Raw genomic sequence first — 53,757 nt, forward strand, 5'->3', positions numbered from 1 at the left:
CGTGGCCGAGCCCGAGCTGCTCGGGCTGCCGCACCGTGTAGATCTCGGCCAGCTCGCTGGGCCGACGTACGGCGGCCAGCCGCTCGGAGTCGCCCTTCTCCTCCAACCTGGTCTCCAGGTCCGGGCGACGGTCGAAGTGGTCCACCATCGACGTCTTACCCCGACCGGTGATCAGCAACACGTCACCGATGCCGGCCTGCGTGGCCTCCTCGACGATGTACTGCAACACCGGCCGATCCACCACCGGCAGCAGTTCCTTGGGCACCGCCTTGGTGGCCGGCAGGAACCGGGTGGCCAGTCCGGCGGCCGGGATGACGGCCTTGACCGCCAGGGGACGGCCGTTTGCGGCGACCGTCGATGAGGGGTTCGCTGAGTGCTCCGACATGCCGCGAGACTATCGGCCACGGCTCTGCCGCGGCGGGTGTGGCCCAGAAGACGCGCCGCCACCCGGCCCCGGCCGCGCCGCGTCCGGGCCGGCCCGCGCCGCGTCCGTCGCGCCGTCCGGCGTGTCGTCGACCGAATCCGGTCGGGCGTGCGCCGGGCCCGCCAGCGATGATTCCGGTACGCCCACCGCCGGGTCGGACCGGGCGGGCCCGCCCGGCTCCCGGCTGGCCTGCACCGGCTGGCCGGCGCGCGGCAGCCCGTCGGTTGGGCTCACCGCGCACGCGAGCACGGGAATTTCCCGGGTCGGCAGATCCGAGCGAACCTCGGCGACCCGGTACGTGTCACGGCCCGCCGCCTTGGCCGCGTAGAGGGCGTCGTCGGCGGCCTCCAGCACCTCCCGCCCGGTGCTGCCGTGGTCCGGGAAGACGGCGATGCCCACCGACACGGTCACCAGGACCGGCCCGGCGTACGCCTCGACGGCGATGGGCGTGTCGCGCACCGCCGCGCCGAGCCGCTCGGCCACGATCGCCGCGCCCCGCGCGTCGGTCTCCGGCAGCAGCAGCACGAACTCCTCACCACCCTGGCGGAAGGCCAGGTCGACCTCCCGGATCTCCCCGCGCACCCGGCGGGCGAACTCGGCCAGGACGGTGTCCCCCGCGGCGTGCCCGTAGGTGTCGTTGACGTCCTTGAACCGGTCCAGGTCCAACGCGAGGACGCTGAGCATCCGCCCGAAGCGGCTGGCCCGTTCCACCTCCCGCCGGATCGACTCGCGCAGGTAGCGGTAGTTCCACAGCCCGGTGAGCGGGTCGGTGAGGGAGAGCCGCTGCGCCTCCTCGTGCACCCGGACGTTGTCCACCGCCACGGCCGCGTGGCCGGCGAAGGTGCGCAGGGTGGCCAGGTCGTCGTCGTCGAACTCGTCGGCGCCCAGCCGGTCGTAGAGGGCCAGCACGCCGAGGGCGGCCGCCGCGCCCGCCTCGTCGACCGGCCCCGAGGATCCGCCGAGGGTGGCCGTGGCACCGCCGGGCGGGGCGGCGAACGGAACCGCGACGTAGGTGCGACAGCGCGGCTCACCCGTTGGCGCCTCGGTCTGCTCCGCCCTGCCCCGTTGCGGTTCCCCGGTGGCGGCGACCTCACCGACCACGCCGACGCCGACCGGCACCCGGAGCGTCTGCGTCCCGTCCGCCTCCTCCGCCGGCCAGCGCCCGTCCAACCCCTCCGTGCACTGGGCGACGAGCACCCCGCCGGTCTCCACCAGCAGCACGGCACCGGCACGCGCGCCGGTGGCCCCGATGGCGCTGCGCAGGATCACCCGCAGGATGCGTTGCAGGTCGTGTGTGCTGGCCAGGGTGTCGCCGAGCACCGCGAGGTGCCCGCGCAACTGGTCCCGGTTGCTGGTCAACGCCGCGACGTAGGAGCCGGTCTCCCGGGTCATCCGGTTGAACGCGGCGGCCAACCGACCCAACTCGTCACGACTGCGCACCGGCACCCGGGCGGTCAGGTCGCCCTGGGCCACCCGGTCGACGGCACCGGCCAGTTCCGCCAGCGGCCGGGTGGTCACCCGGGCCAGCCGCCAGGCGGCCAGCACCGCGAGCAGCCCGGCCAGCACGACCACCCCGACCAGCGTGGCGTGCAACCCCGGTGGCCGTTCACTGGGAACGGAGAGCACCAGTGGCAGTGGCTGCGCGTCGGAGGGCCCGAGCCTGCGCACGTACCGGCCCTCGTCGGTCTCGGTGACCTGCTCGCCCCGTACGCCGACGGCGGCGGCCAGCACCGCGTCGCGGACGTCACGGGACTCGGTCGTGTGGGTGACCCGCGCGGCGCTCGCCCCACTGTCGAGGAGGGTGACCGCCACCCCGGTCACCGCCGCCAGTCGGGCCACGAAGGCCGGGTCGACCAGTTGCGCGGCGGTCACAGTGCCCAGCCGGGTGCCGGCGCGATCGTGCAGGTCGACCTGGGCGGCCAACGCACGGACCGGGCCGGCCGAGCCCGGGTTCGAGCCCCCGTTCGTGCCCTCGGCCGAGCCGCCGCAGTCCTGCCACGGGGTCGACGGAGCACCGGGCGACAGGTAGGTGACCTGGCCGGCCACGTCGCTGACCAGCACCGCGGCGGCCAGACCCCGGCCGACCAGTTGCGCGGCGGCGACGGCCGGCTCGGCGGTGAGCGCCACCGCGTCGGCGGTGGCGCGTAGCTGCTGGCAGAGCGCGTCGACCGAGGTACGAACCGTGGAGGCAGCCACCGCCAGGCGCTCTGTGGAGCGGCTGCGGTCCACCGCCGCGACGGTGGAGGCGACGAAGAGCGCGCCGAGCAGGACGGGCCCGAGCACCACCACGAGGAAGGCTGCCGTCAACCGCCCGCGTAGCGTCACTCGTCCCCCCGGAAGTTCCGCCTCCGTTGCTTGCGATGCTGACACAGTGCAACCGTGGGAGAGGCGTTGCGTCAGGAGTGTTGCGTGCCGGAATTTTCTGATGAAGCGGAAGTGACCCGGGTGGCGAAGCGGAACACCCGCGTCGAGCTGCTCGCCCGCCGCCGGTCGCTGCCCGCCCCGAGCCGGGCAGCCGCCGCCGGGCGCGTGCAGGCCGAACTGGCCGCCCTGGTACGCCGGCTGCGCCCACACCGGATGACGGCGTACGTGCCGGTCGGCTCCGAACCGGGCGGGCCCGACCTGCCCGAGGTGCTGCGGGCGGCGCTGCCGGCGGACGCCGAGTTGCTGCTGCCGGTGCTCCTCGGTGACCTGGATCTGGACTGGGCGGCGTATACCGAGCCCGATGCCTTGATCGCGGCGGGACGGGGTATCCGAGAACCAGTCGGTGCCCGTCTCGGGGTGGCCGCCGTGGCGCACGCGGAACTCGTGGTCGTTCCGGCTCTCGCGGTCGACCACCACGGTCGGCGGCTCGGGCGCGGTGGCGGGTCGTACGACCGCGCCCTCGCCCGGGTACCCGCAGCGACCCTGACGGTGGTGCCGCTGCACGACGGTGAGCTGGTCGAGGCGCTGCCGGCGGAGCCCCACGACCGTCGGGTGCGCGCGGCCGTCACTCCTGCCGGCGGGGTGCGTACGCTTGACGGCGGCCCGGGTGTGGCGCACGGTGTCGCGCCCCACACGTCTGCTGGACGAACCCGGGGCGAATGACGCACCATTGGCACTCGAATACGTCGAGTGCCAACTGGCTGAGCCCAGATCCGGAGGAGAACGTGCCCACGTACCAGTACGCCTGCACCACGTGCGGTGAGCAGCTCGAGGCGGTGCAGTCCTTCTCTGACGAGCCGCTGACCGAGTGCCCGGCGTGTCAGGGGCGGCTGCGCAAGGTCTTCAACTCGGTCGGCATCGTCTTCAAGGGTTCGGGCTTCTACCGCACCGACTCGCGGGCGTCCGGTTCCGAGACGACCGCCGGCGGCACGACCACCAAGCCGGCGAAGTCCGAGTCGTCCTCCGCTGACAGCTCGTCGTCCTCGTCGGGGTCCTCGTCCTCCTCCGGGTCGTCCTCGTCCTCGGGGTCGTCGTCCTCGACCGGGTCGTCTTCCGGCTCGTCCTCGGGTGCATCGGGCGGCGGAAAGGCGGCGACGGCCAGCTCCACGTCCTGATCGCCGAAGGCCCGACCCCGCCACGGGTCGGGCCTCGATCGACTCGGGTTCCAGGAAGTCGGCCTGTCCCCGTCGCTCTGACCGCCCGCTTTCCCTGATCCCGAGTCGATCAAAGCGGTTCTCCTAGCAGATCGCGCCGACGGATGCGCGTTGTCCACAGGCCGGGCGGTTGTCCACAGGCGGCGGCCGTGGGTCGGCCGAGGCGGCGGGAACTGCCTAGCCTCCCGTACACGGGTGCCACTGCGGCGCTCGGAGACGGGAGGCGGCAGAGGCGATGGTCGATCCGGATTCCGCGCGGGCGTTGCGCCCGCTGCGCCAGCTCACTCTGCCCGGCGGGCGCGCCCTGCTCCGGGCCGGTCTGGTCGCCGCGCTGCTCGGCCTGGCCGCCGCGGTCCTGCACACCCCGACCGGATGCCCTCCGACCGCCGTGCCCTCCGACGCACCGTCGGTGGCGGACGACCCGACCCGGTAGGCCGGCGAAGATCGGTCGGGCGAGCGCAGCAGGACAGGCACCCGCCCCCGGTCGAGCACCGGCCACCGCCCACTGCGAATCGGCTGGCGGATCGAGCTCGTCAGGGTCTGGCCGAGCCTGCGGGGGTCATTCCCAGTGCGGGGGGCGTTCGGCGAGCAGCCAGTCGTCATTGCCGCCCGACCGCTCACCCCAACCACGGTCGGTGTCGTCGGTGGTCTGCTCGGGCAGCACCACGAAGTCTTCGCTCAGGTCGACGGCGCGGTCATCGTCTCCCCGCGCGCCGCGCGTGCCAGGGTCCTCGGTGCTCACGAGCGGCAAGACTAGCTCAGCCGACGGCGGTGGACCGGGCCGCCGGCACTGGGCACGCCGGCCAGAGCCGGCCGGACCGCCGACAGTGGGCACGCCGGCCAGAAGCGACCGGGCCGCCGGTGGCGTTGGTAGCGTCGGACGGCGTGACGACCCCCAGCGGTGGCAGCGACCCGGACGACTACTGGCGACGGCCCGACACCGGCGACGACGCGGCGGCCGACCAACCTCCCGCCGCGCCCGCGACCACCCCACCGGCCGGGCCCACCAACCCACAGCAGAACGAACAGGCCAGCCCCGCATCGACGGGCCACCATCCGAGGGAGAACGCGGGCCCGCCGCCGCCCGCACCAGCGTCGGCGGGGGGCACTACCAGCGGGAACGCGGGCCCGCCGCCGCCCGCACCAATCGCGCCGGCGGGAAGCCCTGCCGGCGGATACTCCGGCCCGCCGCCGAGCGTGCCGCCGCCGGCGGGTTGGCGTCCGCCCGTACACCTGCAGCCGGCGCCGCCGCGACGGCTGCCACCGCAGGACATGGCCGACCTGGACGCGGCCGAGCAGCGATCGCAGCGGGTCACCTACGGCTTCGGGGCGGCGGCCGGCGTGGTGCTGCTGGTACTGCTCTGCCTGCTCTGCTCGCGGGTCATCTTCTGATGCCCACCCCCTGCGGCAGCAGCGACCAGCAGCTCAGAGGGTGGTGCCCCACACCGTCTCGGCGCCGGAGTGGCCGGTCAGGTAGACGTAGATCAGGGCGGCGATGGAAAGCCCGACGGCCGCTACCGCCAGCACGGGGGTGACCAGCGCGGGCAGCCGCGGCACCCGGGGGTGCCCACTCGTCGCCACGAGCAGCAGGATGGCCACGATCCCGAGCGGCACCACGACGCGAAACAGAATGTCACCGTAGCGGGAGTGCTCGAAGATCTGGTCGAGGATCGGCCCCTGGAAGCCCCGGGCCACCAGCGCGTCGGTGAGTGCCTCACCCGACTCGACCGCGACGAAGGCGGTCACCGGCGCGGCCACGGCGAGGAGGCCCAGGGCCCAGTCCAGCCGGTGCCGCCACCGCGGTAGCCCCACGTACGCGATGGCCAGCACCGCCAGCAGCGGTACGAACACGACGACCGCGTGGATTACCAGGACGTGCACCGGTAGACCCAGGATCTCCTCGAACATCGAACCCTCCAGGTGGATCATGGTCAGGGGTGTTCAGCCTATGGTCCGCCGATCGTCCCCAGGCTCTCGACGGATGACACGCGCGCCGCGTCGATCGGGTTCATCCGCTCGGGCCGTACTCCCGATCCTGCCTGGCTGTGTCGGTGGCCACGCGGAGCGGGCGACGGTTGTCGATGCGGGTCAAGCGTGTTGTCATTGGCCAATGTCCGGTGCCGAGGAGCTGCTGCGGTCGAGGGGCCTGCGTGTCACGCGGCCCCGCCTCGCGGTGCTCGACGTGCTGGCCGACGGCGGCCACCTGGAGGTCGACGAGATCACCCGGCGGGTGCGCGAACGCCTCGACTCGGTCTCCACCCAGGCGGTCTACGACGTACTGGGCGCCCTGTCCCGGGCCGGGCTGTCCCGTCGGATCGAACCGGCAGGCAGTCCCGCCCGCTATGAGGCGCGGGTGGGCGACAACCACCACCACGTGGTCTGCCGGGGCTGCGGCGAGATCGCCGACATCGACTGCGCGGTCGGCAGCGCACCGTGCCTGGAGCCGAACAGCGCGCACGGGTTCGAGGTCGACGAGGCCGAAGTGACCTTCTGGGGCCTCTGCCCGGACTGCCGGGCCCTCCGCCCCGCCGACGTCTGAGCATCTGCACCGGAGGCACGTGACCGGCGAGGTCGGCCCGATCGTGGCACTCTTGTGCGGTGGACTCCGATGACCTCGGCCTTTTCGGTCCGGGTTCGGTTACGTGGAAGGTGCACGAGGAGCCGATCCTGATCGTCGCCGGCCTGCGCTCGCTCTACCTCCAGGCGTTGCACCCCCGGGCCATGGCCGGGGTCGCGCAGAACAGCAACTACCGCACCGACGCCTGGGGCCGACTGCTCCGCACCGCCACCTACGTGGCGACGACCGTCTACGGGACCACCGCCGAGGCGGAGGCCGCCGGAGCCCGGCTGCGCCGCCTGCACGAGCGCCTGCGGGCCACCGACACGCTCACCGGTGAACAGTTCCGGATCGACGAACCGGACCTGCTGCGCTGGGTGCACGTGACCGAGGTCGAGTCGTTCCTGAGCACGGCCCGACGCGCCGGGCTGCCGCTGAGCGACGACGAGGTGGACGGCTACTACACCGAGCAGCGCCGCGCCGCAGCCCTGGTCGGCCTGGACCCGGCCACCGTTCCGGGGACCGCCGCCGAGGTCGCTGACTACTACGAGGCCGTACGGCCACAGTTGCGGATGACCAGGGAGGCCGCCGAGACGGCGGTGTTCCTCACCGCCCCGCCGCTGCCGTGGAAGCTCAGCTTGCCGGTCCGGTTGGGGCTCACGCTGGGCCCGCCACGCTGGGCGTACCTGGGGATCGCCAGCACCGCGTTCGCGCTGCTGCCGACGTGGGCACGCCGGATGTACGGAGGTCCCGGTCTACCGACCACCGCGCTGTCGGCGGACCTGACAGTGCGCGCGCTGCGGCTCGCGTTCGCCGCCGTCCCCCGTCGCTACCTGGAGGGGCCGTTGATTCAGGCGGCCAAGGAGCGGGCCGCGCGGCACGCTGCCGCCTCGCTGGCCGGCTGACCCGGCCCTCGGCAGGAGACTCAGCCGTCGACCGGCCGGTCCACGGCCGCCCACGGCTCCTTGCCCGGGACCTGTGCGCCCGTCGGGCAGTGCCGCCGGAAGTCGCACCAGCCACAGCGCGGGCCGGGTGCCACCGGGAAAGCCTCGTCCGCGTCGGCGCCGTCGGCGACCGCCCGCTCGGCGGCCATGATGTCGCGGGCCGTCTCTTCCGCGCGGGTCAGTTGTCGGGCGAGTGACTCGACTGTGTGGTCGTGGCCGGCGACGGTGCCGGTCGGCAGGTGGTGCAGCTCCACCCGGCGGCACGGCCGACGAAACACCCGCTCGGCGGCGTACGCGTAGAGCGCGAGCGCCTGCGAGCCCCTGGCGTCGTCCGTGTCCAGCCCGGTGCGGCCGGTCTTGTAGTCCACGATGACCAGCTCCGGCCCGTCCGGACCGGGCCGCGAGTCGATCCGGTCGGTGCGACCATTGAACGCCAGCACCGCGGTCTTGACCGCCACCACCCGCTCAACGCCGAGCGGGTCGGAATCCGGCTCCAGCGTCTCGACGTACGACTCCAGCCACCCCAACGCCCGCCGGTAGGCGGCCCGCTCCTGCTCGTCGTCGCGGTAGCCCTCGCGGACCCAGGTGCCCTTGAGCAGTGTGGCCAGCGCCTCGGGGCGCCTTCGGTCGGCGGGCAGCGCATACCAGTTCTTCAGGGCGGTGTGCACGCTGGCGCCGAGGGAGTTGTGCGCCCACGGCGGGCCCTTGGGTGGGGCGGGCCGGTCGACGTAGGAGTAACGGTAGCGGCGCGGGCAGTCCGCGTACGCGCCGAGCTTGCTCGGGGTGCAGACGAACAGCCGCTCGGGCATGCCCTCGAAGCCGAGCTGCTCGGCGTCGCCGGAGCGCTGCCGCGGGGCCCGGCCGCCGGCGGCCGGCCGCCCCGCTGATGAGGATCGTCGCACGTCTCAGATCCTGCCATCCATCTCCGACATCGCGCGTGTGCCGTCAGGCCATGTTCACGTACTGCGTGACGAAGGCGGCCACCGCGTCGGCGATGAGCTGCACGGCGATCGCGGCCAGCAGCAGGCCGGCGATCCGGGTCAGCACCTCGATCCCGCCCGGCCGGAGGATCTTCACGATGCCGCCGGAGAAGCGCAGAACGATCCAGACGGCGACCATCACGGCGAGGATCGCCACGGCGATGGCGCTGAACTCTCCCACCCCGTCGGCCTGTTGGACGAAGAGCATGGTGGCCACGATGGCGCCCGGGCCGGCCAGCAACGGCGTGCCCAGCGGCACCAGGGCGATGTTGGAGGTGACCTGCTGGCTCGGGTCGTCGGCCTTGCCGGTCAGCAGCTCAAGGGCGACGAGCACGAGCAGCAGCCCACCGGCCGCCTGCAACGCCGGCAGGTCCACGTGCAGGTAGTCGAGCAGGGTCTGCCCCGCCACCGCGAAGATCACGATGACGCCGAGCGCCAACGCGACGGCCTGCCAGGCTGCCCGGTTGCGGTCGCGGGCGGGCAGCGGGCCGGTCAGCGCCAGGAAGATCGGCATCATGCCCGGCGGGTCGGTGATCACCAGCAGAGTCACGAAAACCTCGCCGAACAGCTTCAGATCCACGTGATCAACCTAGCCGCGCCGCGATGGGCGAAATACCCGGATCAGCCCGAAGCGACCTCGGTCACCCCCTCGGCGACGATCCGCTCGTACGCCTCGACGCTGGTGCTGAACGCGCCGAGTTGGACGGTCTTGTGGGTGCCGTGAAAATCCGAGGAGCCGGTGACGAGCAGGCCCAGCTCGGCGGCGAGCGCCCGCACATGTTCCCGCTCGGCCGGGCTGTGGTCCTCGTGGTCGGCTTCGAGCCCGGCGAGCCCGGCGGCGGCCAGCTCGGCGATCAGCTCGTCGGGCACCACCCGGCCGCGTCGGGTGGCTCGCGGGTGGGCGAAGACCGGCACGCCTCCGGCCGCCCGGACCAGCCGAACGGCCCGGAACACGTCGATGTCCTCCTTGGGCAGCCGGTACCGCTCGCCCAGCCAGTCCGGGCCGAACGCCTCCCGGACGCTGCCGACCAGGCCGGCGCGGATGAGTGCCTGCGCGATGTGCGGACGACCTACTGTGCCGCCACCAGCGCCGGCCAGGATGTCCGGCCAGTTCACGTCGATGCCGTCGGCCCGCAGGAGGCCGACGATCCGTTCGCCACGCTCTTCCCGGGCGGCCCGGACCCGCGCCAGCTCGGCCACCAGCTCCGCGTGGTCCGGATCGAACAGGTACGCGAGCAGGTGCAGCGGCACCGCGGGCTGCGGACCGGACCAGCGACACGACAACTCCGCACCCCGGATCAGGCGCAGACCTGGTGGCAGCGCGGCCACTGCCGGCGCCCAGCCGGCCGTGGTGTCGTGGTCGGTGATCGCCAGCACGTCCAGCCCGGCGTCGGAGGCCGCGCCGACCAGCTCGGCCGGGGTCAGCGTGCCGTCGCTGGCCGTCGAATGGGCGTGCAGGTCGATCCGGGGGGCGGGGCCGGTACGCGAGGTCACCGCCCGACGTTACCGAGGAAACGGTGAGCCCGGCTCACATGGGCCACCTGGAGTCAGAAGCCCTGCACGAGGATCGGCCGCTCTCCGGCTGGCACGCCGGGCACCGCAGCGGGGCCGGCGGGCTTTCCCGCCCGCACCTGGCCGACGTCGACCCGGACCAGCTCGCCGTCGCCGTCGAGGTAGGAGGCCTGGGCCTCGTCGCTCCAGACGATCGCCCCGGTCATCGGCGGCCCGGCCGCAACGGCTGTCGCAGCCGGCCCGAGCCGCTGCAGGTCGACCAGCAGGGACCGACCGGACGGGCCGCCGTTCTCGTTGACCAGCAGCCACCGCCCGTCCGGCGAAACCCCGCCGACGCCGTCCTGGCTCAGGTCCGGACCGCAGCCCGTGCGTACCGGGTCCAGGTGACGTGTCGGGGTGAGGATGGCGAGGCAGGTCCGGCCCGGATCGGTCGTGCTGACCTGCCCGACGAGCCGTCCGTCGGGCAGCCGCCCGTAGACGTTGAGGCTCAACCGCTCGAGGGCGTCGGGCAGCGGCCCCGCGCCGGGCCGCCAGAGTGTGTGACCGGCGCTGGCCGGGTCGAGTCGGACCAGCACGCTGTCACCGACGAATCGGACGGGCTCCGCCGTCGCCGGCACCGGGGTGCGCACCGACCCGATGAGTTGGGTGCCGACCACGCCGGCCATCAGGAGATCGTCTCCGTCGCGCCAGGCGACCTGGCGGCTGTCCGGGGCCAGGACGATCGCGCCGGCACCGGCCAGCAGCACCTGTACCAGGCCGTCGTCCTGCACCACCCACAGAGAGCGCCCGGCGGTGCTCGGCGCGCCCACCACCAGCCAACCGCCTCCGCTGGGCAGCGGCTGGACGCGTTCGGCCGGCCCGACGTCGGACAACACCAGCCGCCGCCCGTCGGCGCTGACCAGCGTCTCGCTGGCGATGAGCGAGGTCGACGCCGTGGGCGAGGGGTCGGGGCCGGGAATGCTGGCCTTCGGGAACGGTCGACTGGTCGGGTCGGGGTCGCCGATCACGACGATGGGTGAGCCGTCCCGTCTGGTCTCGGTACCGAGCTGGGCCATGCCGGCGCTGAGCAGAACGGTGGTGACCGCCGCGAGGGCGAGGCCGGCGGCGGTGCGTCGACGCCGGATCCGGTTCGCGCGACGGATGGCCTGGCCGGCCGGGTCGACGCTCAGCGGGCGGGCAAGGGCGACCTGGTGCGAGAGTGTCTCCCGCACCGCACCTTCCAACTCGTCAGGCCGCACCTGGTATGAACGCTGCGGGCCGTCCGTCAGGTTGTCGCGTCGGCCGGGGAACTGACTCACTGCTGTTCCCCGGAGCCCGTGCCGACGGGCACGGCCGCCGAGGCGGTGGGCAGGACCACCTGCGGATCGATCCCACGCGGCACGGCAGGGCGCGGAGCGGTAGGGCGGGGCACGGGTCGGCCAGCCGCCCGTCCGGGACGGGGTGAGGCAGCGGCACCGGTGGCCGGGACCCGCCCGGTCCGGGAACCCGAGGCCGCCGTCCGGCCGCCGGCACCGATCGCGCCCGCAGCACTCTCGCCAGCGCCAGTCCGGCCGGCGATGCCGGCGGCGGCTGCCAGCTGCGGTGCGTCCGCGCCCAGACGCCGACGCAGCGTGGCGAGCGCCCGGGACGCCTGGCTCTTCACCGTGCCCGGTGAAATGTCCAGCATCGCAGCGGTCTGCGCCTCCGACATGTCCTCGTAGTAGCGCAGCACCAGCACAGCCCGCTGCCGGTTGGGCAACTCCCGGAGATGCCGCCAGAGCAGATCCCGGTCAAGTTGCTGCTCGATCTCGTCGACACCGGCCCGCTCGGGCAGCACCTCGGTCGGGCGTTCGCCGTGCCAGCGCCGCCGCCACCAACTCGTCGACGTGTTGACCATCACACGCCGGGCGTACGGCTCGACCGCCTCGATCCCGCCGAGCCGCTTCCACGCCAGGTAGGTCTTGGTCAGCGCCGTCTGGAGCAGGTCCTCGGCCGTGGCCCAGTCGCCGGTGAGCAGATAAGCGGTGCGCAGGAGCGCGGCGGAGCGGGCCGCGACGAACTCGCGGAACTGCTCCTCCAACGAGTCCTTGCTCGCCACCGCCCACCTCCACACCCCTGCCGTCCTGGCAGAGTGCCACGTCAGGGGCGGTCTGGTCCATGACGAAAGGTGCGCACTTGCTCCGATGTTCGGTCGAAAACCTTCACGCCCCGTCGTCGGCCTTGGCCTCGTCGGCCTCCTTGCCGAGCCGCGCCTCGACGGCCTGCGGCTCGTACATCTCCTCGACGACGCGCAGGTAGAGCTCGTTCGGGTTGGGCAGGTTCTTGACCTCGCGAAGCGCCTGCTCCTGGCCGGCGGACTCCAGCACGAAGGTGCCGTAGTTGAGCGCGCGACCGGTCGGGGTCTGCTCGTACTTCATGTCGGTGACCCGGACCAGCGGCATCATCGCCACCTTGCGGGTGACGATCCCGTTGACCACCATGACCCGCTTGTTGGTCAGGATGAACCGGTCATACCACCAGTCGGCGACCTTCCACGCCACCCAGCCCATCACCGCGAACCACAGCAGCACGGCGATGGTGGTCAACCCGCCGACGTCCTGACCGGCGAGGAAGCCGGAGAGATAGCCGAGCACGAAGGTCGCCGCGACGCCGATCAACAGCGGGTTGCTGAGGTGGATCCAGTGTCGCTTCCACTCGCCCCGGTAGCGCTCGGTGGGGAAGAGGTAGCGAGCCACCAGCGAACTGGGCTCGTCTTCCAGCGGCAGCACCCGCCGAGGGGTCGAGCCGGTCGCGTCGGCACGCAACCCGGCCAGCTCGTCCTCGGAGATCTGCGGCGGCTGGTAGCTGGCCTCCGGATCTCGGATCCACCCCCGACCGGAACGACCCTGGCCGGCATAGCCGGGCCCGTCGCCGTAGCCGACGTCGTCCGAAAGGGACGGACCGTCGGACAGGCCGGGGCCGGCCCCGTAGCCCGGGCCGTCGTCAGGCCCGATCCGCGGGATCGGCTCGGTGTCGCGCTCGCGACGTTCCCGGTCGGGGTCGTCCGGGTCGAAGGGTGGACCGGAGGGGCTGCCCATCGACGGCTAGGCGACGAGGCTGGTGAAGAAGTCGCCAAACCCCTGGGCGATATCCATGATCCCGCCGCCGAGCGACTTGAACACGTCCGCCGCCGAGTTAGGTCGATAGGCGACGAAGAAGATCAAGAATGCGATTCCGGCCCAGGTGAGGACCTTCTTGACCATGGCGGGCCATCCTCTCGCGCGGCGCCGGGTCCCATTACCGCAGCGGCACCCAGAGTATCAGTGTGGTGTCGTACAGTGAATATCTGCGTCCGTTCTCCGTCAATCCGGAAGAGTTGTCAAGCTCTACCGGGTAGATACGGGGACGGTGCGCCGTACACGAGCTCGGGCGGAGTCCACTCGGTCAGGTCGTGCAGCACGACGTCTTCCGCGAGCAGGTGACCCGCACTCGCCGGCCAGGCTATCGCATGGAGCCACATTCCCCGAGCTTCGCCGGCGTACGCGCTTCGATCCGTTGGAGAATTAACCAACCACAGTGGAGTTGGGTGCCCACCGACCTTGATCTTCGCCTGTCCGACGTGGTCAGGGTGACCCGGCCCCGGGTCGGTCAACGCGTCCACTAACTCCGGTCCCGGGTCCGGGCCGGTCAGACCGGCGAGGCGGGTGCCCAGGCCGACACCGGGTTCCTCGGCCACGAAGACCAGGTCGGCCGGACCGCCACCGAGGGGCGCGGGGCCCGCGCACGCCACCACTGTCGCCCGCACACCCGTGCGCTCGTCCCCGGCGTACGCCACGCCGGTGAGTGTCCAACCGGGCGGCAGCGGCCACGGGCACCACAGCGGTGTCACCGGTGGATCGCCGGTCGCGGTGATCCGTTCCACCACGCTCGCCACGATGTCCGCTCCGATGTGCTCGGGCACGTGCAACGGCGGCACCGGGCCGCAGCGCGCACATCTCGAGTCGGTGTTCATCAGATCCGGCGCCCGTACCGGGCCCCCGCATCTCGGACAACTCACCGCGACACTCACATCCCCACCGTCTCCCCGGACCGCCGGCACGTCAAGCCGGAACGTCCGATTCGGCACCGTACGTGGGTCAGTCCGGCGGCGTGCCGGCGTGCGCGCGGATCCAGGCGTGCATGGCGATTCCGCTGGCCACACCCGCGTTGATCGACCTCGTCGAGCCGTACTGGGCGATGGAGTAGAGCTGGTGGCAGGCGGCACGGGCCGGCGCGGAGAGGCCGGGGCCCTCCTGGCCGAACAACAGCACGCAGTCCCGCGGGAGGGTGCCGGTCTCCAGCGGACGCGACCCGGGCAGGTTGTCGATGCCGAACACCGGCAGTTGCCGCTCGGCCGCCCAGGCGACGAACTCCTCGATCGTCTCGTGGTGCCGTACGTGCTGGTACCTGTCGGTCACCATCGCGCCGCGCCGGTTCCACCGTCGCCGTCCGACGATGTGCACCTCGGCGGCGTTGAACGCGTTGGCGTTGCGCACCACGGTGCCGATGTTGAAGTCGTGCTGCCAGTTCTCGATCGCGACGTGGAAGCCGTGCCGGTGCCGGTCCAGGTCGGCGACGATCGCCTCGTGCCGCCAGTAGCGGTAGCGGTCGACGACGTTGCGCCGGTCCCCCTCCGCGAGCAGTTGCGGGTCGTAGCGGCTGTCGTCCGGCGGGTCCCCCGGCCAGGGGCCCACGCCCACCTCAAGCTGGTCGTCGGTCACGGTCATCAGAGGGTACGGACCGCGTCGGCGTCGGCCACGCCGACCTGCCGGTCAGCCCAGGTCGAGGGCGGCACCGAGCCGGTCCAGGAAGCGCCGGTCCGCCGGGCTGGCCGGTGGGTCCACCCGGCGCGTGCCGGTGCCGGGCACCGCGCGACAGACCCGGGCCGCGACCGACTGCACCCACTGGCGGTACGCGGCCGAGTCGGCGGGGTCGGCTCGCCGCCGGAGGACCCGGCTCGCCGCCCGGCAGGCGGCCAGCAGGTCCACCAGGTCGGTCAGCCGCTCGGCGGGTTGTGGGGTGCCGTCGTGGCGGGCGTAGATCGTGGCGACCACCGCGCGGACCAGGTCGCTGTCGGAGGCTCGGCCCGCGGCCACGGCATCCAGACCGGCCAGGCCGGCCATCACTCCACGCTCCGTCCGGTCAGGCCCCGGTGCCGCGGCGGCCACGAGGACCCGACCGGGCAGGCTGGTGAGCAGATCCCACTCGACGGCGGAGTAGACAGCGGTGGTCAAGGGTGCGGCTCGGCGGCCGGCAGAGGGCGGCTCTCCCGCGACGGAGTGGCTCATCGGAACCTCCGGCGTCAGCATATGCCCCGCGACGGGCACCGGGCCCCTTCCCCAACAGACCCGCAGTGGGGAAGGAGCCGGGTGTTCGTCGACGGTCGAGCCCGCCGCGACCTGTCAGCGCGGCTCGGGGAAGCTGGGCCGCTCCGGATCCACGCCGTCGGGCACCGCTGCGGCCGCGTACTCCCGCTTGGGGACCATGACCTTGCGCCGGAAGACGCAGACCATCGTGCCGTCCTGGTTGTAGCCGCGGGTCTCCACCGACACCACACCCCGGTCGGGCTTCGAGCCGGACTCTCGCTTGTCCAGCACCGTGGTCTCGCCGTAGATCGTGTCGCCGTGGAAGGTCGGCGCGACGTGCCGCAGCGACTCGACCTCCAGGTTGGCGATCGCCTTGCCACTCACGTCGGGCACCGACATGCCGAGCAGCAGCGAGTAGATGTAGTTGCCGACCACGACGTTGCGCTTGAACTGGCTGGCCGTCGCGGCGTAGTGCGCGTCCATGTGCAGCGGGTGGTGGTTCATGGTGAGCAGGCAGAAGAGGTGGTCGTCGTACTCGGTGACGGTCTTGCCCGGCCAGTGCCGGTAGACCGCGCCGACCTCGAACTCCTCGTAGTAGCGACCGAACTGCATGCTGGTCCCTTCGACGGGCGGCGATGGAGTTCGGCACAGCATGCCTTACCGATGGTTAAGGCGACCGGCGGGGCGCGCCTGCGGCGGAAATGTCACACCGGTCACTCGCCTGGGGGGAGACGCAATGAGCGGCGGGGCCCTCCCCGGCACCCGCCGCCCACGCTCTGATGTGAGGAATTCTGCCCTACGGGTGCGTAGCTTCAACAGAGGTCCCGATCACATTTATCTTTTTGTAACACTACCGTGAGTGACGAAGCGGAGGTTGATCAGCGATCTCCGCAGGCCGGATACCTCCTTGTCAAGGCCCAAGTTACCGATTCGTAGTGCTCAATCGCGTGGATCTCCCTGGAAACGCTCCCATCACCATAGGTCACGCAAGTGCGTCATGCACTTGCGTTCCGCAGGTCGGGTGTGAACAGATGCTTGTCGATGACCGACGGCACCCCCCGGCAGCCCCGGGCACGTTTCGTGCCCCACCCCCCGGGAATTCGATACGGTCAGCCCTGGTTCTACGGGACGTAGATAAACCGCGGTGATCGGAGAGTGCAATGGCAACCGTTGAGCTGACCTCGACGAACTTCGACGAGGTGACCGGCAACGACGGCATCGTCCTGGTCGACTTCTGGGCCGACTGGTGTGGTCCGTGCAAGCGGTTCGCCCCGGTCTACGAGCGCTCCTCGGAGAAGCACCAGAACATCGTCTTCGGCAAGGTCGACACGGAGGCTCAGCAGGAGCTGGGCGCCAAGTTCGACATTCGCTCGATTCCGACGATCATGGCGATCCGCGACGGCGTCATCGTCTTCGCCCAGCCGGGCGCCCTTCCCGAGTCCGCGCTGGAGAACCTGATCGAGCAGGTCGAGGCGCTGGACATGGACGACGTGCGCAAGCAGCTGGCCGAGCACAACCACTGAGTCGTCCCCACCGACGACACGCGAGGCCGGGCCCGGTGCGGGCCCGGCCTTCGTCGTACCCCGCCGACTCCACCCATGATCACCTGCCTGGTCGGGCCGAACTGGCCGTCGGAGGGACCCGAGGGCGTCGGTACATCCCGTATCGTCACGACCCGATGGAGAAACTGACCACCCGCGGGCGCGTGACCCGGCTGGGCGCGACCGCACTCGGCCTCGTCCTGCTCGTCGTCGGAACCTTCTGGGGCAGCGACGACGATTTTCCGTTCGGCCCGTTCCGGATGTACTCCACCTCCAACCCGCCGAACGCACCCGCCCCTGACACCCGCGTCGAGGGGGTGAACAGCTCCGGAGCGGTCATCGACCTCGACCAGAACGCGACAGGCATCCGCCGCGCCGAGATCGAGGGTCAGCAGGCCCGATACGCCGCCGACCCGACGCTGCTCACCGAGGTCGCCGACGCGTACGCCGAACGCCACCCGGACGCCCCCGCGCTGGTCGAGGTCCGCATCGTCATCCGCTGGCACGGCATCCGCGCCGGCCGACCGACCGGGCAGCACACCGACCAGACCGTCGTGAGCTGGCAGGCCACCCGATGAACCGCTGGCTGACCGAGGCCGTACCCCGGGGCCGGGTGGCCGCCTTCCGCACCCTGATCTACCTGTTCGTCGCCGCCGACCTGGTGATCTTCACCCCCTGGGTACGCACCCGGGTCAGCGTGCCCGGCGACCTGTACCAACCACTCCTGATCGGCCGCCTGCTCCCACTGCCGACGCCAACCGAGACGCTGGTGACGGTGATCTTCTGGGCGTTGCTGCTGCTCGCCCTCCTCGCCGCCACCGGGCGAGCGCCCCGGCTGCTCGGCTGGGCGGTGTGCGCGCTGTACCTGGAGTGGATGATCATCGCGATGAGCTACGGGAAAGTCGACCACGACCGGTTCGGGCTGCTCGTCGCACTGGCCGTGCTGCCCACCGCCGGCCGCGCCCGACACGGCGACACCACCCGCACCGAGGCCGGCGGCTGGGCCCTACGCGTCACCCAGATCGCGGTGATCTGCACGTACTTCCTGGCCGCCTTCGCCAAGCTGCGCTTCGGCGGCCTGGACTGGCTGACCGGCTCGGTCCTGGCCCGCGCGATCATCCGGCGCGGCACCGACCTGGCCGACCTCATCGCCCAGGTGCCGTACCTGCTGATCGTCGCCCAGTTCGGCATCGTGGCGTTCGAACTGCTGAGCCCGGTGGTCTTCTTCCTGCCACCCCGCTGGCGACTCGCCATGGTCGGCTTCTTCTACTCGTTCCACGCGGTCACCATCGCGACCATCACGATCTCGTTCGCGCCGCACCTGGCCGCGATGACCAGCTTCCTGCCGCTGGAGCGGGTACGCCCGCTGGTCTGGGCGCGCCGACTCGTCGGCCGCGGCTCTCCCGAGGCGGCCACGACGGATGCCTCGGCGCCGCCCCCGGCCGACGTCGACCCGGTGCCGGCCGACCCGGGCCCGGTGGCAGCCGGCGCGGGGCCGGCACGCGACGATCAGGCGCCGGTGGTCGGGCGACCGGCCGGCCCGTAGAGCCGCTCCCGGGCCTCCTGCGGCAGGGAGCAGGCCGCCGTGCCACCGGGAAGTCGGTGCCGGTTGCGCGCCACCCAGCGGTACAACGGCCAGGCCGCGACGCGTACTGGAGGAATCCGCAGGCCAGCGCCGGCGACCCGCCAGAGCGGACCACTCGCGGCGAGCAGCTTCGCGATGGCGTCCGGACCCGCCGCGCGTGAGCCGTCCGCGCCGACCCACTGCACGGCCTCCTCGCACTCGGCCACGCTGAGGCCGAGCGCGTCCAGGTCGGCGAACTGCCAGGGCACCACGCGTGCGGCGGTGGGGATGCGGCGCTCGATGAACTCCGCACAGCTCGTGCAGAACGCGCAGTCCCCGTCGTAGACGAAGGTCGACGTCTCCATGGCGTCCATCCTCCCCTCTCCGACCACCCGGACGCCCACCGGTGTACGGCGGGTCACTTGCGCGCACCTCGTACACGTGTTCGAATAGTGCCCATGCGCTGGGACAACCTCACCGCTCCCCCGGTCGAGGGAGACCCCGAGCGGGCAGCGCCAGCGACGCCACCCCTGCCGCTGGCGCTGCCCGGCGCCGTCGCCCGCACCTTCGACACCCCCGAGTTCGCCGGGATGACCTTCTACGAGGTGCAGGCCAAGTCCATCCTCAACCGGGTGCCCGGGCAGTCCCGCGTTCCGTTCGAGTGGACGATCAACCCGTACCGGGGCTGCTCTCATGCTTGCGTTTATTGTTACGCAAGAAATACTCACACCTATCTCGATCTCGACGCCGGTGCGGACTTCGACCGGAAGGTGATCGTCAAGGTAAATGCCGGTGAGCTGGTCCGGCGGGAGCTGGCCGCGCCGCGCTGGCGGGGCGCGCACGTGGCGATGGGCACCAACGTGGACTGCTACCAGCGGGCCGAGGGTCGCTACCGGCTGATGCCGCAGATCATCGGTGCCCTGCGAGACTTCGCCAACCCGTTCTCGATCCTCACCAAGGGCACGCTGATCCTGCGCGACCTGCCACTCCTGCGTCAGGCCGCCGAGGTGACCACGGTGGGCATCTCCTTCTCGGTGGGTTTCGTCGACGAACACCTCTGGCGCACCGTCGAGCCGGGCACACCACACCCACGCCGCCGACTGGACGCCGTCCGGGCGCTCGCCGACGCCGGCTTCTCCGTCGGGGTGCTGATGGCGCCGATCCTGCCCGGCCTCAGCGACAGCGACGAGTCGATCGACGCCACCGTCTCAGCCATCGCCGCCGCCGGCGCGACGAGCGTGACCGCCCTGCCGCTGCACCTGCGTCCCGGGGCTCGGGAGTGGTACGCGCACTGGCTGGCCCGCGAGCACCCGCACCTCGTGCCCCGCTACCGGGAGCTCTACCGGGCCGGCGCGTACACGCCGCAGGCGTACCAGCGGGAGTTGACCGCGCGGGTGCGGATCGCCGCCCGGCGACACGGGTTGCACCGCGGGGAGCGAGGCGACAACCGCAGCCCCGAGTCGCCGCCACCGTCAGCCGAGCAGCTGACGTTGCTCTGATCGGAGCTACAGTCGGCGGGTGCGTACCGCTCAGCAGATCCTCGCCGAATCCGCCGTGATCGCCGTCGTGGGCGCGTCCCGCGATCCGTTCAAGGCCGCGCACGGCGTGCCGTTGCAGATGCAGCAGTACGGCTGGCGCATCATCCCGGTCAACCCGACTGTCGACGAACTGTTCGGGGAACGGGCCTACAAGACCCTCGCCGACATTCCGCACCCCGTGGACCTGGTGGACGTGTTCCGACCGGCGGCCGACGCCGTGCAGGTGGTGCGGGACGCGGCAGCGATCGGCGCTCCCGCGGTCTGGCTGCAACTGGGCATCGTCTCGGCCGAGGCGCGGCGGATCGCCGAGGAGGCCGGCATGGACTACGTCGAAGACCGTTGCCTCATCGTCGAACGCGCCGCCGCCAACCTGACCCGCCTGCCCTGACCCAAGCCCCCGACCCCACCCCCACGACCCCACCCCCACCCCCACCCCTGCCCCTGCCCCTGCCCCCGCCCCCGCCCCCGCCCCCGCCCCCGCGATCTTGCACTTTCTGTCCCGACATAAGGGATACAAGGGTCAATCCGGCAACCGAAAGTGCAAGATCGCGGGGGCAGGGCGGGGGCAGGGCAGGGCGGGGCGGGGCGGGGCGGGCGGGGTTAGAGCTTGTATTCCTTGAGGAGGCCTCGGGAGATGATGGTCTTCTGGATCTCTGAGGTGCCCTCGCCGATGAGCAGGAACGGGGCCTCCCGCATCAGCCGCTCGATCTCGTACTCCTTGGAGTAGCCGTAGCCGCCGTGGATGCGGAACGCCTCCTGGACGACCTCGGCGCAGTACTCGGAGGCGAGCAGCTTGGCCATCCCGGCCTCCACGTCGTTGCGCTGGCCGGCGTCCTTGAGCCGGGCGGCGTTGACCATGAGGGCGTGCGCGGCCTCGATCTTCGTGCCCATCTCGGCGAGCTTGAAGGCGATCGCCTGGTGCTTGGCGAGAGGCTGGCCGAAGGTCTTGCGCTGCTGGGCGTAGCTCACCGCCAACTCGAAGGCGCGGATGGAGATGCCGCAGGCGCGGGCGGCCACGTTGACCCGGCCCACCTCGATGCCGTCCATCATCTGGTAGAAGCCGCGACCCACCTGGTCGGCACCGCCGAGGATCGCGGAGTCGGGCACCGTGACGCCGTCGAGCACCATCTCGGTGGTCTCGACGCCCTTGTAACCCATCTTTTCGATCTTGCCGGGGATGGTGAGGCCGGGGGCGGTCTCGCCGAAGCCCGGCTCCTTCTCCAGCAGGAAGGTGCTCATGTTGCCGTAGACGGACTCGGCGCCGGTGTCGGTCTTGACCAGGGTGGCCACCACCGAGGAGTAGGCCCCGTTGGTGAGCCACATCTTCTGCCCGTTGAGCACGTACTGGTCGCCGTCGCGGACGGCCCGGGACTTGATCGCCGAGACGTCGGAGCCGGTCTCGGGCTCGGACATGGAGAACGCTCCCCGCACCTCACCGGTTGCCATCTTCGGCAGCAACCGGTCCTTCTGCTCGGCGGAGCCGTGCTGGGAGATCAGGTACGCCACGATGAAGTGGGTGTTGACGATGCCGGAGATCGACATCCAGCCGCGGGACAACTGCTCCACCACCAGCGCGTAGGTGAGCAGTGATTCGCCGAGGCCGCCGTGCTCCTCGTCGATGGTGAGGCCGAACAGCCCCATCTCGCGCATGCCGTCGAGGATGTCGGTGGGGTACTCGTCGGCGTGCTCCAGCCGCTGCGCGTGCGGGATGATCTCCTTGTCGGCGAAGTCCCGAACGGTCTCCAGGATCGACTGTTGCACATCGGTCAGGCCGGGCGTCTGGGCGAGTCGGGCCATCTCAGCCTCCGGGGATCCGCGCACTACTCGTGGGTAACTGAACGCTGGGTCAGTATCGGCCCCTCGGGTCGAGGAGGCCAAGGTGACCAGTCCACACAACCGCTGTGAAAAGGTTCACCGCTGCGGGTAGCGTCCGGCAAGAGGGACTTTTCCGGCACCGGCAGGAGGAGGACAGCTGTGAGCTACCCACCGCCGTCGGGACCGCCCGAGGACGAGCCGCCGCCGTCACCCTACGAGCCACCGAAGGACCAGTCGCCGTACGCGCCACCGCCGGCCGGCCAGTCACCGTACGCGCCGCAGCCGGACCAGCCGGCGTACGAGCTGCCAGCGGAACGCTCACCGTACGGACCGCCGGAGGGCGAACCGTCGCCGTACGGCCACCAGGGGCCGCAGCAGTCGGCGCACTGGAGTCAGCAACCGCCGTACCCCCCGCAGGGCCCCTACGGCCAGTACGGTCCACCGCCGGCCGGGCCGGGTCGGGGCACGAACGTGCTGGCGATCCTGTCGCTGGTGTTCGCCTTCGTCTTTCCGCCGGCCGGCGCCGTCCTCGGTCACGTGGCCAAGCGGCAGATCCGTACCAGCGGCGAGGAGGGCGACCAGCTCGCGACCTGGGGGCTGATCCTGGGCTACGTCTTCACCGGGCTCACAGTGCTGGCCTGCTGTGGCTGGCTGGCGCTGGTGGCCTTCGGCAATTCCGGCGACAGTGGCGGCTACTGACGGACGGGCCGGTGTGGCCCGTCGCGGTCAGCGGAAGCGGGCCTCGCGGACGCTGTTGCCACCGTCCACCACGAGCATCTGCCCGGTGATGTACGAGGCGGCCGGCGAGCAGAGGAAGCTGATCGCCGCGGCGACCTCGTCCGGCGTGCCCGGCCGCCCCACCGGGGTGCCCAACCCCTGCTTGATCTCGGCCATGGTGGACGCCGCGGTGTAGATGGTGCCGGGCGCCACCGCGTTGACGGTCACCCCGTCGGCGATCATCTCCATGGCCAGGGCCCGGGTCAGCCCGACGACCCCGGCCTTCGCCGCGGCGTACGCGGCCTCGGTGGGCAGGGCGTTGACCGGGCCGGCCGTGGCCGCCAGGTTGACGATCCGACCCCAGCCCCGTTCGGCCATCCCCCCGATGAACGCGCGGCTGCACAGGAACGCGGTGGAGAGGTTGCGGTCGATCTCGCCGCGCCACTCGTCGTAGGTCAGCTGTGCTACCGGCCGCAGCACCCCCTGGCTGGCGCGACTGGCCAGGCCGGCGTTGTTGACCAGCACCTCGACGTCGCCCAACTGCTCGGCGACGGCATCGGCCAACGCGCCGACCTCGGACTCGTCGGTCAGGTCGGCGACGAAACCGGTCACCCCCAGCTCGGTCGCCCGCTCGTGGATGCGTCGGGTGGTGGAGACGATGGCCACCCGCGCGCCCAGGTCGGCGAGTCGACGGGCGGTGGCGTACCCGATGCCGTCCGGGCTGCCCGCCCCGGTGACCAGGGCGACCCGCCCGTCGAGGCGCATGGTGACCGGGTCGGTGAGCGCGACCGGCTCGTCGGGGCCGGGGCTGCCCGCCGGGGCGGCCGTCCGGGCGCGCCGGCCCGCACCCGGGCGGCTGACGTCCCGTCGGGGTCGACTGCCGGAGCGGTCCGCGGCGCGCGCGTCGTATGCCATGTCAGGGATCCTGCCCGTTACGACCGGCCCGAGCAACGCGGCACCCGGAAGCGGGGGCGTCGGGTTTGGGCAGCGCTGGCTACCCTGTCTCCGCACCCCAACCTGACGGAGAGTTCGTATGACCAATCCCCCGCCGCCCGGCAACTGGAGCGATCCCACGTGGTCCGCCCAGCCGTCGAGCCCCGCACCGGATCCGACCCTGGTGGCCGGTCAGCCGGTGCCCGCGCAACCCGGCCCGGTCGACCCGTACGCGCCCAGCCCGTACGCCCCGGACCCGTACGCCCCGGTCGACCCGTACGCCGGCGCGAAGCAGCCGGCGACCCAGCCGATGCCCGGATACGCGCCGCCCGGATACGCGCCCGGTTACCCGCCGCAGCACCCCGGCTACGGCTACCCGCAGCCGCCGAAGACCAACGGGATGGCCATCGCGGCGTTCGTGCTGGCCCTGATCGGTTTCACGTCCTGCATCACCGCGCCGATCGGCGCGATCCTCGGGCACGTCGCGCAGAAGCAGATCCGGCTCAGCGGTGAGGGCGGTGCGGGGATGGCGAAGGCCGCCATCATCGTCGGCTGGATCCTCACCGGGTTCCTGGTGTTGGTGATCCTCTTCTACGTTGCCGCGATCGTCTACGCGATCGTGACGAGCAACGACAGCAGCTACTGACCAGCGGGCGGGCCGGCGTACCGGCGATTGTCGGGCCGGCTCGACAGCCGGCGGCGGTCGTCCCGGCCCGGCCGGTCACTGCTCCGGTGGGGTGAACGACGAGGTACGGCTCATCCCGGCGGCCCGGCCCTTCGCGGCGACCACCAGCGCCATCTTGCGGGACGCCTCGTCGATCATCTCGTCGCCGAGCATGACCGCGCCGAGCCGGCCGCCGGCCTCCGAGGTGTAGTGCTCGTACGCGTCGAGGATCAACTCGGCGTGGTCGTAGTCGGCCTGCGCCGGCTGGTAGACCTCGTTGGCGGCGTCGATCTGGCCCGGGTGCAGCACCCACTTGCCGTCGAAGCCCAGCGCGGCCGAGCGCTTGGCCACCTCGCGGAACGCGTCGACGTCACGGATCTGCAGGAACGGGCCGTCGATGGCCTGCTTGTCGTGCATCCGCGCGGCCATCAGGATCCGCATGAGGATGTAGTGGTACGGGTCGCCCGGGTAGTCCGGGATCAGGCCGCCGACCACCATCGACTTCATATTGATCGACGCCATGAAGTCGGCCGGGCCGAAGATGATGGTCTCCACGCGCGGCGAGGCGGCGGCGATCGCGTCCACGTTGACCAGACCGGCGGCGTTCTCGATCTGCGCCTCGATGCCGATCCGGCCGACCTCCAGGCCGATCGTCTTCTCGATCTGGGTGAGCGTCAGGTCCAGCCACTGCACCTGGTCGGCGGTCTGCACCTTCGGCAGCATGATGCAGTCCAGGTTGGCGCCGGCGCCCTCGACGACCTCGATGACGTCCCGGTAGGTCCACGGGGTGGTCAGGTCGTTGACCCGGACCACCCGGGTCTTGCCGGCCCAGTCGCCCTCGTTGAGGGCGGCCACGATGTTCTTGCGCGCGTCCGGCTTGGCCAGTGGGGCGACGGCGTCCTCCAGGTCGAGGAAGACCTGGTCGGCCGGGAGGCCCTGGGCCTTGCCGAGCATCTTCACGCTGGACCCCGGCACGGCGAGGCAGGACCTGCGGGGGCGACCGACTGCGGCCATGGATGCGCTCCTTCCAGCGTCCGGCGGGCATGCCGACGCCACCTGACGACAGATCCGAGACCTTAACGATCCCAAAGGTCGTTGTGACGCCACGGTAACCTCGCGCCATGACCGGGGTGAATGGACCTGTGGAAGATCTCACTGGGCGCCGACTGGTGGTGGTGACCGGGGCCAGCTCCGGCATCGGGCTGGCCGCTGCCGTGCACCTGGCCTGCCGGGGCGACCAGGTGGTGCTGGTCGGACGGGACCCGGCCCGCCTGCAGGCTGCGGCCGAACGGGTTCGGGAGACCTCCGGCGAGCGTCCGGAGCTGTTCCGGGCCGACTTCGCGATCCTCGACGACGTACGCCGACTGGCCGAGCGGCTCCGGGCGGCGTACGACCGGATCGACGTGCTCGCCAACAACGCCGGCGCGATCGCGCTGCAACCACTGAAAACCGTCGACGGCTTCGAGATGTCGATCCAGGCCAACCACCTGGCCCCGTTCCTGCTGACCAACCTGCTGGCCGACCGGGTGGGCCGGGTCGTGGTGACCGCCTCCGGCGCGCACCGCTTCGGCGCACTGGACCCGGACGATCTGAACAAGCCACTGCGTAGTTACCGGCCGATGGGCGCGTACGGCACCAGCAAGCAGGCGAACGTCCTGTTCACCGCCGAGGCGGCCCGGCGCTGGCCGGACGTCGCCGCGTACAGCTTCCACCCCGGGGTGGTCCGTACCCGGTTCGCCAACGACAGCAGGATCGTCGCGTTCGGCATGCGTTTCATGCCGTTCCGCAGCCCGGAGAAGGGTGCCGAGACCCTGGTGTGGCTGGCCAGACAGGAGCGTTCCCGGCTGATCAACGGGGGGTACTACGTCGACCGACGCCCGCGTCGGCCGCTCCGGAAGGCGGCCGATCCGCAGCTTGCCGCCCGGCTCTGGGCGGCGAGCGCCAAGGCGGTCGGTCTCGATGACTGACCGGGGCGATGAGCTGACACTCGTCGCGATCGTCGAGTTCGCCGTCGGGGCGGGGGCCGCCGGGCAGCGCTACGAGGACGCCGTGCTGGCCCTGTTGGAACGGCACGGCGGCCGGTTGGAACGGCGACTGCACGGCACCGACGGGCAGACCGAGGTGCACGTGATCCGGTTCGCCGGACGGGCCGGCTACGAGTCGTTCCTCGCCGACCCGGACCGGGCGGCCCTGCGTGCCGCCCTCGGCGACGCCGCCCCGACGACCCGGGTCATCGAGGTGCACGAGGGTTAGCCGCCACGCAGAAGTCGGCCTGACCGTCGAGCGCGCCGGCGTCGCAGCCACGACAGCACGGGCAGCGCGACCAGGACCGCCAGGACGAACCCCACAGCGAGCGCCCAGAACGGCGGTGGCCCGTAGTGGGGGCGGCCGGATTCGCGTACCGCCCCGTCGATCGCGAGGTCGGCGGCGACCGACAGGTCGGTGATGCCCTCCGGCGTCCGGAAGAGCACCTCCGGCGCGGTCGCCCCCCGACGTAGCACCACGAGTTCCACCGCCTCCGTGCCGACCTCGTGATAGGGCCCCCAGGCGACGTCGTGCTCCTCCGGGCTGTCCACCGCCGCCGGGCCCGGCACGCCGACCAACGCGACCGCCTCGTCCGCCGAGCGCCAGCCGAGCAGTTGCACGAACGAGCGGGAGCGCAGCGGCGGAAACGCCGCGCCGGCCAGCGGGTTGCCGTCGACTGTGGACCTGGGGACCAGTGTCCAGGTGCGTCGGTAGGACGGAACCGGGCAGTCGGTGCAGGTGGACCGGCCGAGGACAGTAACCGAACGGCCGTCCGGCAGCCAGGACCCGGCCCCGGCGAGCCGCCCGCCCGCCAACGGCAGCTTCCGGTACGGCTCGGCCACCCGATCCGCGCCCGCGTCGCCCACCCGGGCCAGCCAGACCTCGTCGCGGAGCTGGAGGGCGAGGTCGCCGCCGTCCGGCGACAACGCGGCCGTACGCCCCGGCGCAACCCAGGTGGTGCCGACCCGCACCCGCAGCACGTCGGTTCCGCGATCCCGGTCGTAGACCCCCACGTACGGGGTGGAGTAGGTGTTCGGGGACGTGAACGTGGTGTCGTCGTCGGCGTAGACCAGGCGTTTCCCGTTGGGCGCGAAGGCGAGTGGATAGCCGTCCGGGCGATCCGTGGTGGTCCTTCCGGAGTTGAGATCGAGCAGCGACGCGCCCATCCAGACATACCGGCCGTCCGGGGAGAGCATCGCCTCGAAGCCCGCGACGGCCGGATCGCCGTCCAGCACGCGGTAGCGGTCGTCGTCGGCGGCCACCACGGCCATCCGGGTCTCGAACCAGTTGGTGCGCACAGCGGGACCGCCGAAGAGCATCGCGGCTGCACCCGGCGCCGACGCCCGCACCGAGGCGGTCCGCAGCGGCGGGTCGACGAGCCGGGTGGGCAGGCCCGGGTCGTCGTGCCGAGGGCTGGCGGGCAGCGGCAGGGCGACCGGGTGCAGCGCGTACCCGGTGCCCAGGAGCAGGACCAGGACGGCGAGCGCGCCGGCGACGACGGCCCGGCGACGACGGTGCCGGGTCCGCGCCGCGTCGAAGAGCCCCGCCGGTACGCGCGCGGGCGGCACGTCGTCCGCGAGGCGACGCAGCGCTTCGGAGAGCCGAGCGGTCACCGGGCCACCTCCTGCGGGTCACGGCCGACGAGTTCGGCCAACTCGGGGGCGAGGACACGGAGTCGGCCGAGGGCGTGGCGGGTCTGACTCTTCACGGTGCCGACCCGGCAGCCGAGCAGTTCCGCCGTCTCCGTCTCGGTGCGGTCCTCGTAGTAGCGCAGCACGAGGACCGCGCGCTGCCGCGCGGTCAGCCGGGCCAGCGCCGCCGACAGCACCAGCCGCAGATCGGTGTCGTCACCCGGCCCGGGGCGTTCCGGCAACGCCCCGTCCAGCCGCTCCGGTGGGCGGGCCCGCCGCCAGCGCCACCAACTGGCCGCCTGCGTGCAGAGCACCCGGCGCAGGTAGGCGCGCGGGTCGGCGATCCGCTCCCACCGCACCGCGACCCGAGCGAGTGCGACCTGGACCAGGTCCTCGGCATGATGCCGGTCGCCGGTCAGCAGGTACGCGAGCCGGGTCAGCCCGGCGGTCTCGGCCCGGACGAAGTCGGCGAAGCCGTCCCGGGTGCGGTCCTCAGTCGTCAACGGATCGCCCTCCTCACCCGGACAGACGCCGGGCGAGCCCTTCGCGGAGGGAACCAGCGTTGATGTTCCTCACGTCGTGTCGGGCGATCGGTCGGACAGTGGCGTCGGGTCGGCGGGCAGGGCTGTGGGTTCGGCCGCACGGCGGCCGGCGCGGGCGCCGCCCAGCACCACCACCGCCACGCCGGCCAGCAGCATCGCCATGCCGAGCAGCGCGTACGGGCGGGGCACCTGCCCCAGCCAGGCCCAGCCGAGCACTGCCGCGCCGGGCGCCTCCAGCAGGATCAGCACGCTCACCGTGGTCGCCGGGATCTTCCGCAGGACGTAGTTGAACATCGAGTGCCCGAGCAGTTGGGCACCGGCCACCAGGGCCAGGATGGCCAGCCAGGTACGCCCGTCGAAGCCGGTCAGCCGCACGCCCCCGACCAGGCACAGGGCCAGCAGGATCAGCGCGCAGATCCCGTAACAGATGGTGGTGTAGGTGGTGGTGCTGATGCTGACCCGGGCCCGTTCCCCGAAGGCGGTGTAGACGGCGGCGAACATGGCGCCGATCAGCGCCAGCACGTCACCGAGGACGGCCCGGCCGGAGACCCCGACGTCCACCCCGGTGGCAACCGCCGCGCCGCCGACCGCCACCGCGATGCCGGTCCACACCACCCGGGGCAGCGGACGCCCCTGGGCGCGGGCGATCAGCCCCTGCCAGACCGGCTGGGTGGCGACCAGGGCGGTGGACGTGGCGACCGACGTGAGCTGGGCGCTCGGCACCCAGGTCGCGAAGTGCCCGGCGAGGGCGACCCCGGACAGAACGCAGAACAGGCCCTCCCGCCGGCCCGCGCCCACTGTCAGCCTGCGGAACTCGGCGCGGCGTCGGACCAGTGCGAACGGGCTCAGGACGGCCACCGCGAGCAGGTTGCGCCAGAACGCGATGGCCAGCGCCGGAGCGGCGGCGTACGCGATCAGCGGCGCGGACGACGACACGGCGACCACGGCCAGCCCGACCGCGCCGGTGGTCAGCGGATCCACTGACGGTCGGGGTGAAGGTGGGGGCACGGGACGTAATCCTCACACGTATGACGGTCAGCACGGAGGGTCATCACTCCGTTACGATCACGCGGTTCCGCGCCGGCGACCCTCGACCGCCCGGAGGCGCTCTCCCATGCCCAGCTACCAGGCGGTGCTGTTCGACTTCTTCGGCACCCTGACCCGTTCGGTACAACGCGGTGTCGCGCACGTCGGCACCGCCGAGTTGCTCGGATGTCCCACCGAGGTCCTGACCGAGGTGCTGAACCGCACCTACTACGAGCGGGCCAGCGGCCGGCTCGGCGACGCGGAGGCGACACTGCGCTGGGTGTGCGCCCAGGCCGGCGTCCACCCGAGCGACCATGCGGTACGGGCAGCGGTGGCGTCCCGGCACCGGGCGGTCCGCGCCGACACCTGGCTGCGGGCCGACGCGGTGCCGGTGCTGGCGGCTCTGCGTCAACGCGGCCTGCGCACCGGCGTGATCAGCGACTGTACGCACGAACTGCCGGCCTTCCTGCCGCAGCTCGCGGTCGCCCCCCTGCTCGACGTACGGGTCTTCTCGGTGCAGGTCGGGCGGTGCAAGCCGGATCCGACGCTCTACCTGACGGCCTGCCAGCGGCTCGGACTCGCGCCAAGCGACTGCCTCTACGTCGGTGATGGCGGCAGCCAGGAGTTGACCGGCGCCGAGCGGGCCGGGATGACCGCCGTCCGGCTCGCCGCACCGGATCTGGCCACGCACATGGTCTTCAACGCCGACCGGGACTGGTGCGGCCCCGCCCTCGGCACCCTGGGCGAGGTGCTCGCCCTCGTCGACGCCGACGCCGCGGTGGCGGGCGTCGGCGGTCGGACGGGCTGATCGACCAGTCAGCGGCGGCGGACCCGGTGCAGGCGGAACGGCTTACGGGTGGCCCGGACCGCCGGAGTCGCCCGGGGCGGCTCGGCCTGCGCGTCGGCCGGCAACTCCGCTCCGGCCAGCGGCGTACCGGCCGGGGCGAGGCGGTTCACCGCGCATCCGTCGGCAGCCCATCGGGCCACCAGTTCAGCGGTCGGACCGGGGGCGTTGAGGCGCTTCGCCGCCACCAGCGGCGCGGTGACGTCCCACGCCTCGGTGCCCGGCTGCAACCGGCTCACCCGGGCCGGCCAGGTGACGATCCGGCCGCCGTGGTCGCCGCGCAGGGTGACCTGGGCCTCGGTCGCGTCGGCCAGACCCGGTGCGGCCTGCTCGCCCGGCCCACTGACCACCAGCAGCGCGCCCTCCAGCGGGGCGCACCAGAGCGCAAGCGCCGGTCCACCCGCAACGCTGACCCAGGCCACGGCGGCCTTCTTCATCGCCTCGTCGACCAGTGGGGTGCCCCCGGGGGCGGTCTCGTCCGTCACACCCGCATCCTCCCGCATCGGCGCCTCCGCTCAGCCCACGAACGGCGGCACGGCGATCTCGCCGCGGGCCACCGGCACCACCTGGCCGGCGACGGTCGCGCCGACCGCCGCCCCGTTCGCCGCGGTGACGGTGCAGGCCAACGCGGACGGACGGTTCATCTCCACGCCCTGACGGACCGCGTACTCGGACCGACCCTCACCGGGCAGCAGACCGCTCGCGACCAGCCAGACACCGAGGCCGAGGGCCGCCGAACCGGTCGCCGGGTCCTCCGGAACGCCGATTCCCGGCACGAAGACCCGGGCGTGCGCGGTTTGCGCGGCCGCGTCCCAGGAGAAGACGCTGACGTGCGAAACCCCGTACCGCTGCGCCGCCGCCGGGTCCACCCGGGCGCGGGCCACCGACTCCGGACGCACCGGCAGGTACGGGAACTCCAGCCCGCAGCCGGCGACCCGTGGGGCGGGCCCGATGTGGTCCTCGGCGACCAGGCCGGCGATCTCCAGCAACGGCTCCGGGTCCAGCTCCGGCCCGAGCGTCGGGGCACCACCGGTCAGCGTCGCCCCGGACGCGGTCACCTCGATCGGCAGCACACCGGCCCGGCACTCCTGGGTGACCTGCCCCACACCGAACATGCCCCGCCGGCAGGCGGTGACCGCCGCGCCGACGCTGGGGTGCCCGGCGAACGGCAACTCCTCCACCGGGGTGAAGATCCTGGCCCGGTAGGTGACGCCGACCTGGGTCGGCGGCAGCACGAACACCGTCTCGGACAGGTTGAACTCCAACGCGAGCGCCTGCATCTGCTCGGTGGCCAGCGCCTCCGCACCGAACACCACAGCCAGCGGGTTACCGGCGAAGGGGCGATCGGTGAAGACGTCCACGATCTCGTAGGCCAAGGTCGACATGTTGATAAACACTAGGCGCTTAGGCTGATGCCTGTGAGTACGCCGACCCGGGTCTACATCGCCCGTCTCGCCGGAGTCGCCGTCTTCGACCCGAACGGCGATCAGGTGGGCCGGGTTCGTGACGCCGTGGCACGGCTTCGGGCGACGAAGCGTCCACCGGAGGTGGTGGGCCTCGTCGCCGAGATGCCGATGCGTCGTCGGATTTTCCTGTCCATCAACCGGATCACCTCCATCGACGCGGACGCCGTCGTGCTCGGCTCCGGCACCCTCAACCTGCGCCGGTTCGAAAAGCGTCCGAACGAGCTGCTGGTGCTCCAGGAACTGCTCGACCGGCGGGTGCAACTCGACCCCGGCGGCCAGCCCGGCGCCGTCGTGGACATCGCGATGGAGTGCACCCGGGGTGGCGAGTGGTCGCTGACCCGTGTCGCCGTCCGCGAACAGACCGGTCGGCTCAGCCGCCGCGGCCACCTGCACCAGGTCGAGTGGGACCGGGTGCGCGGGCTCAGCGGCATCGCCGACAACCGGGGTACGGCGAACCTGCTCGCCGTCCTGGAGGACATGCGCCCCGCCGACCTGGCGAACGCGTTGCAGGATCTGCCCGACGCGCGACGCAACGAGGTCGCCGCCGCGCTGGACGACGAGCGACTGGCCGACGTGCTCAGCGAGCTGCCGGAGCACGACCAGGTGGAGATCCTCGCCGCCCTCGACCGGGAGCGGGCCGCCGACGTCCTGGAGGAGATGGACCCGGACGACGCCGCCGACCTGCTCAACGAACTACCCCCACCCGAGCAGGACGTGCTGCTGGACCTGATGGAACCGGACGAGGCCGACCCGGTACGCCAACTGCTCAAGTACACCCCCGGCACGGCGGGCAGTGTGATGACCTCGGAGCCGGTCATCCTGCCGCCGGACGCCACCGTCGCCGAGGCGCTGGCCCGGATCCGGGAGCCACAGCTCTCCCCCGCCGTGGCCGCGCAGGTCTTCGTGACCCGGGCACCGCAGAACACGCCGACCGGCCGCTACCTGGGCATGGTGCACTTCCAGGCGCTGCTGCGTGAACCCCCGGCCGACCTGCTGGGCAAGGTGGTCGTCAACGACATCGACCCGCTGCGCCCCACCACGCCGCTGCCGGAGATCACCCGCCGCATGGCCACCTACGACCTGGTCGCCATGCCGGTGATCGACCGCAACAACCGGCTGGTCGGTGCGGTGACGGTGGACGACGTGCTGGACCACTCGCTGCCCCGGGACTGGCGGGACCGCGACGCCCTCGTCGCCCCGGGCACCACCGACTCCGAGCTGGACGGCACGGATGGCTGACCAGCGTCGGACGGAGCGTCTCGACCAGCCACGCGAGCCCCGGGGCGTCAAGCTGCCCCGGTTCGACGCGGAGGCGTTCGGTCGGTGGTCCGAGGGCATCGCCCGGGGCATGGGCACCGCGAACTTCATCGTCGTCATGACGGTGGTGATCATGATCTGGTTCGTCTGGAACACGTTGGCCCCGGCGAACCTGCGCTTCGACCCGTACACCTTCACGTTCTTGACCCTGGTGCTGTCGTTGCAGGCCAGCTACGCGGCCCCGCTGATCCTGCTGGCCCAGAACCGGCAGGCCGACCGGGACCGGGTGGCCCTGGAGGAGGACCGGCGGCGAGCCACCGCGCAGAAGGCGGACACCGAGTACCTGGCCCGGGAGATCGCGGCCCTGCGGATCGCGCTGGGTGAGGTCGCCACCCGCGACTTCCTCCGCTCCGAGCTGGCCCGGCTGGCTGAGGAACTGGACGAGGTGGGGCAACGCCGGCAGCGACTGGAGCGCCGCCAGCAGGAGAAGGACAACCGGCAGGAGCGACGTGGCCAGCGGCCGACCGACGGCGTCGGCCTGGAAGAACCCCGCGACGACCTGGACGGCGACTTCACCCGCAACGCCCGGCCGGACGGCACCGGCCCGCGCCGGTCGGACGGCTGACCGACGGGTCATCGATTGGCTCACACCGCCCTGGGCAGCGGCGGCAACGGATGCCCCGCGACGTAGCATTGCGGGCATGTCAGCACCCGTCAGCACCGTCGAGGACGCGATCCAGGCCGCGCTGGCCACCGTCAACGACCCGGAGATCCGCCGGCCCATCACCGAGCTGGGCATGGTCCGCTCCGCCACGATCGGTGCCAGCGGTGTGGTCCGCGTCGAGCTGCTGCTCACCGTCGCCGGCTGCCCGCTGAAGGACAAGCTGCGTACGGACATCACCGCCGCCGTCGCCTCGGTGCCCGGAGTCACCGGCGTTGAGATCGACTTCGGGGTGATGACCCCCGAGCAGCGGCAGTCGTTGCAGTCGCAGCTGCGCGGCGGCGGTGCCACCGAGGAGCCCGTCATCCCGTTCGCCCAGCCCGGCTCGCGCACCCGCGTGTACGCGGTGGCCAGCGGCAAGGGTGGCGTCGGCAAGTCCAGCGTCACCGTCAACCTGGCGGCGGCGCTCGCCGCCCGTGGGCTCTCCGTCGGGGTCGTCGACGCCGACATCTACGGCCACTCGGTGCCCCGGATGCTCGGTACGGAGGCGCGGCCCACCCGGGTCGAAGACATGATCATGCCGCCGCAGTCACACGGCGTGAAGGTGATCTCGATTGGCATGTTCACCTCCGGCAACGCCGCAGTCGTGTGGCGCGGCCCGATGCTGCACCGGGCGTTGCAGCAGTTCCTGGCCGACGTCTACTGGGGCGACCTGGACGTGCTCCTGCTCGACCTGCCGCCGGGCACCGGCGACGTGGCCATCTCGCTGGCCCAGTTGCTGCCCAACTCGGAGATCCTGATCGTCACCACCCCGCAGACCGCCGCCGCCGAGGTCGCGGAGCGGGCCGGGGCGATCGCCCTGCAGACCCACCAGCGGGTGGTCGGCGTCATCGAGAACATGTCCTGGCTGGAGCTCCCGGACGGCTCCCGGATGGAGATCTTCGGCGCTGGCGGTGGTGAGGCGGTGGCCGAGTCGCTGAGCCGGACCATCGGCGCGCAGGTGCCGCTGCTCGGTCAGATCCCACTGGACACCCGGGTCCGCGAGGCCGGCGACGCCGGCAACCCGATCGTGCTGGCCGAGCCGGAGTCCCCGGCCGCTCGGGCGCTTGGCACGGTCGCCGACCGGCTCGCCCTGCGCCGCGAATCGCTGCTCGGCAAGCCACTCGGTCTCAAGCCCGCCGGTCGCTGACCACCCGGAACACGTCAGCCCGTCGGCCGCTGTCGGCCGGCGGGCTGATTCGCGTCGGTGGGTAGTCCGCCAGGCGCTGGCAAGCGCAGGCCCGGGGGCGGGTCGGTCAGGTGGCGTCGTCGTAGCTGGCCCGAGGGGCCGGGGCCGAGGAAGTGCTGGTGGCCGTGCTGGCGGCCGAATTCCCGTTCGACCGCAGGTCGGCGGCGTTGGCCACGTCCTTCAGGTCGTTGTGCACGCCGCTGACGTCCGCCCTCAGGTTGTCGTAGACCCCCTGCAACGGCTTACGGATCGCCGCCTCGTCCTCCTCGCTGAGGAGGTGCTTGCGGATGAACGCCTTCGGGTGCAGGTCTTCCAGCTGGATGTCGGTGCCCAGCTCACGGCTCAGGTCACCGGTGGCGTTGCGGGCCATGTTGCGCAGGTTTCGCACCAACCGCAGGCCGTCGGTGATCACGGCGGGAAGCCGGTCACCGAAGATCAACAGCGCCAGGAGCAGCAGCGCACCGATCTCCCACCAGTTCAGGTTGTCGAGCATCCCGCGGGCCTCCTCTCGGCGTCAGCAGCAAGACTACGCACGGCGGACGGCTTTCGGGCAAGGGGTGCGCCGCTGTTCGCCTCGCTTCCGCGCTGAGTCACTTCGCGTCCGCGGCGAGAGTTACCGAGGTGTTCTGCCGGGCGGAGCCCCGCCGATACTCGACGGTCACGATCGAACCCGGTGCGTACTTGCGGACCAACGCGGTCAGATCCGTCGGCTCGGTCATCGGCCGCCCGTTGATCTTGAGGATCACGTCACCGACCTTCAGTCCGGCGCCGTCCGCAGGGCCGGACGGCTCCACCTCGGCCAGCCGCAGACCACCCCCGACGACCCCGGTCGGGCCGTCCGCCCGCGCGCCGATCACCGTACGCCGGGCCTTGCCGGTGCCGATGATGTCCTGGGTCACCCGCTTGGCCTGGTTGATCGGAATGGCGAAGGCGAGCCCGATGTTGCCCGCCTCCTGCCCCTCGGCGACCAGTGACTTGATGGTGGAGTTCACTCCGACCACCCGGCCCGCGCCGTCGACGAGTGGGCCGCCCGAGTTGCCGTGGTTGACGGCGGCGTCGGTCTGGATGGCCGCGTAGTAGCGCACCGGGCCGCCCGGCTCGCCGGCCTGCATCGTCCGGTCCAGCGCACTCACGATGCCGGCGGTGACCGTGTTGGCCAGCGACAACGGCGAGCCGATGGCGAGCACGGGGTCGCCGACCGCCAGCGCGTCGGAGTCGCCGAACTCCACGGGTCGCAACCCGGGACGACTCACCTTGATCACCGCGATGTCCGACTCCGCGTCCTGGCCGACGATGGTCGCCGGCGCGGTGCTGCCGTCGTTGAAGACCACCGAGGCCTTGCCGGTGCCGCCGGCCACCACATGGTCGTTGGTGATCACATGGCCGTCGGTCGTGGCGATGAAACCGGAGCCCTCACTGGTCCCGCCGAGGCTGCTCACCCGTACGGTGACCACGCTGGGCAGGACCCGTTCGGCGACCCCGGCCAGCGACTCCGGTTTGCGCTGCGCCAGTGCCGGCACCTCTGCGGGCGCACTGCCGAGGACCGCCGCGCCAGCGCCGCCGCGCACCGCGAACGCGTAGCCCAACGCACCGCCGAGGGTGCCGGCCAGCAGCGCCGTGATCACGGGAATGAGCAACAGGTGGCGCAGTGTCGGCCGGCCCGGCGCATCAGGGTCGGTGACCGGTTCGGGCTCGGCGCCGGGAGCCACCACCCCGGGCACCACCACAGCGGTCGGGGCGGCCGGGTCGCGCCAGGGGTCCGCGAGCGCGTTCGACCACCAGGCCGACGCCTCGGCAGGGCCTGGCCCGCCCGAAGCCGACGTCGGCCAGGCCGGTGTCGGTCCGCCGGAAGGCGCCGGCCAGCCCGGTGTCGGTCCGCCGGAAGACGCCGGCCAGCCCGGTGCCGGCCCGCTGCCTGGCGGGCCGAGGGGCGGGCGTTCAGCCCCCGGCATGGTCGGCGGCCCCACCGACGGGGCTCCTGCCCCGGGCGGTCGCGCCGGAGCCGGAGTCTCACCGCCCCGGCGCCAGTCCCAGCCGTCGGTCACGTGGTGCCTCCCAGTCCGTCCCCGGATCCCGTGCCGCGTCGCCCGGCCACGGGCCGGTCTGGTCGCGGCTGACGGGATACCGCCTCCAGGATTGCACGGATGGACGCGGCGCAGTCAGCGGTTGCCCCGGTGATCGCTTCCGGCGGAGGCGCGGCTGCGCGCCCCACGACTGTCGCCTCTACGCTCACAGTGCCAACCCGCCCCCGCACCACGCACCGCCCCCGGAGGTGCCCCATCGCCACGGTCGCCGGTTCCGGCAGTTCGACGACACAGGCCCAGCATTTCGCCGAGTCGTACGTCACCGAGGATCTCGTTCTGCGTACCGCCCGCAGCCTGGCCCGGGAGGTCGGCCTCGACGCGGTCACGCCCGGCGCGGGGGCGGCGTTGCGGCTGCTGGCCGCCGCCGGCAACGCCCGTGCGGTGGTGGAGATCGGCACCGGCACCGGGGTCAGCGGTGTCTGGTTGCTGCGCGGCATGCGCGTCGACGGCGTGCTCACCACCATCGACGTGGAGGTGGAGCACCAGCGGATCGCCCGGCGGATCTTCGCCGAGGCGGGTTTCGCGGCCGGGCGTACCCGGATCATCACCGGTCGGGCGCTCGACGTGCTGCCCCGGCTCGCCGACGGTGCGTACGACCTGGTCTTCGTTGACGCGGAGGCGACCGGCTTCCATGCCTGCGTGGAGGCGGCGCTGCGACTGTTGCGCCCGGGGGGCGTGCTGGCGCTCAACGGTGTGCTGGCCAGCGGTCGGATCGGAGACCCGTCCGCCCGGGACGCGGAGACGGTGACGGTTCGCGAAACGATCAAAGCGGTCCGGGAGTCGGAGCACTGGATCCCGGCGCTGCTTCCGGTCGGGCACGGGCTGCTCGCCGCGGTGAAGTGCTGATTCGAGCTCAGGACGGGTCAGAGCCCCGGTCGCGCCGAGGCTCTAGTTGACGTCGGCGAGCCAGCGCAGCAGCGAGCGGACGCCCCAACCGGTGGCGCCGCGGCTGACCTCGGCCTGGTCTCCGTCGGCCCAGGACGGGGCGGACATGTCCAGGTGCAGCCAGCGGTCTCGTAGTTCACCGGTGAACTCGCGCAGGTAGAGCGCGGCCAGCACCGAGCCGGCACCCTGCGTGGGCGCGCTGTAGAGGTCGGCGATCTCGCTGCCGAGGTACTCGACGTAGTCGGTGTGCAACGGCATCCGCCACGCCGACTCGCCGGCCGCCTCGGCCGCCGCCAGCACGCCGGCGGCCAGTTCGTCGTTCTCGCTGTACAGGGCGGCGGTGCGCTTGCCCAGCGCCACCGAGTTCGCTCCGGTGAGCGTGGCCAGGTCGAGCAGCAGGTCCGGTTTGAGCTGCTGCACCGCGTACGCCAGCGCGTCGGCGAGGACCAGGCGACCCTCGGCGTCGGAGTTGGTCGTCTCGCTGGTCGTACCGCCGTAGTGCCGGATCACGTCGCCGGGGCGGAACGCCGAGCCGCTGACCATGTTCTCGGCCAGCGGGGCCAACGTGGTGATCCGGACCGGCAGCCGCAGCGCGGCGGCGCCCAGCGTGGCGGCGACGACCGCAGCCGCGCCGGCCATGTCCTTGCGCATCAGCTTCATCGACGCCACCGGCTTGATCGAGATGCCGCCGGTGTCGAAGGTGATGCCCTTGCCGATCAGCACCACGTGGGTGCGCGCGTTGGCGGGGTGCCAGTCCAGCTCGACCAGCCGGGGTCCGCTGGCGGAGCCACCGCCCACGGCGAGGATCCCGCCGAAGCCCTCGGTGGTCAGCTCGGCCGGGCCACGGATCCGCAGCCGCAGGTCCGGAAGATCGGCCGCGGCGGAGCCCACCTGGTCGGCGAACCACTGCGGGGTCTTCACCGAGGAGGGGGTGTTGGTCAGATCCCGGGCGAGATGCGTCATCGCGGCCGTGGTTCGGGCCGTCGCGACGGTGTCCTCGTACCCGGTGGGGTCGTCGAGCAGCAGGTCGACGCCGGTGAGCGCCGGTCGGTCGCCGGCCTCGGTGAGCCGGAAGCGGTACGGGGCGAGCAGCAGCCCCTCGGTCAACCCGCGAACCGCGGCCGGGGTCACCTCGGCCGGCAGCGCGATGGTGATATGCGTCTCAGCTGAGGCTGAGCGGGCCAGGGCCGCGCCGGCCGTCCGCCAGGCCGCCTCGTCGCCGTCGCCAATGCCGAGCAGCAGCAGCCGGCCGGGGGTACGCCCGGGGCGCAGCTGGGTGTGGATCTCGCCGGCTCGGCCGGTCAGCCGGGCCGCTGACACCAGGGCGGTCGCCTCGTCAGCCGTGCCGTCCGGGCCCGCCACGGCGGTCGGAACCGGCTCGGCCGAGGTGTCACCTTCCGCCGTCGAATCGGTGGAGCGGACGGGCAGGACGAGGACGTCGAGCCGGTCGGGCTCGGCGATCAGACGAATGGCGAGCACGCGGAACCGCACCTCCAGGAAAGTGTCGCGGGTCGGCGGCCAACCCGCCTGCCCGCAGCGTTGAAGGCCCTGAGCCACCGGTGGTTCCGGTGGCTCAGGGCCTGAAGAACGTTCCGGGCGGCCTGAGCCGCCCGGAGCACTCCTTACTCAGCCGGCCGCCGCCTTCAGTGCGTCACCGAGCGCGTTGGCCTCGTCGGGAGTCATCTCGACGACGAGCCGGCCACCGCCCTCCAGCGGGACCCGCATGACGATGCCCCGCCCCTCCTTGGTGACTTCCAGCGGACCGTCGCCCGTCCGCGGCTTCATCGCCGCCATGTTGTCTCCCCTCAGACCTACACCAGGGTCGGTGGGTTGCCCCACAGCCACTTCGTCACGACCACCCGCAACGGTCACGGGGGTGTCAACAAACGATTTTCCCTGATGAACACCGCCGGACCCAAACCGGAGCAGCATTGATGTAACAGCATCTAGCTTATCTTGAGAAGGCCTGTCACAATGTGCGGTCATGCAGGCACGGTCGGCACTCTTCGACCTGTACGGCGACCACCTCCGTCCGAGGGGTGGCCGGGCACCGGTTGCTGCCCTGGTCAAGCTGCTGGCACCGCTGGGAATCGCACCGCCAGCAGTTCGCACCGCCGTCTCCCGGATGGTGCGCCAAGGGTGGCTCGAGCCCCTCCGGTTGGTCTCCGGACCCGGATATTCGATCACACCGAAAGCTGCCCGCCGACTCGACGAGGCAGCTGCCCGGATCTACCGGACCGGCCGGGTCACCTGGGACGGCCGGTTCGATCTGCTGGTGTTGGAGGCCCCGGGCTCCCGGCGGGACCGCCAGCGGCTCGCCGCCAACCTGAGCTTCCTCGGCTACGGGACGCTCGACGAGCAGACCTGGGTCGCCACCCGCCCCGCCGAGGATGTCGATCTGCTCCTCGCCGAGACCGGCATCCGGTTCGAGCGGTTCACCGCCTCGCACTTCTCCGGCACCCCCGGCGCGATGGGCGTGGTCCGACGCGCCTGGAACCTGGCCGAGATCGGCCGCGCCTACGAGCGGTTCGTGGCGGACCAGCGCCCGCTGCTCGCCGCGGTCACCGTACGCAGCAGCGACGAGGAGGCGTACGCGACGCGGTTCCGCCTCGTGCACGCCTGGCGTACGTTCCTCTTCCAGGATCCGCAGTTGCCCCCGGCGCTGCTGCCCAAGCGGTGGCCCGGCACCGCCGCGGCCAGTTTCTTCGACCGGCACGCGGCCCGCCTGCGTCCGGCCGCCGACCGGTACGTCGAACAGTGCCTCGACGCCGGCAACCGCATCGTCCGACAGAAGGGTCGTTAGACACGTGACCGAGCCGCTGCTGGTCGACCGGACCGATGCCGTCGTCACCCTCACGCTGAACCGGCCGAAGGCGATGAACGCGCTCGACGTGGCGCTCAAGGAGGCGCTGCGCGACGCCCTCGCGGAGCTGGAGACCGACCGGTCCTGCCGCGCGGTGGTCCTGGCCGGGGCCGGCGGGTCGTTCAGCGCCGGGCAGGACCTGCGCGAGCACGTGGCCACCCTGGAAAACTCCGGCAATGATCCGCTGGGCACCGTGCGGGCACACTACAACCCGATCGCGGCCCGGCTCGCCAACCTGCCCAAGCCGGTGATCGCCGCGGTCCGCGGGATGGCCGCCGGGGCGGGCGCGTCGTTGGCGTTCCTGGCCGACATCCGCATCGGCGGTCCGACCACCAGTTTCCTGATGGCCTTCGCGAAGGTCGGTCTCGCCGCCGACACCGGCGCCTCCTGGACGTTGCCGCGACTGGTCGGGCACGCCAAGGCGGTGGAGCTGCTGATGCTGGCCGAGCCGGTCCGCGCCGAGGAGGCCTGCCGGTTGGGCCTGCTCAACCGGTTGACGGACGACGACGAGCAGGTCCTGCCGGTCGCCCAGGAGCTGGCCGCCCGCCTCGCCGCCGGCCCGACCGTCGCGTACGGGGCGATCAAGCGACAGCTCTCCATCGCCGACGCCGGCACCCTCGCCGACGCCCTCGCCGCCGAGGCACAGGCCCAGGCGATCTGCGGCGCCACCGCCGACCACCGGGCGGCCACCCTCGCCTTCGTCGGCAAGCAGAACCCGGTCTTCGAGGGACGCTGAACGCGATCCGGACGCCGCCCTTACCGTCCTCGAACACGGGCCGCCTAGCGTCGGCCGGTATGAGCGATCGTGAAGCGGTGGCGCACCTGCTGCGCCGGGCCACCTTCGGGCCGACCGCCGACGAGGTGGACGCGGCCGAGCGGGCCGGGACGGCGGCGACCCTGGACCGGCTGCTCACCCCGCCCGCGACAGACCGGGGTGCGGCGGCCACGCCGGTTCCGACGCTGCCCACGGACCCGTACGCCGAGCTGACCAAGGACTCCACCCGCGAGCAACGGCAGCAGGCCAACGCGGAGCGCCGCAGGCAACTCCAGCAGGTCACCGAGTGGTGGCTGGACCGGATGGTGACCGCCGAGGACGGGCTGACCGAGAAGTTGGTCTTCTTCTGGCACGGGCACTGGGCGACCAGCGCCCAGAAGGTCAAGTCGGCGCGGCTGATGGTGGGCCAGTTGGAGACGCTGCGCCGGCACGGTCGTGGGCCGCTGGGCCCGCTGGTCGCCGCGATGGTGCGCGATCCCGCCCTGATCGTCTGGCTGGACGGGCAGAAGAACACCCGTAAGGCACCGAACGAGAACCTGGCCCGCGAGCTGATGGAGCTGTTCACCCTCGGCATCGGCGCCTACAGCGAGGCCGACGTGAAGGCCGGCGCGCGGGCCCTGACCGGCTGGGTGGTCGACCGGCGTAGCGGTGTGGCCCGCTTCGAGGCCCGCCGGCACGACAGTGGCGAGAAGAGCATCCTCGGGCAGAGCGGCCGGTTCGACGCCGAGACGTACGCCGGACTGCTGGCCGCCCAACCGGCGGCGGCGACCTTCGTGGCCGGTCGACTCTGGTTCCGCTATGCCGGCACCGAGACCCCGACCCCGGACGGCCTGGCCGGCGCGGACACCATCGCGACCCTACGCGCGCTCTTCTCCGCACCCGCCTTCGCGCGGACCCGGGGCACGCTCGTGAAGCAGCCGGTGGAGTGGTTGGTCGGTGCGCTGCGGCAACTCGGTATCCGACCGTCCGCGCTGCCCGAGCAGCAACGCCGACAACTGCTGGCCGGTCTGAACGCGCTCGATCAGGTGCCGTTGCGCCCACCCAGCGTGGGCGGTTGGCCGGCCGGGTCCGCCTGGCTGACCACCTCGTCGTTGCAAGCCCGGCTGCGGACGGCGGGGCTGCTCGCCGCCGCCACGGCTCCAGCGGTGCTGGCCCGGCTGACCGCCGCGCCCACCGCCGGGCGACCGGACGCGCTGGCCCGACTGCTCGTGGTCGACGGCTGGAGCGCGCGCACCCGCGCCGCTCTCACCCCGCTGGCCGGTGAGCCCCGCAAGCTGCTGGCCGCCGGCCTGGTCAGCCCCGAATACACAGTCAGCTGAGCGGAGGAGTCGACATGGACACCCTGACCCGACGCAGGTTCCTGCTGACCAGTGGGGTGGTCGGCGCTGGCGCGTTGGCCGCCGGGGCCGGCGCGTACAGCCTGCGGGACCTGCTGGACACCAGTGGAGACCGGGACCCGCAGTCCCGCACGCTGGTGCTGGTGACCCTCTACGGCGGCAATGACGGCCTCAACACGGTCATTCCGTACGGCGATCCGGCCTACCGGGCGGCTCGCCCGGAGCTGGCGTACCCGGACGGGGAGGTGCGGCGGTTGGACGACGACTTCGGCCTCAACCCGGCGCTGGCCGGCCTGCACCAGCGCTGGTCCGGCGGTGGGTTGGCGATCGTGCGTGGGGTCGGCTACCCGAAACCGGACCGCAGCCACTTCCGTTCGATGGACATCTGGCACACGGCGCAACCGGACCGGCCCGGCAACACCGGCTGGCTCGGGCGGTGGCTGGACGGCGTCGGTGGCGACCCCCGGCTGGCGGTCTCCTTCGAGCCGGCGCTGCCGCCGCTGCTGGCCGGGGCGCAGAGCGCGGGGGCGGCCGTACCGGTGACCGACCGGAAGGCGGCCAAGGGGCTGTCGGCGCAGACGCTGACCGCGTTCGAAGCCGCCGAGCCGGGTGAGTCCGCCGCGCGGGCCCGGGCCGCCGCCTGCTTCGCCGACCTGCGATCGGTGGACGAGATGATCCGCCAGGTCCGCGACTCCGACAACCCGGAAATGGCAGACCCTGACGGCGAGCAGGCTCCGGCGACCGCCACCGGCGGGGCGAAGACTCCGCTGGACGCCCAACTGGACCTGGTGGCGCAGTGCGTCGAGGCGGGAGTGTCCACCCGGGTCTTCTCGGTGTCGCTGGGCGGCTTCGACACGCACGCCGACGAGAAGCAGTTGCAGGCGGTGCTGCTGGGTCAGCTGGACCGGGCGTTGACCGGGTTCGCCGACCGGATGAGTCGCACCGAGGCGGGCCGGAAGGTGGTGGTGGCGGTCTACTCCGAGTTCGGCCGTCGGGTACGCGCCAACGCCTCCGACGGCACCGACCACGGCACCGCCTCGGACGTGCTGCTGCTCGGCGCGGGCGTCCGGGGCGGCTGGCACGGCGCACCGCCGAGCCTCACCGACCTCGACGACGGCGACCTGAAATACACGACGGACTTCCGGGACGTCTACGCCACGCTGCTGGAGCGGGTGCTGGACACCGACCCAGGCCCGGTCCTCGCCGACTGGCGGGGACGGGTGGACAAGCTCTTCTAATCGTCCTCTTCCGGGTCCTGGTTGGCCTGCTCGCCCAGCACGAACGCCTGCATGGCCAGCTCGTCGCCGGCCGGCGAGACGAAGGCGGGCAGCTCACGCGGGCCCAACTCCTGCACGTAGGACCAGAAGAGCCGCACCGCTTCGGCCGGCGTGTCGGCCTCGATCGGCAGGTCGAGGCTGACCAGCCAGGTGCGGCGCGCCGGGGGCAGGCCGAGCTGGTCGGCCAGCGCCCGGAAGGCCGCCGGCTCCACGGCGGTCACCGGCCCGTCGAGCGTCAGCAGGTCGGCCGGCACCGGCTCATCGAAGGCCCGCCGGGTGTACGCGACGACGAGCGTGCCCGGCTCGACCGGGGACTGCGGGTCGTCCGGGTCCTCGCGGTGGCGTCGTCCCGGCTCGGTGACCCGGCCGAGGGCCACCAGCCGGGGCGGCGCGTCGACCAGCACAGCCACCTGGTCGCCCGGCCCTGGCCGGGCGACGTCGGTCAGCCCGGTCAGCTCCAGCGTGTCGTGGTGCACGAGCCGCTCGGCCTCGTACCGTTCGGCGGGCAGCAGCACGGCCCAGGTGCCCACCCCGTCGGCGTTGCCGGCCGCACCGGCCCGGTGCGCGGTCTCGGTCATCATGCCTGCCATCTCATCACGCCGCCGGTGGGACGGTGACGTGACAGCCGACGATGTGATCGTCGACCATCCCGGTGGCTTGCATCAGCGCGTACGCGGTGGTCGGGCCGACGAACCGGAAGCCGCGCTTCTTGAGCGCCTTGGCCATCGCCGTCGACTCCGGGGTGATCGGCGCCAGCTCGGCGAACGACGCGGGTCGGGTTGGCCGGGGCTCCGGCGCGAAGGACCAGAGCAGCGCGGACAGGCCCTCCGGCAGCTCCAGTGCGGCGCGGGCGTTGGCGATCGCCGCCTCGATCTTGGCCCGGTTGCGGACGATGCCGGCGTCGGCGAGCAGCCGGGTGACGTCGGCGTCGTCGTAGCGGGCGACGGTCGGGATGTGGAACTCGTCGAAGGCCAGTCGGAACGCCGGACGCTTGCGCAGAATAGTCAGCCAGGACAACCCGGACTGGAACGCCTCCAGCGTCATCCGCTCGTAGAGCGCGTCGTCTCCGCGCAGCGGTCGCCCCCACTCGGTGTCGTGGTAGATGGCGTAGTCGGGGGTGCTCGACCCCCAGGCGCAGCGGGCCAGCCCGTCGGGGCCGATCACCAGGTCAGTCACCTCGTACACGCTAGGGCATCCGTCCGACACCCCATTGCCACCGGCCGCCCGGCTGCCTATGGTGCTTGTTACCGACCGGTAGGTCGAGGTCACCCAAGGGTGCGCCCCGACCGGTGACGGCGAGCGGAGGCCGCGCGGTGAAGGAGTTCCCGGACGTCATCGCCTGGTCGATCCCGGCCTTCGTGCTTCTCATCGTGTTGGAGCGAATCTCCTACCTGCTGCACCGCGACGACGACGAGGTCGGCTACGGCGGCGCCGACACCGCGACCAGCCTGACGATGGGGCTGGGCAGCATCTTCGCCGACCTGCTCTGGAAGGTGCCGATCGCCGCCGCGTACGCGCTGCTCTACGCGCTCACCCCGCTGCGGGTCGCCGAGCTCTGGTGGACCTGGCCGCTGATCCTGCTCGCGCAGGACTTCTGCTACTACTGGTCGCACCGCGGCCACCACGTGATCCGCATCCTCTGGGCCTCGCACGTGGTGCACCACTCGTCGCAGCGGTTCAACCTCTCCACGGCGCTGCGCCAGCCGTGGACCGGCCTGACCAGTTGGGTGTTCTACATCCCGCTGATCCTGGCTGGCGTCCACCCGGCCGTTGTCGCGTTCTGCGGCTCGGTCAACCTGCTCTACCAGTTCTGGATCCACACCGAGCGGATCGAGAAGATGCCGCGCTGGTACGAGGCGGTGTTCAACACCCCGTCGCACCACCGGGTGCACCACGCGTCGCAGGGCAGCTACCTGGACCGCAACTTCGGCGGCATCCTGATCGTCTGGGACCGGCTCTTCGGGTCGTTCGCGCCGGAAGGGGAACGTTGCGTGTACGGCCTGACCAAGAACGTCGGCAGCTACAACCCGGTCCGGGTGGCCTTCCACGAGTACGCCTCGATCGCCCGGGACCTGCGCGCCGCGGTGACCTGGCGGCACCGGGTCGGGCATCTCTTCCGCGCACCGGGCTGGCAGCCGGCACCGGGCTCCCCGGTCAGGGCAGCCGGCCCTGCTCGACCAGACGGGCAAACCTCTTCAGCGCCTGGGTGAGGCCGAGCTTGGAGCCGGGCCAGAGCACCGGCCACGCCAGTCGACCGGCCCGACCGCCCGGCAGGTGGAACCACTCGTGCCAGACGACCTGGGTGCGGTCCCGGTCCAGCTGGGTGCAGCGCAGCACCCCCGGGCCGCGCAGCAACTGGCCGTGGTGCACGACGCCGATCTCGTACGGCTCGTCGACCCGGACCACCAGCATCTCGTCGCGCAGGGTCGCCCGGCCGAGCGCGGTCACGGCCTCGATCCGGCTGCCCTCTCGGCCGTCACCCTCGACCACCCGGACGCGGGTGAACGGGATCCAGTCGGACTGACGTTCCCAGGCGAGCAGCGCGGCGAACACCCGCTCCGCCGGGGCTTCGACGATCACCGTGGCGGTCACCTCACCGGCACCGGGTCGGGCCGCCTCGCGAAGATCGTCAGCGCCCTCCGGCTCGGTCACGCCGACTCCGACCGAACCACCGCGTCGTGCTGGTCGGTGCCGGCGGTCTGCTCACGATCGGCCGACTCGTCGTCGGCGGGCGCCACCCCGTCGGAATCGGCCGGGGACGAACTGGCGGTGGGCAACGGGCCGGGAGTCGTCGCACCGACCGGGGCCGAGCCCGCCTCGCCGGTCAGCGGCACGTCTCTGCCCGGCTCGACCGCCTCGACTGCGTCCGGCTCGGCCGCGTCCGTGGGAGTCACCTTGCTGGAGGACTGCTCGCGGGCCTGCCGCAGCACGTCCGCGTCGTCGGTGCGCCCCTCACGCAAGGCGATGACCTCCGACTCCAGTACGCCGATCAGCTCGGACTTGTAACCGATGTCGTAGGCGGCACGGCGCAACGCCTTATCGACCTGGTCCATCCGGTACCCGCGCAACCCGGTGTCGAAACGGACCGTCGCCACGTCGGATTCGCGCAACGGGCGGGTGCCCGGCAACGCCACGGCCTGCGAATCCGGCTCGGCCGGCACCAGGCCGGGATCACGCCCGCTGACCAGCACCGTGACACCGAATATCACCGCCGCGACCGTCAACGCCACGACCAGGAGGAGCAGAAGCTGACCCATGTACTGATCGTGGCATGGCAGCCGGCCGGGAGCGACCCCGCCACCCGCCTCGATCACGATCGGTGCCGACGCCCGCCCGGGATGGTGGACGGGCGACCGACTAGCGTCGGGACCGGCCGACGCGGCGGCGGCGGCGTGAACTTGCAGGAGGCGGGCATGGCCGGGGCGCTTCGGCTGGGTGGGCACACGTTCGCCCCCGGCGAGCTGGTGGTGATGGCGATCATCAACCGCACGCCGGACTCGTTCTTCGACCGCGGGGCCACCTACGCCGCCGACAGCGCTCTGCGCGCGGTGGAGCGGGCGGTGGACGAGGGCGCGGCCATCATCGACATCGGCGGCGTCAAGGCCGGCCCCGGCGCGGACGTGGACGTCGCCGAGGAGATCCGGCGCACGGTGGACACCATCGCCGCCGTCCGAGCCGCGTTTCCGGACGTGGTGATCTCCATCGACACGTGGCGGGCCGAGGTGGCGACGGAGGCCGTGGCGGCCGGCGCCGACCTCCTCAACGACACCTGGTCGGGCGCCGACCCGGCGTTGGTCCGGGTGGCCGCGCAGACCGGCGCCGGCCTGGTCTGTTCGCACGCCGGCGGGCTGACGCCGCGGACCAGGCCGCACCGGGCCGCCTTCACCGACGTGGTCGCCGACGTGGTAGCGACGGTGACCGGGCTCGCCGAGCGCGCGGTGGCGGCAGGGGTACGCCCCGACGGCATCCTCATCGACCCGGCGCACGACTTCGGTAAGAACACCCGGCACTCGCTGGAGATCACCCGCCGGCTGGACGAGCTGACCGCGACCGGTTGGCCGGTGCTGGTGGCGCTCTCCAACAAGGACTTCATCGGGGAGGCGTTGGGCCTGCCGGTGGCCGAACGGCTGGAGGGGACGCTCTCCGCGACGGCCGTCTCGGCCTGGTTGGGTGCCCGGGTCTTCCGGGCCCACCAGGTCGGCCCGACCCGCCGGGTGCTGGACATGGTGGCCTCGATCCGAGGCGACCGCCCGCCCACCGCCACCCGCCGGGGGCTCGCGTGACCGGTCGTCGCCGTAACCGACAGCGAACGGACGGAGGGACCGACACGATCGCCGGAGGCGGTGGCGTTCAGGTCCAGCGGAGGATGTTCCTACGCCAGGCGTAGAGGATGCCGAGCGCGAGCACGGCCACGAACACCGCCATCTCCACCACCGTCACCAGACCGAATCCGGGCCGATCGAAGACGACCGCCCAGGGGAAGAGGAACACCGCCTCGACCGCGAACAGCACGTAGAGGTAGGCGTACACGTAGTAGCGGATCTGCATCTGCGCCCAGTCGGCGCCGACCGGGTCGAGCCCGCACTCGTAGCTGGCCCGCTTGCCCGGCGGGTCGGCCGGACGCGCCGGGCGTAACACTCGGTTGGCCGAGAACGCCGTAACGAAGAAGAGAACGCTGGCGAGCAGCAGGAGCCCGAGCGTCGCGTACGAGCCCAGGTATCCGTTCACAGTCGGCAGCCTACCGTCCGCCCGGACGGGCCGTCCCAAACACGTTACGGATTTGTTTCCAGGTGGGACTAGTGCTCTGGGGCAACTGTTACCGAATACTGGACCCCCACCCATGTCACCGGAGGATAGATGGCCCGCGTGAAGGCATCGCCCGGTAACCGGGCGGAGGGGCGACGTTCCACGCCCCTGCTGGCGACCGCGCTCGCGCTCGGCCTGCTCACGGCGCTCGCCGTGGGGCCGGCCTGGGCCAGCGCGGCCACACCGGACGCGGAGCCGGTCGCGACCTCGTCCGAGCCGGTCAACGAGCCGGGAGGCGAGGAGCCCCCGACCACACCGGCGGAGGAGCCCACCCCGACCGAGGACCCGGGCGGTGAACCAGAGCCGACCGGCCCGGCGCCGGAGACCTCCGCGCCACCACCGGAGACGACACCACCGGCACCGGTGACCACCGCCCCGGAGGTCCCGCCGGCGCCGACCACAAGCGCGCCCGCCCCGGGCGCCACCACCCGACCGCCCAGCCCGGCTCCCCCGGTGCCACCGACGGCGCCCCCCGCCCCGCCGACACCGCCGGGGCCGACGGTCCGCCCGCCCGCCCCGGGTTCGGCGCCGCCGCCGCAGAGCCCGCTGGGCGTGCAGGTCACCACCGGCGACGTCACCCTCACCGAGGCGTACTGGAACACGCCGAGCACGGCCGCCACCCTCCAGGTCACCGTGCACAACACCGGCACCACCGCGGAACAGATCCGACTCTCGTACACGCTGCCCGTCGGGCTGACCGACGCCGGCACGAAGGGCTGCGCCGCCGCCGGTGGTGGGACGTACCGGTGCGGTGCCTGGACCGCCGGAGCGGGCGTCCGGTTCAGCACCGTGCTGCGGCTGCGGGTCGCTGGCACGGCGTGGAAGCAGATGCCGCTCAGCGGCTCGGTCCAGGTCATCGCGGACGCGCCGGGAGCGGAAGGGGAGGCGACCGACGACCAGGGCTTCGCGGTGCTCTTCCCAGCGGGCCCGCCGGTGCCCGGGATCGCGCTCACCGCCGACGAGGTGACCTTCGACATCAGCGGCGGCCCCAGCACCCTCACGCTCCGGCTGGGCAACACCGGCGCGGTGGACGCCGCCGGTCGGGTCGAGGTCGTCCTGCCGGCCGGGGTGACAGTGCCGACCCCACCGCTCGGCTGCGTGGCGGTCGACCCGACGCGTACCCGCTGCGACGCCGGCCTGGTGCTGGCGGGCACGACCGCCGAGGTGCAGCTGCCGGTGGAGGCGACGCCGCAGGCGCAGCGGGAAGCGCCGCTGTCCGGTGCCGTTATCGGGCAACTCGATCCACGCAGCGGCCCGACCCGGCGGGTGCAGATGAGCTTCCGAATCACCGCGGCAGCCGCACTGGCCACGCCGGTGGTCTCCCCACCCGCGCCGACCGGCTCGCAGGGCGTACTGCCCGCCGGTGCCACGACCGGAGACGGCGGGTTGACCTCGGTCGAGCGCACCGCGGTCATCCTGATCGCGGTCTCCACGCTGCTGGTGGTGCTGGCCCTCACGCTGGCGACGACGTCGCTGCGCCGCCGGTTCGGCGGTCCACCGCCAGAGCCCGCGCCCAACCCCGCCGACTGATCGACGGACGACCCCGGCCCGCGCGACCGGGGTCGTCGGCGCGACCGGGTGGTGATCTGAATTACGGCGGGCGGTGCGTAAGCCCGCAAAGGCGGGCATTTCACATACAGATCCGGTCCTAGTCGGCAACCCTCCGGGGATGGTTAGGGCTCCCTTAGACGTAGGCTCTCAGGAGAGGAACGACAGCGGCCGGACCAGCCTGGGGCGGTGCGGTGAAGCGTTGCGTCGAGGAGGTTCCGTGGCCGGGCAAGCCCCGCAGTCGCGAACGAAGGTGGCACAGTGACCAAGCAGATCCGTCAACTCGACCGCGTGGTCATCCGGTTCGCCGGTGACTCCGGCGACGGCATGCAGCTGACCGGCGACCGGTTCACCTCGGAGACGGCGCAGCTCGGCAACGACATCTCCACACTGCCAAACTTCCCCGCCGAGATCCGGGCTCCCGCCGGCACCCTGCCCGGCGTGTCGAGCTTCCAGGTGCACTTCGCCGACTACGACATCCTCACGCCGGGCGACGCGCCCAACGTGCTGGTGGCGATGAACCCGGCGGCGCTCAAGGCCAACCTGGCCGATCTGCCGCGCGGCGCGGACATCATCGTCAACACCGACGAGTTCACCAAGCGCAACCTCGCCAAGGTCGGTTACCAGAGCAGCCCGCTGGACGACGACTCGCTGGCCGGTTACGTGGTGCACCCGGTGGCGCTGACCTCGATGACCGTTGGCGCGCTCGCGGCCCACCAGGTGTCCAAGAAGGACGCCGAGCGGTCGAAGAACATGTTCGCGCTCGGCCTGCTCTCCTGGATGTACTCCCGGCCCTACGAGTCGACGCTGCGCTTCCTGGAGCGCAAGTTCGCGGCCCGCCCGGAGCTGGTCGCCGCGAACGTCGCCGCCTTCAAGGCCGGCTGGAACTTCGGCGAGACCACCGAGGACTTCGCTGTCCGCTACGAGGTCAAGCCGGCCAAGATGAAGCCGGGCACCTACCGCAACATCACCGGCAACGCGGCTCTCTCGCTGGGGCTGGTCGCCGCCGGTGTCCGCTCCGGGCTTCCGGTCTTCCTCGGCGCGTACCCGATCACGCCCGCGTCGGACATCCTGCACGAGCTGAGCAAGCACAAGCGCTTCGGCGTTCTCACAATGCAGGCCGAGGACGAGATCGCCGCCGTCGGCGCCGCCCTGGGCGCCTCCTACGGCGGATCGCTCGGAGTGACCACCACCAGCGGCCCCGGCGTGGCACTCAAGAGCGAGACGATCTCGCTCGCGGTGGCGCTGGAGCTGCCGCTGGTGATCGTGGACGTGCAGCGGGCCGGCCCGTCGACCGGCATGCCGACCAAGACCGAGCAGGCCGACCTCAACATGGCGCTGTACGGCCGGCACGGCGAGGCGCCGGTCGCGGTGATCGCGCCCCGGTCACCGTCGGACTGCTTCTTCGCGGCGCTGGAGGCGGCCCGGATCGCGCTCACCTACCGCACCCCGGTGATCCTGCTGTCCGACAACTACGTCGCCAACGGTTCCGAGCCGTGGCTGCTGCCCGACGTGGAGTCGCTGCCCGACCTGCGGGTCGAGTTCGCCACCAAGCCCAACGGCGAGGACGGCACCACCTTCCTGCCCTACCTGCGTGACCCGGAGACCCTGGCCCGGCCATGGGCGATCCCCGGCACCGCGGGCCTGGAGCACCGGATCGGCGGTCTGGAAAAGGCCGACAAGACCGGGGACATCTCCTACGACCCGGCCAACCACGACTTCATGGTGCGCACCCGGGCCGCGCGGATCGAGACCATCCCGGTGCCCGACATCGAGGTGGAGGACCCGGACGGCGACGCCCGGGTGCTGGTCCTCGGCTGGGGCTCGACGTACGGGCCGATCGGCGCGGCGTGCCGCGGGGTCCGCCAGCGTGGCCTCTCCATCGCCCAGGCGCACCTGCGGCACCTGGCACCGATGCCGGCCAACCTCGGTGAGGTGCTCCGCTCGTACGACAAGGTGGTCATCCCGGAGATGAACCTGGGCCAGCTGGCCCACGTCATCCGGGCCCGCTACCTGGTCGACGCGATCAGCTACAACCAGGTCCGCGGTCTGCCGTTCACGGCCGCCGAGCTGGAGACGACGCTGGAAGAGGTGCTGAAGAATGTCTGAGCCCGTCGCCCTCAAGCTCACCGCCAAGGACTTCAAGTCCGACCAGGAGGTGCGCTGGTGCCCCGGCTGCGGTGACTACGCGATCCTGGCAGCCATCCAGCAGTTCATGCCGGAGCTGAACATCCCCCGGGAGCGCACCGTCTTCGTCTCCGGGATCGGCTGCTCGTCCCGCTTCCCGTACTACATGAACACGTACGGAATGCACTCGATCCACGGTCGGGCCCCGGCGATCGCGACCGGCCTGTCGGTGTCCCGGCCGGACCTGTCGGTCTGGGTGGTCACCGGTGACGGCGACGCGCTCTCCATCGGTGGCAACCACCTGATCCACGCGCTGCGTCGCAACGTCAACCTCAAGATCCTGCTGTTCAACAACCGGATCTACGGTCTGACCAAGGGCCAGTATTCTCCGACGTCCGAGGTCGGCAAGGTCACCAAGTCGACCCCGGCCGGCTCGGCGGACGCCCCGTTCAACCCGCTCTCGCTCGCGCTCGGGGCGGAGGCCAGCTTCGTCGGCCGCACCATCGACTCGGACCGCAAGCACCTCCAGTCGGTGCTGCGGGCCGCCGCGGAGCACGAGGGTTCGGCCTTCGTGGAGATCTACCAGAACTGCAACATCTTCAACGACGGGGCGTTCGAACAGCTCAAGGACCCGTCGACCCGGGACGACTACCTGATCCGCCTGGAGCACGGGCAGCCGATCACCTTCGGCGCTGCTCGGGAGCCGAACGGCCAGCCCGGCGGTGCCGCCGGGCGGTTCTGCGTGGTGCACCCGCCGGGTGGCTTCGGTCTGGAGGTCCGGGAGACCAGTTCGGTCCGCCCCGAGGAGATCGTCGTGCACGACGCGACGGTGACCGACCCGGCGTACGCGTTCGCGCTGTCCCGGCTGCCCGGCCTGGACCTGCGCAACACTCCGATCGGGGTGTTCCGCTCGGTGGACCGGCCGTCCTACGACAGCGTGGTGCAGGCTCAGCTCGCGGCCGCCAAGGCGACTGTCACCGAGACCCCCGAGCAGCAGCTAGCCGGCCTGTTGGGCAGCGGCGACACCTGGACGATCATCTGATCCGTCGTTACTGACGAAGCGGCCGTCCCCGATCCGGGGGGCGGCCGCTCTCTCGTCGTACCGGCGCTGCCTCAGCGCTGGGCGCTGGCCGGCGTCCAGAGGTTGTCGATCTCCTTCTCGGCCGCCGCGAGACTCGCCTCGTGCAGCGGGATCAGCTCGGCCATCGCCGGCACCGACGGCGCCAGGGTCAGCTCGGCACTGATGAAGCGCGGCTGCATGCCGGTCATCGACAGGCCGTGCGGGAGCCAAGGCTCGGCGTGGTC

63 protein-coding genes and 1 pseudogene (2 of these 64 running past the window's edge) are annotated in these 53,757 nt (G+C 72.1%); 29 read left to right on the plus strand and 35 right to left on the minus strand.

The features are described from left to right. Together ACIBEF_RS13380 and ACIBEF_RS13385 are read right to left on the minus strand one after the other, a co-directional pair. A protein-coding gene (locus tag ACIBEF_RS13380; protein WP_396793638.1) for a UTP--glucose-1-phosphate uridylyltransferase crosses the window boundary here: on the minus strand, window positions 1-385 show its start. The gene continues 578 nt to the left of window position 1, outside the view; 385 of the gene's 963 nt are visible here — the first part of the coding sequence; its start codon is at window positions 383-385; its stop codon lies beyond the left edge, outside the window. 9 nt (window positions 386-394) lie between these two features. Beyond that, a complete protein-coding gene (locus ACIBEF_RS13385; protein WP_396793639.1) occupies window positions 395-2,749 on the minus strand; it encodes a diguanylate cyclase in 2,355 nt (784 codons plus the stop codon). An 84-nt stretch (window positions 2,750-2,833) separates the two neighbouring features. On the opposite strand from ACIBEF_RS13385, the gene ACIBEF_RS13390 reads away from it, so the two are divergent. Together ACIBEF_RS13390 and ACIBEF_RS13395 are read left to right on the plus strand one after the other, a co-directional pair. Then, entirely contained in the window at window positions 2,834-3,511 is a 678-nt protein-coding gene (locus ACIBEF_RS13390; protein WP_396793640.1) for a 5-formyltetrahydrofolate cyclo-ligase, read from the plus strand. After that, window positions 3,508-3,714: pseudogene (locus tag ACIBEF_RS13395) on the plus strand (FmdB family zinc ribbon protein); the annotation flags it as partial. The gene ACIBEF_RS13390 and the pseudogene ACIBEF_RS13395, both read left to right, overlap by 4 nt. Before the next feature lie 14 nt (window positions 3,715-3,728). On the opposite strand, the gene ACIBEF_RS13400 reads toward ACIBEF_RS13395, so the two are convergent. Next, window positions 3,729-3,956, minus strand: a complete 228-nt coding sequence (locus tag ACIBEF_RS13400; protein WP_396793703.1) for a hypothetical protein — start codon at window positions 3,954-3,956, stop codon at window positions 3,729-3,731. A gap of 281 nt (window positions 3,957-4,237) precedes the next feature. On the opposite strand from ACIBEF_RS13400, the gene ACIBEF_RS13405 reads away from it, so the two are divergent. Then, a complete protein-coding gene (locus ACIBEF_RS13405) occupies window positions 4,238-4,435 on the plus strand; it encodes a hypothetical protein (protein WP_396793641.1) in 198 nt (65 codons plus the stop codon). A gap of 126 nt (window positions 4,436-4,561) precedes the next feature. Here the strand turns inward: ACIBEF_RS13405 and ACIBEF_RS13410 are convergent, their stop codons facing one another. Further along, window positions 4,562-4,744 carry a hypothetical protein gene (locus ACIBEF_RS13410; protein ID WP_396793642.1) on the minus strand — a complete coding sequence of 61 codons (183 nt, stop codon included), beginning with the start codon at window positions 4,742-4,744 and terminating at the stop codon, window positions 4,562-4,564. A 143-nt stretch (window positions 4,745-4,887) separates the two neighbouring features. On the opposite strand from ACIBEF_RS13410, the gene ACIBEF_RS13415 reads away from it, so the two are divergent. Further along, on the plus strand, window positions 4,888-5,394 hold the full coding sequence (locus tag ACIBEF_RS13415; RefSeq protein ID WP_396793643.1) for a hypothetical protein: 507 nt from the start codon (window positions 4,888-4,890) through the stop codon (window positions 5,392-5,394). Between the two features lie 33 nt (window positions 5,395-5,427). Here the strand turns inward: ACIBEF_RS13415 and ACIBEF_RS13420 are convergent, their stop codons facing one another. Beyond that, entirely contained in the window at window positions 5,428-5,910 is a 483-nt protein-coding gene (locus ACIBEF_RS13420) for a DUF2231 domain-containing protein (protein WP_396793699.1), read from the minus strand. A 202-nt stretch (window positions 5,911-6,112) separates the two neighbouring features. On the opposite strand from ACIBEF_RS13420, the gene ACIBEF_RS13425 reads away from it, so the two are divergent. Together ACIBEF_RS13425 and ACIBEF_RS13430 are read left to right on the plus strand one after the other, a co-directional pair. Further along, window positions 6,113-6,541, plus strand: a complete 429-nt coding sequence (locus tag ACIBEF_RS13425; RefSeq protein ID WP_396793644.1) for a Fur family transcriptional regulator — start codon at window positions 6,113-6,115, stop codon at window positions 6,539-6,541. A 59-nt stretch (window positions 6,542-6,600) separates the two neighbouring features. Then, window positions 6,601-7,464 (plus strand): oxygenase MpaB family protein, encoded by an 864-nt coding sequence (locus tag ACIBEF_RS13430; protein WP_396793645.1) that lies wholly within the window; start codon window positions 6,601-6,603, stop codon window positions 7,462-7,464. Window positions 7,465-7,484: 20 nt separating this feature from the next. Here ACIBEF_RS13430 and ACIBEF_RS13435 read toward each other — a convergent pair whose 3' ends face one another. The 11 genes from ACIBEF_RS13435 to ACIBEF_RS13485 form a co-directional block, all read right to left on the minus strand. Next, on the minus strand, window positions 7,485-8,405 hold the full coding sequence (locus tag ACIBEF_RS13435; protein ID WP_396793646.1) for a RecB family exonuclease: 921 nt from the start codon (window positions 8,403-8,405) through the stop codon (window positions 7,485-7,487). A 43-nt stretch (window positions 8,406-8,448) separates the two neighbouring features. Then, window positions 8,449-9,063: a MarC family protein gene (locus ACIBEF_RS13440; protein WP_396793647.1), complete on the minus strand. Its 615-nt coding sequence runs from the start codon at window positions 9,061-9,063 to the stop codon at window positions 8,449-8,451. A 41-nt stretch (window positions 9,064-9,104) separates the two neighbouring features. After that, on the minus strand, window positions 9,105-9,977 hold the full coding sequence (locus tag ACIBEF_RS13445) for a PHP domain-containing protein (RefSeq protein ID WP_396793648.1): 873 nt from the start codon (window positions 9,975-9,977) through the stop codon (window positions 9,105-9,107). Window positions 9,978-10,030: 53 nt separating this feature from the next. Then, window positions 10,031-11,293, minus strand: a complete 1,263-nt coding sequence (locus ACIBEF_RS13450) for a hypothetical protein (protein ID WP_396793649.1) — start codon at window positions 11,291-11,293, stop codon at window positions 10,031-10,033. Next, on the minus strand, window positions 11,290-12,072 hold the full coding sequence (locus ACIBEF_RS13455) for a SigE family RNA polymerase sigma factor (protein ID WP_396793650.1): 783 nt from the start codon (window positions 12,070-12,072) through the stop codon (window positions 11,290-11,292). Before ACIBEF_RS13455 ends, ACIBEF_RS13450 begins: the two co-directional genes overlap by 4 nt. A 103-nt stretch (window positions 12,073-12,175) precedes the next feature. Beyond that, window positions 12,176-13,051 (minus strand): PH domain-containing protein, encoded by an 876-nt coding sequence (locus tag ACIBEF_RS13460; protein WP_396793651.1) that lies wholly within the window; start codon window positions 13,049-13,051, stop codon window positions 12,176-12,178. A 6-nt stretch (window positions 13,052-13,057) separates the two neighbouring features. Beyond that, window positions 13,058-13,216, minus strand: coding sequence for a hypothetical protein (locus ACIBEF_RS13465; protein ID WP_007455302.1), 159 nt, complete (start codon window positions 13,214-13,216; stop codon window positions 13,058-13,060). Between the two features lie 116 nt (window positions 13,217-13,332). Further along, window positions 13,333-14,079, minus strand: a complete 747-nt coding sequence (locus tag ACIBEF_RS13470; protein WP_396793652.1) for a DUF6758 family protein — start codon at window positions 14,077-14,079, stop codon at window positions 13,333-13,335. A gap of 10 nt (window positions 14,080-14,089) precedes the next feature. Further along, window positions 14,090-14,713 carry a TrmH family RNA methyltransferase gene (locus ACIBEF_RS13475; protein WP_396793700.1) on the minus strand — a complete coding sequence of 208 codons (624 nt, stop codon included), beginning with the start codon at window positions 14,711-14,713 and terminating at the stop codon, window positions 14,090-14,092. Window positions 14,714-14,764: 51 nt separating this feature from the next. Next, window positions 14,765-15,301, minus strand: a complete 537-nt coding sequence (locus ACIBEF_RS13480) for a hypothetical protein (RefSeq protein WP_357261686.1) — start codon at window positions 15,299-15,301, stop codon at window positions 14,765-14,767. A gap of 93 nt (window positions 15,302-15,394) precedes the next feature. Then, window positions 15,395-15,910: a MaoC family dehydratase gene (locus ACIBEF_RS13485; protein WP_030486570.1), complete on the minus strand. Its 516-nt coding sequence runs from the start codon at window positions 15,908-15,910 to the stop codon at window positions 15,395-15,397. Window positions 15,911-16,458: 548 nt separating this feature from the next. Here ACIBEF_RS13485 and trxA point away from each other — a divergent pair. The 3 genes from trxA (at window position 16,459) to ACIBEF_RS13500 (ending at window position 18,385) form a co-directional block, all read left to right on the plus strand. Further along, window positions 16,459-16,821 carry a thioredoxin gene (gene trxA, locus ACIBEF_RS13490; RefSeq protein ID WP_007455291.1) on the plus strand — a complete coding sequence of 121 codons (363 nt, stop codon included), beginning with the start codon at window positions 16,459-16,461 and terminating at the stop codon, window positions 16,819-16,821. Window positions 16,822-16,976: 155 nt separating this feature from the next. After that, entirely contained in the window at window positions 16,977-17,417 is a 441-nt protein-coding gene (locus tag ACIBEF_RS13495; RefSeq protein ID WP_396793653.1) for a hypothetical protein, read from the plus strand. Beyond that, a complete protein-coding gene (locus tag ACIBEF_RS13500) occupies window positions 17,414-18,385 on the plus strand; it encodes an MFS transporter permease (protein WP_396793654.1) in 972 nt (323 codons plus the stop codon). Before ACIBEF_RS13495 ends, ACIBEF_RS13500 begins: the two co-directional genes overlap by 4 nt. Here ACIBEF_RS13500 and ACIBEF_RS13505 read toward each other — a convergent pair. Continuing rightward, window positions 18,349-18,768 carry a thiol-disulfide oxidoreductase DCC family protein gene (locus ACIBEF_RS13505; RefSeq protein ID WP_112620689.1) on the minus strand — a complete coding sequence of 140 codons (420 nt, stop codon included), beginning with the start codon at window positions 18,766-18,768 and terminating at the stop codon, window positions 18,349-18,351. The two genes, ACIBEF_RS13500 and ACIBEF_RS13505, sit on opposite strands and share 37 nt — an antisense overlap. Window positions 18,769-18,861: 93 nt before the next feature. On the opposite strand from ACIBEF_RS13505, the gene ACIBEF_RS13510 reads away from it, so the two are divergent. Together ACIBEF_RS13510 and ACIBEF_RS13515 are read left to right on the plus strand one after the other, a co-directional pair. Beyond that, window positions 18,862-19,902, plus strand: coding sequence for an Rv2578c family radical SAM protein (locus tag ACIBEF_RS13510; protein ID WP_396793655.1), 1,041 nt, complete (start codon window positions 18,862-18,864; stop codon window positions 19,900-19,902). Between the two features lie 19 nt (window positions 19,903-19,921). Beyond that, a complete protein-coding gene (locus tag ACIBEF_RS13515; protein WP_357195475.1) occupies window positions 19,922-20,329 on the plus strand; it encodes a CoA-binding protein in 408 nt (135 codons plus the stop codon). Between the two features lie 212 nt (window positions 20,330-20,541). On the opposite strand, the gene ACIBEF_RS13520 is transcribed toward ACIBEF_RS13515, so the two are convergent. Next, entirely contained in the window at window positions 20,542-21,738 is a 1,197-nt protein-coding gene (locus ACIBEF_RS13520) for an acyl-CoA dehydrogenase family protein (protein ID WP_396793701.1), read from the minus strand. Between the two features lie 177 nt (window positions 21,739-21,915). Between ACIBEF_RS13520 and ACIBEF_RS13525 the strand changes: the two genes are divergently transcribed. Beyond that, entirely contained in the window at window positions 21,916-22,455 is a 540-nt protein-coding gene (locus tag ACIBEF_RS13525) for a DUF4190 domain-containing protein (RefSeq protein ID WP_357224483.1), read from the plus strand. Between the two features lie 27 nt (window positions 22,456-22,482). Here the strand turns inward: ACIBEF_RS13525 and ACIBEF_RS13530 are convergent, their stop codons facing one another. Continuing rightward, a complete protein-coding gene (locus ACIBEF_RS13530) occupies window positions 22,483-23,388 on the minus strand; it encodes an SDR family NAD(P)-dependent oxidoreductase (protein WP_366605329.1) in 906 nt (301 codons plus the stop codon). Window positions 23,389-23,506: 118 nt separating this feature from the next. Between ACIBEF_RS13530 and ACIBEF_RS13535 the strand changes: the two genes are divergently transcribed. Beyond that, window positions 23,507-24,052, plus strand: a complete 546-nt coding sequence (locus tag ACIBEF_RS13535; RefSeq protein WP_396793656.1) for a DUF4190 domain-containing protein — start codon at window positions 23,507-23,509, stop codon at window positions 24,050-24,052. 75 nt (window positions 24,053-24,127) lie between these two features. On the opposite strand, the gene ACIBEF_RS13540 is transcribed toward ACIBEF_RS13535, so the two are convergent. After that, window positions 24,128-25,084 carry an HpcH/HpaI aldolase/citrate lyase family protein gene (locus tag ACIBEF_RS13540; RefSeq protein WP_396793657.1) on the minus strand — a complete coding sequence of 319 codons (957 nt, stop codon included), beginning with the start codon at window positions 25,082-25,084 and terminating at the stop codon, window positions 24,128-24,130. Window positions 25,085-25,212: 128 nt separating this feature from the next. Between ACIBEF_RS13540 and ACIBEF_RS13545 the strand changes: the two genes are divergently transcribed. Together ACIBEF_RS13545 and ACIBEF_RS13550 are read left to right on the plus strand one after the other, a co-directional pair. Next, window positions 25,213-26,037 (plus strand): SDR family NAD(P)-dependent oxidoreductase, encoded by an 825-nt coding sequence (locus tag ACIBEF_RS13545; protein WP_396793702.1) that lies wholly within the window; start codon window positions 25,213-25,215, stop codon window positions 26,035-26,037. Next, entirely contained in the window at window positions 26,030-26,323 is a 294-nt protein-coding gene (locus tag ACIBEF_RS13550; protein ID WP_396793658.1) for a hypothetical protein, read from the plus strand. The genes ACIBEF_RS13545 and ACIBEF_RS13550 overlap by 8 nt, the downstream gene beginning before the upstream one ends. Here ACIBEF_RS13550 and ACIBEF_RS13555 read toward each other — a convergent pair. The 3 genes from ACIBEF_RS13555 to ACIBEF_RS13565 all read right to left on the minus strand — a co-directional run bounded on the left by ACIBEF_RS13555 (window position 26,320) and on the right by ACIBEF_RS13565 (window position 29,276). After that, entirely contained in the window at window positions 26,320-27,708 is a 1,389-nt protein-coding gene (locus ACIBEF_RS13555; protein WP_396793659.1) for a hypothetical protein, read from the minus strand. The two genes, ACIBEF_RS13550 and ACIBEF_RS13555, sit on opposite strands and share 4 nt — an antisense overlap. Then, the gene (locus ACIBEF_RS13560) at window positions 27,705-28,229 is read right to left on the minus strand and encodes a SigE family RNA polymerase sigma factor (RefSeq protein ID WP_279515046.1); all 525 of its coding nucleotides are present in this window, start codon (window positions 28,227-28,229) and stop codon (window positions 27,705-27,707) included. Before ACIBEF_RS13560 ends, ACIBEF_RS13555 begins: the two co-directional genes overlap by 4 nt. A 69-nt stretch (window positions 28,230-28,298) precedes the next feature. Then, window positions 28,299-29,276, minus strand: coding sequence for a DMT family transporter (locus ACIBEF_RS13565; RefSeq protein WP_396793660.1), 978 nt, complete (start codon window positions 29,274-29,276; stop codon window positions 28,299-28,301). A 106-nt stretch (window positions 29,277-29,382) separates the two neighbouring features. On the opposite strand from ACIBEF_RS13565, the gene ACIBEF_RS13570 reads away from it, so the two are divergent. Next, on the plus strand, window positions 29,383-30,102 hold the full coding sequence (locus ACIBEF_RS13570; RefSeq protein ID WP_357221825.1) for an HAD family hydrolase: 720 nt from the start codon (window positions 29,383-29,385) through the stop codon (window positions 30,100-30,102). Between the two features lie 8 nt (window positions 30,103-30,110). On the opposite strand, the gene ACIBEF_RS13575 is transcribed toward ACIBEF_RS13570, so the two are convergent. Both ACIBEF_RS13575 and ACIBEF_RS13580 read right to left on the minus strand, forming a co-directional pair. Next, window positions 30,111-30,641: a hypothetical protein gene (locus ACIBEF_RS13575; protein ID WP_396793661.1), complete on the minus strand. Its 531-nt coding sequence runs from the start codon at window positions 30,639-30,641 to the stop codon at window positions 30,111-30,113. A gap of 12 nt (window positions 30,642-30,653) precedes the next feature. After that, on the minus strand, window positions 30,654-31,523 hold the full coding sequence (locus ACIBEF_RS13580; protein WP_396793662.1) for a PhzF family phenazine biosynthesis protein: 870 nt from the start codon (window positions 31,521-31,523) through the stop codon (window positions 30,654-30,656). A gap of 33 nt (window positions 31,524-31,556) precedes the next feature. Between ACIBEF_RS13580 and ACIBEF_RS13585 the strand changes: the two genes are divergently transcribed. From ACIBEF_RS13585 to ACIBEF_RS13595, 3 genes are all read left to right on the plus strand, one after another. After that, a complete protein-coding gene (locus tag ACIBEF_RS13585) occupies window positions 31,557-32,843 on the plus strand; it encodes a magnesium transporter MgtE N-terminal domain-containing protein (protein WP_396793663.1) in 1,287 nt (428 codons plus the stop codon). Further along, window positions 32,836-33,486 (plus strand): DUF1003 domain-containing protein, encoded by a 651-nt coding sequence (locus ACIBEF_RS13590; protein WP_396793664.1) that lies wholly within the window; start codon window positions 32,836-32,838, stop codon window positions 33,484-33,486. Before ACIBEF_RS13585 ends, ACIBEF_RS13590 begins: the two co-directional genes overlap by 8 nt. A gap of 76 nt (window positions 33,487-33,562) precedes the next feature. After that, a complete protein-coding gene (locus ACIBEF_RS13595; protein ID WP_396793665.1) occupies window positions 33,563-34,711 on the plus strand; it encodes an Mrp/NBP35 family ATP-binding protein in 1,149 nt (382 codons plus the stop codon). 106 nt (window positions 34,712-34,817) lie between these two features. On the opposite strand, the gene ACIBEF_RS13600 is transcribed toward ACIBEF_RS13595, so the two are convergent. Continuing rightward, complete coding sequence (locus tag ACIBEF_RS13600) at window positions 34,818-35,243, minus strand: preprotein translocase subunit TatB (protein ID WP_396793666.1); 426 nt, start codon at window positions 35,241-35,243, stop codon at window positions 34,818-34,820. 97 nt (window positions 35,244-35,340) lie between these two features. Next, complete coding sequence (locus tag ACIBEF_RS13605; RefSeq protein ID WP_396793667.1) at window positions 35,341-36,795, minus strand: trypsin-like peptidase domain-containing protein; 1,455 nt, start codon at window positions 36,793-36,795, stop codon at window positions 35,341-35,343. 315 nt (window positions 36,796-37,110) lie between these two features. Between ACIBEF_RS13605 and ACIBEF_RS13610 the strand changes: the two genes are divergently transcribed. Then, on the plus strand, window positions 37,111-37,680 hold the full coding sequence (locus tag ACIBEF_RS13610) for an O-methyltransferase (protein WP_238683858.1): 570 nt from the start codon (window positions 37,111-37,113) through the stop codon (window positions 37,678-37,680). A gap of 42 nt (window positions 37,681-37,722) precedes the next feature. On the opposite strand, the gene ACIBEF_RS13615 is transcribed toward ACIBEF_RS13610, so the two are convergent. Both ACIBEF_RS13615 and ACIBEF_RS13620 read right to left on the minus strand, forming a co-directional pair. Continuing rightward, window positions 37,723-39,198 carry a leucyl aminopeptidase family protein gene (locus ACIBEF_RS13615; RefSeq protein ID WP_396793668.1) on the minus strand — a complete coding sequence of 492 codons (1,476 nt, stop codon included), beginning with the start codon at window positions 39,196-39,198 and terminating at the stop codon, window positions 37,723-37,725. A gap of 147 nt (window positions 39,199-39,345) precedes the next feature. After that, window positions 39,346-39,513, minus strand: a complete 168-nt coding sequence (locus ACIBEF_RS13620; protein ID WP_007455245.1) for a DUF3117 domain-containing protein — start codon at window positions 39,511-39,513, stop codon at window positions 39,346-39,348. A gap of 190 nt (window positions 39,514-39,703) precedes the next feature. On the opposite strand from ACIBEF_RS13620, the gene ACIBEF_RS13625 reads away from it, so the two are divergent. From ACIBEF_RS13625 to ACIBEF_RS13640, 4 genes are read left to right on the plus strand one after another with little or no spacing between them, the layout of a single operon-like run. Continuing rightward, a complete protein-coding gene (locus tag ACIBEF_RS13625) occupies window positions 39,704-40,522 on the plus strand; it encodes a PaaX family transcriptional regulator C-terminal domain-containing protein (protein ID WP_396793669.1) in 819 nt (272 codons plus the stop codon). A 4-nt stretch (window positions 40,523-40,526) separates the two neighbouring features. Further along, on the plus strand, window positions 40,527-41,318 hold the full coding sequence (locus ACIBEF_RS13630; RefSeq protein WP_396793670.1) for an enoyl-CoA hydratase-related protein: 792 nt from the start codon (window positions 40,527-40,529) through the stop codon (window positions 41,316-41,318). Between the two features lie 59 nt (window positions 41,319-41,377). Beyond that, window positions 41,378-42,676, plus strand: coding sequence for a DUF1800 family protein (locus ACIBEF_RS13635; RefSeq protein ID WP_396793671.1), 1,299 nt, complete (start codon window positions 41,378-41,380; stop codon window positions 42,674-42,676). A 14-nt stretch (window positions 42,677-42,690) separates the two neighbouring features. Continuing rightward, window positions 42,691-43,932: a DUF1501 domain-containing protein gene (locus tag ACIBEF_RS13640; protein ID WP_396793672.1), complete on the plus strand. Its 1,242-nt coding sequence runs from the start codon at window positions 42,691-42,693 to the stop codon at window positions 43,930-43,932. Here ACIBEF_RS13640 and ACIBEF_RS13645 read toward each other — a convergent pair. Next, on the minus strand, window positions 43,929-44,552 hold the full coding sequence (locus ACIBEF_RS13645) for a hypothetical protein (protein WP_396793673.1): 624 nt from the start codon (window positions 44,550-44,552) through the stop codon (window positions 43,929-43,931). The two genes, ACIBEF_RS13640 and ACIBEF_RS13645, sit on opposite strands and share 4 nt — an antisense overlap. Before the next feature lie 13 nt (window positions 44,553-44,565). Continuing rightward, window positions 44,566-45,147: a DNA-3-methyladenine glycosylase I gene (locus tag ACIBEF_RS13650; RefSeq protein ID WP_396793674.1), complete on the minus strand. Its 582-nt coding sequence runs from the start codon at window positions 45,145-45,147 to the stop codon at window positions 44,566-44,568. Window positions 45,148-45,260: 113 nt separating this feature from the next. Between ACIBEF_RS13650 and ACIBEF_RS13655 the strand changes: the two genes are divergently transcribed. Next, a complete protein-coding gene (locus ACIBEF_RS13655; RefSeq protein ID WP_355005088.1) occupies window positions 45,261-46,181 on the plus strand; it encodes a sterol desaturase family protein in 921 nt (306 codons plus the stop codon). Here the strand turns inward: ACIBEF_RS13655 and ACIBEF_RS13660 are convergent. Both ACIBEF_RS13660 and ACIBEF_RS13665 read right to left on the minus strand, forming a co-directional pair. Beyond that, window positions 46,126-46,623, minus strand: a complete 498-nt coding sequence (locus ACIBEF_RS13660) for an SRPBCC family protein (protein ID WP_355005087.1) — start codon at window positions 46,621-46,623, stop codon at window positions 46,126-46,128. The two genes, ACIBEF_RS13655 and ACIBEF_RS13660, sit on opposite strands and share 56 nt — an antisense overlap. Then, entirely contained in the window at window positions 46,620-47,228 is a 609-nt protein-coding gene (locus tag ACIBEF_RS13665) for a DivIVA domain-containing protein (protein WP_396793675.1), read from the minus strand. The genes ACIBEF_RS13660 and ACIBEF_RS13665 overlap by 4 nt, the downstream gene beginning before the upstream one ends. Before the next feature lie 156 nt (window positions 47,229-47,384). Between ACIBEF_RS13665 and folP the strand changes: the two genes are divergently transcribed. After that, the gene (gene folP, locus ACIBEF_RS13670) at window positions 47,385-48,254 is read left to right on the plus strand and encodes a dihydropteroate synthase (protein WP_396793676.1); all 870 of its coding nucleotides are present in this window, start codon (window positions 47,385-47,387) and stop codon (window positions 48,252-48,254) included. 67 nt (window positions 48,255-48,321) lie between these two features. Here the strand turns inward: folP and ndhC are convergent, their stop codons facing one another. Next, complete coding sequence (gene ndhC, locus ACIBEF_RS13675; protein WP_091394827.1) at window positions 48,322-48,699, minus strand: NADH-quinone oxidoreductase subunit A; 378 nt, start codon at window positions 48,697-48,699, stop codon at window positions 48,322-48,324. A 129-nt stretch (window positions 48,700-48,828) separates the two neighbouring features. On the opposite strand from ndhC, the gene ACIBEF_RS13680 reads away from it, so the two are divergent. The 3 genes from ACIBEF_RS13680 (at window position 48,829) to ACIBEF_RS13690 (ending at window position 53,494) form a co-directional block, all read left to right on the plus strand. Continuing rightward, window positions 48,829-50,307 (plus strand): hypothetical protein, encoded by a 1,479-nt coding sequence (locus tag ACIBEF_RS13680; protein WP_396793677.1) that lies wholly within the window; start codon window positions 48,829-48,831, stop codon window positions 50,305-50,307. A gap of 279 nt (window positions 50,308-50,586) precedes the next feature. After that, window positions 50,587-52,434, plus strand: a complete 1,848-nt coding sequence (locus ACIBEF_RS13685; protein ID WP_396793678.1) for a 2-oxoacid:acceptor oxidoreductase subunit alpha — start codon at window positions 50,587-50,589, stop codon at window positions 52,432-52,434. Next, window positions 52,427-53,494, plus strand: coding sequence for a 2-oxoacid:ferredoxin oxidoreductase subunit beta (locus ACIBEF_RS13690; protein ID WP_396793679.1), 1,068 nt, complete (start codon window positions 52,427-52,429; stop codon window positions 53,492-53,494). Before ACIBEF_RS13685 ends, ACIBEF_RS13690 begins: the two co-directional genes overlap by 8 nt. 71 nt (window positions 53,495-53,565) lie before the next feature. On the opposite strand, the gene ACIBEF_RS13695 is transcribed toward ACIBEF_RS13690, so the two are convergent. Then, a protein-coding gene (locus ACIBEF_RS13695; RefSeq protein ID WP_396793680.1) for an FMN-dependent NADH-azoreductase crosses the window boundary here: on the minus strand, window positions 53,566-53,757 show its end. Its footprint extends 453 nt past the window's final position; only the last 192 of its 645 coding nucleotides appear in the window; its start codon lies off the right edge, out of view; it ends in the stop codon at window positions 53,566-53,568.

The sequence above is a fragment of the Micromonospora sp. NPDC050795 genome (assembly GCF_044456785.1).
GTDB lineage: Bacteria > Actinomycetota > Actinomycetes > Mycobacteriales > Micromonosporaceae > Micromonospora.

Bases quoted from the DNA above. Each gene is read 5' to 3' on its own strand.
- ACIBEF_RS13405 (WP_396793641.1), top strand. From the start codon at position 4,238: ATGGTCGATCCGGATTCCGCGCGGGCGTTGCGCCCGCTGCGCCAGCTC.
- ACIBEF_RS13420 (WP_396793699.1), bottom strand. From the start codon at position 5,910: ATGTTCGAGGAGATCCTGGGTCTACCGGTGCACGTCCTGGTAATCCAC.
- ACIBEF_RS13425 (WP_396793644.1), top strand. From the start codon at position 6,113: ATGTCCGGTGCCGAGGAGCTGCTGCGGTCGAGGGGCCTGCGTGTCACG.
- ACIBEF_RS13460 (WP_396793651.1), bottom strand. From the start codon at position 13,051: ATGGGCAGCCCCTCCGGTCCACCCTTCGACCCGGACGACCCCGACCGG.
- ACIBEF_RS13465 (WP_007455302.1), bottom strand. From the start codon at position 13,216: ATGGTCAAGAAGGTCCTCACCTGGGCCGGAATCGCATTCTTGATCTTC.
- ACIBEF_RS13480 (WP_357261686.1), bottom strand. From the start codon at position 15,301: ATGCTGACGCCGGAGGTTCCGATGAGCCACTCCGTCGCGGGAGAGCCG.
- ACIBEF_RS13485 (WP_030486570.1), bottom strand. From the start codon at position 15,910: ATGCAGTTCGGTCGCTACTACGAGGAGTTCGAGGTCGGCGCGGTCTAC.
- trxA (WP_007455291.1), top strand. From the start codon at position 16,459: ATGGCAACCGTTGAGCTGACCTCGACGAACTTCGACGAGGTGACCGGC.
- ACIBEF_RS13495 (WP_396793653.1), top strand. From the start codon at position 16,977: ATGGAGAAACTGACCACCCGCGGGCGCGTGACCCGGCTGGGCGCGACC.
- ACIBEF_RS13500 (WP_396793654.1), top strand. From the start codon at position 17,414: ATGAACCGCTGGCTGACCGAGGCCGTACCCCGGGGCCGGGTGGCCGCC.
- ACIBEF_RS13505 (WP_112620689.1), bottom strand. From the start codon at position 18,768: ATGGAGACGTCGACCTTCGTCTACGACGGGGACTGCGCGTTCTGCACG.
- ACIBEF_RS13510 (WP_396793655.1), top strand. From the start codon at position 18,862: ATGCGCTGGGACAACCTCACCGCTCCCCCGGTCGAGGGAGACCCCGAG.
- ACIBEF_RS13520 (WP_396793701.1), bottom strand. From the start codon at position 21,738: ATGGCCCGACTCGCCCAGACGCCCGGCCTGACCGATGTGCAACAGTCG.
- ACIBEF_RS13530 (WP_366605329.1), bottom strand. From the start codon at position 23,388: ATGGCATACGACGCGCGCGCCGCGGACCGCTCCGGCAGTCGACCCCGA.
- ACIBEF_RS13535 (WP_396793656.1), top strand. From the start codon at position 23,507: ATGACCAATCCCCCGCCGCCCGGCAACTGGAGCGATCCCACGTGGTCC.
- ACIBEF_RS13540 (WP_396793657.1), bottom strand. From the start codon at position 25,084: ATGGCCGCAGTCGGTCGCCCCCGCAGGTCCTGCCTCGCCGTGCCGGGG.
- ACIBEF_RS13550 (WP_396793658.1), top strand. From the start codon at position 26,030: ATGACTGACCGGGGCGATGAGCTGACACTCGTCGCGATCGTCGAGTTC.
- ACIBEF_RS13570 (WP_357221825.1), top strand. From the start codon at position 29,383: ATGCCCAGCTACCAGGCGGTGCTGTTCGACTTCTTCGGCACCCTGACC.
- ACIBEF_RS13575 (WP_396793661.1), bottom strand. From the start codon at position 30,641: ATGCGGGAGGATGCGGGTGTGACGGACGAGACCGCCCCCGGGGGCACC.
- ACIBEF_RS13580 (WP_396793662.1), bottom strand. From the start codon at position 31,523: ATGTCGACCTTGGCCTACGAGATCGTGGACGTCTTCACCGATCGCCCC.
- ACIBEF_RS13590 (WP_396793664.1), top strand. From the start codon at position 32,836: ATGGCTGACCAGCGTCGGACGGAGCGTCTCGACCAGCCACGCGAGCCC.
- ACIBEF_RS13595 (WP_396793665.1), top strand. From the start codon at position 33,563: ATGTCAGCACCCGTCAGCACCGTCGAGGACGCGATCCAGGCCGCGCTG.
- ACIBEF_RS13600 (WP_396793666.1), bottom strand. From the start codon at position 35,243: ATGCTCGACAACCTGAACTGGTGGGAGATCGGTGCGCTGCTGCTCCTG.
- ACIBEF_RS13620 (WP_007455245.1), bottom strand. From the start codon at position 39,513: ATGGCGGCGATGAAGCCGCGGACGGGCGACGGTCCGCTGGAAGTCACC.
- ACIBEF_RS13625 (WP_396793669.1), top strand. From the start codon at position 39,704: ATGCAGGCACGGTCGGCACTCTTCGACCTGTACGGCGACCACCTCCGT.
- ACIBEF_RS13635 (WP_396793671.1), top strand. From the start codon at position 41,378: ATGAGCGATCGTGAAGCGGTGGCGCACCTGCTGCGCCGGGCCACCTTC.
- ACIBEF_RS13640 (WP_396793672.1), top strand. From the start codon at position 42,691: ATGGACACCCTGACCCGACGCAGGTTCCTGCTGACCAGTGGGGTGGTC.
- ACIBEF_RS13645 (WP_396793673.1), bottom strand. From the start codon at position 44,552: ATGATGACCGAGACCGCGCACCGGGCCGGTGCGGCCGGCAACGCCGAC.
- ACIBEF_RS13665 (WP_396793675.1), bottom strand. From the start codon at position 47,228: ATGGGTCAGCTTCTGCTCCTCCTGGTCGTGGCGTTGACGGTCGCGGCG.
- folP (WP_396793676.1), top strand. From the start codon at position 47,385: ATGGCCGGGGCGCTTCGGCTGGGTGGGCACACGTTCGCCCCCGGCGAG.
- ACIBEF_RS13680 (WP_396793677.1), top strand. From the start codon at position 48,829: ATGGCCCGCGTGAAGGCATCGCCCGGTAACCGGGCGGAGGGGCGACGT.
- ACIBEF_RS13690 (WP_396793679.1), top strand. From the start codon at position 52,427: ATGTCTGAGCCCGTCGCCCTCAAGCTCACCGCCAAGGACTTCAAGTCC.